42 protein-coding genes are annotated in these 50,469 nt (G+C 54.8%); 30 read left to right on the top strand and 12 right to left on the bottom strand.

The genetic code is table 11. From position 1 onward, the window contains the following. Window positions 1-557: 557 nt before the first annotated feature. Window positions 558-2,072 (top strand): sigma-70 family RNA polymerase sigma factor, encoded by a 1,515-nt coding sequence (locus tag PHC90_05835; GenBank protein ID MDD3845866.1) that lies wholly within the window; start codon window positions 558-560, stop codon window positions 2,070-2,072. A 51-nt stretch (window positions 2,073-2,123) separates the two neighbouring features. On the opposite strand, the gene PHC90_05830 is transcribed toward PHC90_05835, so the two are convergent. The 4 genes from PHC90_05830 to PHC90_05815 form a co-directional block, all read right to left on the bottom strand. Next, complete coding sequence (locus tag PHC90_05830; GenBank protein MDD3845865.1) at window positions 2,124-3,680, bottom strand: sigma 54-interacting transcriptional regulator; 1,557 nt, start codon at window positions 3,678-3,680, stop codon at window positions 2,124-2,126. Between the two features lie 319 nt (window positions 3,681-3,999). Beyond that, window positions 4,000-4,338 (bottom strand): P-II family nitrogen regulator, encoded by a 339-nt coding sequence (locus PHC90_05825; protein ID MDD3845864.1) that lies wholly within the window; start codon window positions 4,336-4,338, stop codon window positions 4,000-4,002. Between the two features lie 14 nt (window positions 4,339-4,352). Continuing rightward, complete coding sequence (locus PHC90_05820) at window positions 4,353-5,726, bottom strand: ammonium transporter (protein ID MDD3845863.1); 1,374 nt, start codon at window positions 5,724-5,726, stop codon at window positions 4,353-4,355. Window positions 5,727-5,964: 238 nt separating this feature from the next. Continuing rightward, window positions 5,965-6,699 (bottom strand): hypothetical protein, encoded by a 735-nt coding sequence (locus tag PHC90_05815; protein MDD3845862.1) that lies wholly within the window; start codon window positions 6,697-6,699, stop codon window positions 5,965-5,967. Between the two features lie 687 nt (window positions 6,700-7,386). On the opposite strand from PHC90_05815, the gene PHC90_05810 reads away from it, so the two are divergent. The 4 genes from PHC90_05810 (at window position 7,387) to PHC90_05795 (ending at window position 11,402) form a co-directional block, all read left to right on the top strand. After that, window positions 7,387-9,177: a carbamoyltransferase C-terminal domain-containing protein gene (locus PHC90_05810; protein MDD3845861.1), complete on the top strand. Its 1,791-nt coding sequence runs from the start codon at window positions 7,387-7,389 to the stop codon at window positions 9,175-9,177. A 307-nt stretch (window positions 9,178-9,484) separates the two neighbouring features. Then, entirely contained in the window at window positions 9,485-10,540 is a 1,056-nt protein-coding gene (locus PHC90_05805; protein MDD3845860.1) for a mechanosensitive ion channel family protein, read from the top strand. Between the two features lie 90 nt (window positions 10,541-10,630). After that, window positions 10,631-10,789, top strand: a complete 159-nt coding sequence (locus PHC90_05800) for a hypothetical protein (GenBank protein ID MDD3845859.1) — start codon at window positions 10,631-10,633, stop codon at window positions 10,787-10,789. A gap of 37 nt (window positions 10,790-10,826) precedes the next feature. Further along, a complete protein-coding gene (locus PHC90_05795) occupies window positions 10,827-11,402 on the top strand; it encodes an NAD(P)H-dependent oxidoreductase (protein ID MDD3845858.1) in 576 nt (191 codons plus the stop codon). Between the two features lie 27 nt (window positions 11,403-11,429). Here the strand turns inward: PHC90_05795 and PHC90_05790 are convergent, their stop codons facing one another. The 4 genes from PHC90_05790 to PHC90_05775 all read right to left on the bottom strand — a co-directional run bounded on the left by PHC90_05790 (window position 11,430) and on the right by PHC90_05775 (window position 15,230). Next, window positions 11,430-12,431, bottom strand: coding sequence for a methyltransferase (locus tag PHC90_05790; protein MDD3845857.1), 1,002 nt, complete (start codon window positions 12,429-12,431; stop codon window positions 11,430-11,432). A 116-nt stretch (window positions 12,432-12,547) separates the two neighbouring features. Then, entirely contained in the window at window positions 12,548-13,072 is a 525-nt protein-coding gene (locus PHC90_05785; protein MDD3845856.1) for an Ivy family c-type lysozyme inhibitor, read from the bottom strand. A 16-nt stretch (window positions 13,073-13,088) separates the two neighbouring features. After that, on the bottom strand, window positions 13,089-13,802 hold the full coding sequence (locus tag PHC90_05780) for a SprT family zinc-dependent metalloprotease (protein MDD3845855.1): 714 nt from the start codon (window positions 13,800-13,802) through the stop codon (window positions 13,089-13,091). Between the two features lie 45 nt (window positions 13,803-13,847). Then, window positions 13,848-15,230 (bottom strand): MBL fold metallo-hydrolase, encoded by a 1,383-nt coding sequence (locus PHC90_05775; protein ID MDD3845854.1) that lies wholly within the window; start codon window positions 15,228-15,230, stop codon window positions 13,848-13,850. 372 nt (window positions 15,231-15,602) lie between these two features. On the opposite strand from PHC90_05775, the gene PHC90_05770 reads away from it, so the two are divergent. The 7 genes from PHC90_05770 (at window position 15,603) to serS (ending at window position 25,893) form a co-directional block, all read left to right on the top strand. Further along, window positions 15,603-16,280, top strand: coding sequence for a TMEM165/GDT1 family protein (locus PHC90_05770; GenBank protein MDD3845853.1), 678 nt, complete (start codon window positions 15,603-15,605; stop codon window positions 16,278-16,280). A gap of 142 nt (window positions 16,281-16,422) precedes the next feature. Beyond that, window positions 16,423-19,776 (top strand): UvrD-helicase domain-containing protein, encoded by a 3,354-nt coding sequence (locus tag PHC90_05765; GenBank protein MDD3845852.1) that lies wholly within the window; start codon window positions 16,423-16,425, stop codon window positions 19,774-19,776. Continuing rightward, window positions 19,773-22,583 (top strand): PD-(D/E)XK nuclease family protein, encoded by a 2,811-nt coding sequence (locus PHC90_05760; GenBank protein ID MDD3845851.1) that lies wholly within the window; start codon window positions 19,773-19,775, stop codon window positions 22,581-22,583. Before PHC90_05765 ends, PHC90_05760 begins: the two co-directional genes overlap by 4 nt. A 126-nt stretch (window positions 22,584-22,709) precedes the next feature. Beyond that, a complete protein-coding gene (locus PHC90_05755) occupies window positions 22,710-23,492 on the top strand; it encodes a TatD family hydrolase (protein ID MDD3845850.1) in 783 nt (260 codons plus the stop codon). Continuing rightward, complete coding sequence (locus PHC90_05750; GenBank protein MDD3845849.1) at window positions 23,489-24,055, top strand: cysteine hydrolase; 567 nt, start codon at window positions 23,489-23,491, stop codon at window positions 24,053-24,055. Before PHC90_05755 ends, PHC90_05750 begins: the two co-directional genes overlap by 4 nt. Further along, the gene (locus PHC90_05745; GenBank protein MDD3845848.1) at window positions 24,052-24,624 is read left to right on the top strand and encodes a GerMN domain-containing protein; all 573 of its coding nucleotides are present in this window, start codon (window positions 24,052-24,054) and stop codon (window positions 24,622-24,624) included. Before PHC90_05750 ends, PHC90_05745 begins: the two co-directional genes overlap by 4 nt. After that, window positions 24,625-25,893 carry a serine--tRNA ligase gene (serS, locus tag PHC90_05740; GenBank protein ID MDD3845847.1) on the top strand — a complete coding sequence of 423 codons (1,269 nt, stop codon included), beginning with the start codon at window positions 24,625-24,627 and terminating at the stop codon, window positions 25,891-25,893. Between the two features lie 28 nt (window positions 25,894-25,921). On the opposite strand, the gene PHC90_05735 is transcribed toward serS, so the two are convergent. The 3 genes from PHC90_05735 to secD all read right to left on the bottom strand — a co-directional run bounded on the left by PHC90_05735 (window position 25,922) and on the right by secD (window position 30,818). Continuing rightward, a complete protein-coding gene (locus tag PHC90_05735; protein ID MDD3845846.1) occupies window positions 25,922-28,225 on the bottom strand; it encodes a hypothetical protein in 2,304 nt (767 codons plus the stop codon). Window positions 28,226-28,306: 81 nt separating this feature from the next. After that, on the bottom strand, window positions 28,307-29,209 hold the full coding sequence (gene secF, locus PHC90_05730; GenBank protein ID MDD3845845.1) for a protein translocase subunit SecF: 903 nt from the start codon (window positions 29,207-29,209) through the stop codon (window positions 28,307-28,309). Window positions 29,210-29,219: 10 nt separating this feature from the next. Continuing rightward, window positions 29,220-30,818: a protein translocase subunit SecD gene (gene secD, locus PHC90_05725; protein ID MDD3845844.1), complete on the bottom strand. Its 1,599-nt coding sequence runs from the start codon at window positions 30,816-30,818 to the stop codon at window positions 29,220-29,222. Between the two features lie 133 nt (window positions 30,819-30,951). Here secD and ligA point away from each other — a divergent pair, with 133 nt between their 5' ends. The 18 genes from ligA (at window position 30,952) to mazG (ending at window position 50,295) form a co-directional block, all read left to right on the top strand. Beyond that, on the top strand, window positions 30,952-33,081 hold the full coding sequence (gene ligA, locus PHC90_05720; GenBank protein ID MDD3845843.1) for an NAD-dependent DNA ligase LigA: 2,130 nt from the start codon (window positions 30,952-30,954) through the stop codon (window positions 33,079-33,081). Window positions 33,082-33,157: 76 nt separating this feature from the next. Continuing rightward, the gene (locus tag PHC90_05715) at window positions 33,158-33,853 is read left to right on the top strand and encodes an MTAP family purine nucleoside phosphorylase (GenBank protein ID MDD3845842.1); all 696 of its coding nucleotides are present in this window, start codon (window positions 33,158-33,160) and stop codon (window positions 33,851-33,853) included. Continuing rightward, a complete protein-coding gene (locus PHC90_05710) occupies window positions 33,850-35,106 on the top strand; it encodes an amidohydrolase (GenBank protein ID MDD3845841.1) in 1,257 nt (418 codons plus the stop codon). Before PHC90_05715 ends, PHC90_05710 begins: the two co-directional genes overlap by 4 nt. Next, window positions 35,103-35,558, top strand: coding sequence for a Mut7-C RNAse domain-containing protein (locus PHC90_05705; GenBank protein ID MDD3845840.1), 456 nt, complete (start codon window positions 35,103-35,105; stop codon window positions 35,556-35,558). Before PHC90_05710 ends, PHC90_05705 begins: the two co-directional genes overlap by 4 nt. A gap of 34 nt (window positions 35,559-35,592) precedes the next feature. Beyond that, window positions 35,593-36,255, top strand: coding sequence for an endonuclease III (locus tag PHC90_05700; protein ID MDD3845839.1), 663 nt, complete (start codon window positions 35,593-35,595; stop codon window positions 36,253-36,255). 108 nt (window positions 36,256-36,363) lie between these two features. Beyond that, a complete protein-coding gene (locus PHC90_05695; GenBank protein ID MDD3845838.1) occupies window positions 36,364-37,332 on the top strand; it encodes a glycosyltransferase family 4 protein in 969 nt (322 codons plus the stop codon). Then, window positions 37,329-38,750 (top strand): hypothetical protein, encoded by a 1,422-nt coding sequence (locus PHC90_05690; protein ID MDD3845837.1) that lies wholly within the window; start codon window positions 37,329-37,331, stop codon window positions 38,748-38,750. The genes PHC90_05695 and PHC90_05690 overlap by 4 nt, the downstream gene beginning before the upstream one ends. A 56-nt stretch (window positions 38,751-38,806) precedes the next feature. After that, window positions 38,807-41,056, top strand: a complete 2,250-nt coding sequence (gene bamA, locus PHC90_05685) for an outer membrane protein assembly factor BamA (GenBank protein MDD3845836.1) — start codon at window positions 38,807-38,809, stop codon at window positions 41,054-41,056. 12 nt (window positions 41,057-41,068) lie between these two features. Continuing rightward, the gene (locus tag PHC90_05680) at window positions 41,069-41,602 is read left to right on the top strand and encodes an OmpH family outer membrane protein (GenBank protein ID MDD3845835.1); all 534 of its coding nucleotides are present in this window, start codon (window positions 41,069-41,071) and stop codon (window positions 41,600-41,602) included. Beyond that, window positions 41,602-42,642, top strand: a complete 1,041-nt coding sequence (gene lpxD, locus PHC90_05675; GenBank protein MDD3845834.1) for a UDP-3-O-(3-hydroxymyristoyl)glucosamine N-acyltransferase — start codon at window positions 41,602-41,604, stop codon at window positions 42,640-42,642. Before PHC90_05680 ends, lpxD begins: the two co-directional genes overlap by 1 nt. Next, window positions 42,623-43,054 (top strand): 3-hydroxyacyl-ACP dehydratase FabZ, encoded by a 432-nt coding sequence (gene fabZ / locus PHC90_05670; protein MDD3845833.1) that lies wholly within the window; start codon window positions 42,623-42,625, stop codon window positions 43,052-43,054. The genes lpxD and fabZ overlap by 20 nt, the downstream gene beginning before the upstream one ends. A gap of 10 nt (window positions 43,055-43,064) precedes the next feature. Further along, the gene (lpxA, locus tag PHC90_05665) at window positions 43,065-43,832 is read left to right on the top strand and encodes an acyl-ACP--UDP-N-acetylglucosamine O-acyltransferase (protein ID MDD3845832.1); all 768 of its coding nucleotides are present in this window, start codon (window positions 43,065-43,067) and stop codon (window positions 43,830-43,832) included. After that, entirely contained in the window at window positions 43,823-44,758 is a 936-nt protein-coding gene (locus PHC90_05660) for a Gfo/Idh/MocA family oxidoreductase (GenBank protein ID MDD3845831.1), read from the top strand. Before lpxA ends, PHC90_05660 begins: the two co-directional genes overlap by 10 nt. Beyond that, the gene (gene lpxB, locus PHC90_05655) at window positions 44,697-45,875 is read left to right on the top strand and encodes a lipid-A-disaccharide synthase (protein MDD3845830.1); all 1,179 of its coding nucleotides are present in this window, start codon (window positions 44,697-44,699) and stop codon (window positions 45,873-45,875) included. The genes PHC90_05660 and lpxB overlap by 62 nt, the downstream gene beginning before the upstream one ends. Then, window positions 45,872-47,626, top strand: a complete 1,755-nt coding sequence (msbA, locus tag PHC90_05650) for a lipid A export permease/ATP-binding protein MsbA (protein ID MDD3845829.1) — start codon at window positions 45,872-45,874, stop codon at window positions 47,624-47,626. The genes lpxB and msbA overlap by 4 nt, the downstream gene beginning before the upstream one ends. After that, the gene (locus PHC90_05645; GenBank protein ID MDD3845828.1) at window positions 47,626-48,183 is read left to right on the top strand and encodes a DUF374 domain-containing protein; all 558 of its coding nucleotides are present in this window, start codon (window positions 47,626-47,628) and stop codon (window positions 48,181-48,183) included. The genes msbA and PHC90_05645 overlap by 1 nt, the downstream gene beginning before the upstream one ends. 91 nt (window positions 48,184-48,274) lie before the next feature. Further along, window positions 48,275-49,537 carry a glycosyltransferase N-terminal domain-containing protein gene (locus PHC90_05640; protein ID MDD3845827.1) on the top strand — a complete coding sequence of 421 codons (1,263 nt, stop codon included), beginning with the start codon at window positions 48,275-48,277 and terminating at the stop codon, window positions 49,535-49,537. 2 nt (window positions 49,538-49,539) lie between these two features. Further along, window positions 49,540-50,295 (top strand): nucleoside triphosphate pyrophosphohydrolase, encoded by a 756-nt coding sequence (gene mazG / locus PHC90_05635; protein MDD3845826.1) that lies wholly within the window; start codon window positions 49,540-49,542, stop codon window positions 50,293-50,295. A 9-nt stretch (window positions 50,296-50,304) separates the two neighbouring features. Here the strand turns inward: mazG and PHC90_05630 are convergent. Next, window positions 50,305-50,469, bottom strand: a 165-nt coding sequence (locus PHC90_05630; GenBank protein MDD3845825.1) for a cold shock domain-containing protein, incomplete at its 5' end; no start/stop codon positions are given.

Raw genomic sequence — 50,469 nt, 5'->3', positions numbered from 1 at the left:
CGAATAAACACGAATCTTCTTCTCCGAAAGCCCACGGTTCCCCGGGGGGCTTAATCTTGTATCAATCTCTCGAATGTGGGATATACTGTAAACAGGAGGTGGATATGAACAAAAGTTCACCGACGAGGAAATTGAACGTGCGGAGTCCCAAAGCTTTGAGGGGCAGACGATGGGCGAAGGCAGCACAAAGAATCCCGACACAGTATCGGAAAACACAGGCTAAGACCAGCCACAGGTAGCAAGGATCACTGGACCTGCCCCCGACAAACCGGTCCAGTTTTTGGGGAGCACACAATTTGATTGAGAAACCAACTCTAGAGGTGGTACAATAAACAGGGACAGTTCAGTATCCTGAAACCGTGATGGCGCCCAGGGTTGTATGCGTTTCGATATTCTCATGATGACGGGGTGGCAGCGGAAACGGTATGTTATTGTGCCCGAAACAGACCAACGCTTGACGCAGCGCAAGAATAGATGTATAATGTTATCAATCCATTAGGCACGTGAATTCAAATGCCCTTTTGCAGAGAAAGGGCATTTTACTTTTGAGGTTAAGAATGGCGATAAATAATACTACCAAGGTAAAAGACCTGCTGGACGGGGGAATGGAAAAAGGCTTTATTGAGCCCGATGAGATCAAGGATTGCCTTCCTCGGGAAGTCTTTTCTTCCGAAGATGTTGAGGATGTATTCGACTTTTTTTCAGAATCTGATATCGACCTGGTCGAGACAATTCACGAAAAGGCTGGGCCGCGCAGCGAAAAAAGCGCAGACGCGGGAGGGATTGAAAAAGTACCTTCAGAGACGACCGATAACATAATATGGGCCTACCTGAAGGATATGGGACGCATATCCCTTCTCACGTCCGATGAAGAAAGCCAGATAGCTGGAAAGATCGAAGAAGCAGAAAAAAGAGCAAAGAGCATTCTGTTTGAGCTGCCCCAGGCGGTGAACGAACTCCTGGAGATAGGTCGGCAATTGAAGGAAGGGACAATAAGCATAGTAGATGTGGTCAACAATATTGATGAAATGAACCTTACGCAAAAGGACGAGGAGAAATATAAGAAAAAGACCATATCCTCCATCAATTCCATAAAGAGCCTTCACGAGAAAAAGGAAGGAATAAAGAAGGCATTGCCGGGAACCGACAGACCAGGCAGGAAGGAACTTGCCAACGATCTGCGCAAGGTCGAGGACAAAGCGGAAAGCATCCTGCTGAATCTCAAGCTCAGCAAGAAGATTCTCGTGGAAATCATCAGGAAGATCACGCACCAGATGAACTTGATGAAGGATGGCGAGGCAAGTATCGTAAGGCGGAAACTGACGGAACTCGGAGAAATTGAGAATGGACTGAAGATCGTCAGGAACCGGCTCGTTCAGGCAAACCTGAGACTTGTGATCAATATTGCCAAGAGATACCTCAACCGTGGGCTTTCATTCCTTGATCTTATCCAGGAAGGCAACATGGGGCTCATGAAGGCGGCTGAAAAATATGATTATCAGAAAGGTTACAAGTTCTCCACATACTCGACGTGGTGGATCAGGCAGGCCATAACACGGGCAATTGCAGATTGCGGACGGACTATCAGGGTGCCGGTCCATATACTTGAGACCAAAAATAAGATAAACAAGGCTACCACGGCCCTCTTCCAGGAATTGGGGGAAACACCGAACCTCGAAGACATTTCACTTAAGGCCGGTCTTTCCCTGGAGAAGGTCCGAAAGATCATGAAAGTTTCCGGTGGGGCTGTATCGATCGAAACTCCGGTCGGGGACGACGAATCCAAGCTCGGTGATTTCATCGCAGACCCAAAGGCTTCTTCACCTTTTATAGAACTCGTAGACATCTCTCTCAAGGAGGAGATAGACAAAGTCTTGTCAACGCTTACTCCGCGAGAAGAGAAGGTTATCAGGATGCGGCTCGGCATCGGCGAGAAGACCGATTTCACTCTGGAAGAAGTGGGTGATGTCTTTGGGCTGACCCGTGAGCGTATTCGTCAGATCGAGGTCAAGGCCCTCAGAAAGCTCCGACACCCGTTAAGGCGAAAAAAACTGGAGAGTTTCCAGGAGTGATCCGCCCAGACTCTGGCGCGGCAGCTGGACCGGTTTATTGGGGGCAGGTCATCAACCCTCTGACCTCTGCTTGAACCAACCGGGATCGATCTCATACTTCGCCACCCTTGATCCCATCATCCGCTCGGTGATACCAAGGGTTCGGGCGGCTTTCGCCATGTTGCCCCCTGCTCTCTTCAACTCCTCCAGAATTGCTTCCCGCTCCATTCTGGCCATGATATCCTTGAAACCGCCAATGGTCCTTTCCTGCCCGTCCGCCTGTCCGCCCTGGAGGTTTGGCGGAAGATGGTACCCGTTGATGACACCATCGGTGCAAAGAATGATCGCCCTTTCAATACAGTTCTCCAGTTCCCGAACGTTGCCCGGCCAGTGGTAGTTCATGAGCATATCCGTTGAGGTCGTTGATACTTTTGTGATCTCTTTGCCGTGTTCCATGCTGTATTTCTGAATAAAATGGTCGGCGAGGAGCATGATGTCGGTCTTCCGGTCCCGAAGAGGCGGCACAAGGATAGGGAAGACGTTGAATCTGTAGTAAAGATCCTCTCTGAATTTCCCCTCCCGGACAAGGGTTTCCAGGTCTTTGTTCGTTGCGGTGATGATTCTCGCATCCAGCTTTATGGCACAGTTCCCGCCGACGCGCTCGAACTCCTTTTCCTGCAGGACACGGAGCAGCTTTATCTGAACCACCGGCGGCAGGTCACCTACCTCGTCGAGAAAGATCGTGCCATTCTCGGCCGCCTCGAACCGACCCTTGCGTGCCATCGTCGCGCCGGTAAACGAGCCCCTTTCGTGGCCGAACAGCTCGCTCTCTATCAAGGATTCCGGCAGGGCCGCGCAGTTGACCTTGACGAAGGGCCGGGAGGACCTGTTGGAGCTATAGTGAATGGTCTGGGCCACGCGCTCCTTGCCGACACCGCTTTCTCCCAGTATCAATACGGTGGCATTCGTGCAACACACCTTGTCGATCAGGGAATATACGGTCTGCATGCCCTTTGAGTTGCCCACGATGGTCTTCATACCATATCTCGTTTTCAACTGGTCCTGCAGACGCCGGTTCTCCTCCATCATCTTTTCGAGCTCTTCCTGCGCAAGCTGACGAAGGCGCACGGCCTGGGAGATACTCGATGCGATGATCGTGAGAAGGCGGACATCGTTCTCAAGCGACATACCTTCATTGTGAAGCCGGTCGGCAGAGATGGCGCCGATCACCTCGCTGCCTATCTTGATAGGTACACAGATGAAGGCAAAATCCCTCTTGTTAACATGTCTCCTCGATCCGGTCTTATCGAGGAAAAGGGGTTCGTCGGCGATGTTGGGGACAATGATGGGTTGGCCGGTATCGATCACCTTCCCTGTAATGCCCTCACCCATGCGATACCTGCCTTTTGCCTGTTCGTCGGGACCAAGACCGTACGCCTCCTCGATCGCAATCTCTCCCTTCGCCCTGTTGAGAATGGTAAGCGTTCCCCGGGGTATGTCCATGTGCTCGGCAATGAGGTGAAGGATCGGCTTCAGCACCGTCTTGAGATCAAGACTCTCGCTCAGCCTGGCGCTGATATCAAAGAGGAGAGAAAGTTCCTTTATCTCGCGGTTTCCCTGGTCTTCCATGTAAGGTTCCCTTTTTCGGCCCAGCCGGTTGACGTTGTCCAGCAAAAAGGCGTCTTGCCGTCCCCTTTCGGGAGGGCAAGACGCCTTCGTCTCAAATAAAAATGGCGTTCCCGATGAACGCCATTGTCCGTCACATCACTGTGACAGGATTATTCTACAGTACATCAGGATTGTTGTCAACGACGCGCTATCTCAGCGCACTCCTTCCAGGTTCTCACGGGGTGCCCGATAGACCGCCGCCCGCACGGCCGGGTCCCGGCTGGGGAACGCGGGCGTCCTTAGGACGACCCCGCATTGAACCCCTTTGCACCGGGACAGCTTAAAGAGCTTCGTCGCCGATCTCACCTGTTCTGATCCGATAGACCTCGGAGATGGGCGAGACGAATATCTTACCGTCTCCCGCCGAGCCGGTACGGGCCGCCTCCATGATCGTGTTCACGATCGCTTTCACATCGCCATCCCTGACGACAATGGCCAATTCATACTTCGGAAGCATCTCTATCGTATATTCACGCCCCCTGAATTGCTGCCTTAGGCCTTTCTGTTTTCCGTGACCTTCAATTCTGGTGACGGAGATACCGGGATATCCCCTCTTCTCAAGCGCAGCCCTCACGTCGTCGAATTTTTCCATCCTTATTACCGCTGTTATCTTTTGCATTTCCTCACCCCTCCTTATTTGCCCTGGGTATAAAAGTCAGGATAGGCCGAGCCTCCGTGTTCAATCACATCCAGTCCTCCAATCTCTTCGTTAGGAGAAACCCTTATGCCAATAATGGCATCCAGTATCTTGAACAGGACGTATCCGCATACGAAAGCCCATAGTCCAGCGACAGCGGCGCCTATCACCTGCGAGATCAACTGGCCCGCACCGCCCCCGTAAAGAAGCCCCTTCACGAATGGTGCCTCCATTGCGTAATTGCCGTAGGTGCCGTCGGCGAATATGCCGACGCTTATAAGGCCCCAGATACCGTTAACGCCATGTACCGACACCGCACCCACCGGGTCGTCTATCTTCATCCTTTCAAGCGTATACACGCCGACAACCACCAGTATCCCGGCTATCAATCCGATCACTACCGCGGCCCATGCCTCTATCCACGCACATGGCGCGGTCACGGCGACAAGACCCGCAAGGACGCCGTTGAACATCATGCCTACGTCATATATCTTTGTCTTCATAAGAACGATTATCAGGGCGGCAAACCCGCCTGCGGATGCAGCGAGCAGGGTATTGACGGCTATGACCGATATTCTGAGGTGATGGGCGTTGAAAGTGGAACCCGGGTTAAACCCGAACCATCCGAACCAGAGTATGAAAACTCCGAGAGCTGCCAGGGTGATGCTGTGTCCCGGGATGGCGTTTGTTTTCCCGTCCTTTGTAAACTTGCCAAATCTCGGTCCAAGGACCATGGCTCCCGCAAGTCCGAACATCCCGCCTATCGTATGTACAACGCCCGAACCCGCAAAATCAAGATGCCCCAGGCCAAATGGCAATTTTGACAGCCATCCGCCGCCCCACACCCAGTGACCGTACAGCGGATACACAAGCATGCTGATGATTATGCTGTAGACCAGATAGGAGGAGAATTTCAGACGCTCCGCCACCGCGCCCGAGACTATGGTCGCAGCCGTTGCGCAGAATACCAGCTGCCAGAAGAAATCGAGGTACCTGCCGACATCGTATTGATCGCCGCCCAGAAACAGGGGGCCCATGCCGATGAACCCCCCGACGTCGGTGCCCTTCAACAGGGTATACCCGATGACGAAGAAACCAAGGGAACCGACGATGAGGTCTATCCCGTTCTTTGCCATCAGGTTCGTTGCGTTCTTTGCCCGGCAAAAGCCCGCCTCAACCATCGCAAAACCTGCCTGCATAAACATCACCAGGAAACCGCACACCAGGACCCAGACATAGTCGACGGGCGCCTGTGCATTGGCCGCCAGGGTCCTTGCGCCGGTAGGGTCCGGCGCTGTCTCTGCGAGACCGGCACCGGCCATCCCGAAAATCATGAAACTCAATAGCAGGAACATCAGAACTCTTTTCATTATCAAGCCTCCTTGATCCATCTCTGTTCTTTTGTACCTCAAGGTCGCCCGCCTGATGCGGACCGTATTCCCGTGAGAGCCCAACGTTCTTTGTTACGATCTTAACCTGACCGATCAGGGTTTCTCCGCTTCGCTGCGGCGGCCGCGACGGAGTCTTCTTCCATCAAACCGGCCGGCCTGACCGATCAGGGCTCCACATCACCGCATCATTGCGGATTGCGGAACAATGGTATTCAGCCTAAAAAGCGTATGTAAACCCGATACCGTAGACGACATTGTTCCCTACGGGCCCGTTGGGGTTGTACGAGTCGGATATATCGGCGGCTGAAGGGTACTCCTTCCCTGCATCTCCCGAAAGGGGGAACCAGTACTGGACTACAGGCTGGATCGAGAAGGATTTTGTAACAGGGATCGTAAGCCCGGCCTTGACCATGCCGTCATGGAGGCCTTTGTATTTGCTTCCCGTGTAGTCGCCGGTCGACCTCTCATAGGTCTTCCAGTAATCGCTCTCCCCGACGAAGTAGCCGAAGGAAGCGCCCAGGTCGAGGGTTATCTGTTTATGAACCGGGATGGAGTGAGCGAAGGAAAGGTTGATATAGGTGCCCTTGTAGCTCGTGATGTCCCGATAAATGGAGAGGGTCGGTTTCGATAGAATGTCATAAGCGATGGACCCGAAAAGCTCTTCCGTCTCATCGCAATACTTTGTCCCGTAAAAGATATAGCCGCCGGTGAGAGAAAGCTTGTCGATGGCATAGGTATAGCTTAAGGTCAGGTCGGTCTCATTCCATCCCTTCTTGAATGCCCTGCTCTCCGCGGAAAAGTCAGCAGTTTTCGTACTTCTCTGATTCGTGTCCACATTGCCCCAAAAGGACGCGGAAAAACCTTTGTAGGACGCAGTGAGGGACGGCTGGATGACGAGACCGCTCTTTCCTATCTCGTAGCCCCGGAAGATATACCGATTATATACACCCACAGCACCCGAGCCTGCTACCTTCGGTTCCTCATCCTTCTTTGGCTCCTCACCGAAAACAGAACAAAGCGGAAAACACAAAAAAACAACCAACAACAAGAGAACCCTTTTACACCCATTCATGATATACCTCCTGAGATTTCGTTCCCATGCATGTGCATGCGATCGTTGCTCCTTTAAGAAAAAGACACAGGCGCCTCCAAACCCACGTTGGTCGAAGACGCCTGTGTCTTGTACCTTAGCCTTGCTCGTACTAAAGCAATGGGTGTGCCAGAACCAACCGGCAGCCTTGGCCCGGCCATACCTAACTGACTTTAACGAATGATATTCAGATGTTCAGCTATTACTCCTATCGAGCCCACCCCTTATCCGGTCCGATTGAGCATATCCCGGCAAAGGATTATATCCTACAGAAAAGTAGGTCCTCCGGCTGCTGTCTTACATAATTGTATAATTGCACGGCGCCATCGAACGCGACCTCTGACCCCACCGCGGCTATCAGCACAGCCTATTTCGGTTGTGTGAGCATCCGGTCCAAACCGGGCCTTCTGCGGACAGGGAAAATACCACACCAACGGGGATGCTGCAGCCTCCCGGCAACCGACGATCATCTCCCCTCTTTGCCGTTGACTGCATCAGACCGCTCTGTTATAGTCAACAAGCATCGCAAAAACCAGCCAGGAGAAAACTATGAACATCTTGGGTCTTCATATATTCGGCCACGACACCGGAGCGGCCCTCATATCGGAGGGGAAATTGATGGCCATTGCCGAAGAAAGGGTCGACAGGCGCAAGCATTCCGGGAATTTCCCGGCATTGTCCGTCGATTATCTTCTGAAGGCAGCGGGGCTCAGGAATATCAACGATGTTGACCTGATCGTAGGCATTACACGTTATGGCAAGGACGGCAAGGACAAGACAAGAGACAGCATACGGGAAGGATTGGGTTACTCGGGAAAGCTCCACACCATTTCACACCATGAAGCCCATGCCGCAAGCGCTTTCTTTGCATCCCCCTTCGACGAAGCCGCCGTAATGGTCGTTGATGGATTGGGAAGCAGCGCCTTCGAGATTGAAACGGAGAAACCGCTGCCATTCATGCTCCGTGGCCTCCCCATCAAAGACCTGAAGAATTTTGAAGAGGTCCAGTCTTTCTACAGGGCAACAGGAAGTGAGATAACAAGCATCAGGAAGGATTACACCGTCCCCGGCTTTATGAACGGCATCGGGCTTGCCTATATGGGCACATCGGTGTTCCTCAATTTTGGCGATTTCGGCTCCGGCAAGGTAATGGGTCTTGCCCCTTACGGTGGGCAGCCGGGACGAACTATCGATGAGCCCTTTGTGGAGATTCTCGATGGCGTGGCGTTATCAAGAAGTGAAAAGAATTTCGTCCGCCATAATGATCTGTACCGTAAACGCTTTTTTCCGGATATTCCCCCAAGGGAGCAGCAAGAGCTCCCCGACGGTCTTTATACCGAAATAGCCTATGCCGTCCAAAAGGCCACGGAAGACGCCCTGATCGAGATCGCCCGTCATCTCTACCGCGTAAGCCCCTCAAAGAACCTTTGCTATGCCGGCGGCGTGGGGCTCAACAGCGTTGCCAACAAAAAGATACTCGACAACACACCATTTGAAAAGATATTCATTCAGCCAGGCGCCTGCGATTCGGGAATCGCCCTGGGATGCGTCCTCTATGGCGCCCATTGTGTTTACCGGGAACTACCCGGCAAGTATCGCCTTCAAAACGCCTATCTTGGCCGGGCTTACAACGAGGAGGAGACCCTCTCCGATCTCCACACCATGCAGAACATCAGTTTTACGAAAGAGCGCGATATAGCACAAAAAGCCGCGCAGTTACTGGCACAGGGCAAGATACTCGGTTGGTTCGAAGGAGGGAGCGAAATAGGCCCCCGTGCCCTCGGTCACAGAAGCATCATCTGTGATCCGCGAAAACCGGAGATGAAGGATGTTCTGAACGCAAAAGTGAAACACCGGGAAGGTTTCAGACCTTTTGCACCATCGGTCCTTCTCGAGAACGTGTCCGAGTATTTCGATCTTGATTGCGAGAGCCCTTATATGCTCCTCATTGCCGAGGTGAAAAAGGATAAGCAGCATCTTGTACCTGCCATAACACACGTTGACGGTACCGCCAGGGTGCAGACAGTCACAAAGGAAGCAAACGGCAGGTATTATGATCTCATCAGGGAGTTTTATCAGATAACGAATGTGCCTGTCATCCTCAACACGTCCTATAACATAGCCGGAGAACCCATAGTGGAGACACCCCGGGATGCCCTGAGATGCTTTATGTCCACAGAGATGGACTATCTCATTATCGACGATTATCTTATCGAAGCAACAGCCCCCAAGGAGCTTGTTCGAGGTCCCGTTATCGATGAGAACAAGCTCAAGGCGGTTGATATCCGACAGAGGCAATGGCTCGGTAAACTGTTTTCCAAAAAGAGGGGGCAGGCGTAGTCCGCGGCTTTTGACTTATTCTCCGCTGCCCGCGATCCTGGACCGAAAGGTCGAATGTCTCAGCGCCCTCTTTCCAGATGATCAACGAGAACTCCCCGTTGTCTGCCCCGGCCTCTGGCTCATGGAAAAAGCTATTTACGGCATATGCCTCCCTGGGCAAAACACCCATAATCCTTGCGGCCGGGTTCCGGGTTGACATACAAAACCTCCTTGTTCTATGCTTTGTGTCTTGACTGGTGGATCAGGACAATGGAAACCAGACAGTCTGGGGTTGTTGTTCCATACCACACATAAGGAAGGAAGACAGATGGAGTTACTGACAAAGGTCTATCTCGGCAACACAGTGCAGAACTGGCTTCTCGCAGTCTGCACCCTGATAGTCGTGTTCGCTGTATTGAAAAGCATTTTGCGCCTTGTTATCGGACGGTTATCCAAGCTGAGCGCCGCAACGGATAACAACATTGACGACCTCCTGGTGCACATCCTTGCAAACACAAAGACCTTCATCGTGCTTGTCGCGTCCGTTTACGCGGCATGTTTCCTGATCACGCTGAAACCTTCCATCGCCTCCCTGTGGCAGAAGGCTACCATACTTGCGTTGATCCTGCAGGGCGGGTTCTGGGCGAGCGCCGCCATTTCTTTTGGAGTTGGTCGGAACGTTCAGAAACGCATGGATCAGGACGCGTCCAGCGCCACCACGATAACCTTTCTGGGATTTGTAGTACGCATTATTTCGTGGACTATCGCTTTCCTCTTAATTCTGGACAACCTTGGTGTTAACATCACAGGCCTCGTCGCCGGGTTGGGGATAGCCGGTATTGCCGTGGCTCTGGCGGTTCAGAACGTACTCGGTGACCTTCTGGCTTCTTTGTCGATTATTTTGGACAAGCCCTTTGTCATCGGCGATTTTATTGTGGTGGATTCTTTTTCGGGTACCATCGAGCATATTGGCCTGAAGACCACGCGAGTCCGCAGTCTCAGCGGAGAGCAATTGATATTTTCCAACAATGACCTCTTGAAAAGTCGTGTCCGCAACTACAAGCGCATGGAAGAAAGACGCATTGCCTTTAGCTTTCGGGTCGTGTATCAAACCTCTCTGGAAAAGTTGAAGACCATCAAGGAGATCGTTACCGATATAATCAAGGGACAGGAGCAGGCCCGGTTCGATCGAGTGCATTTCAAGGAATACGGGGATTCATCGCTGAACTTTGAGGTTGTCTATTTTGTGACCAACTCCGACTATGGCGTTTATATGGATGTTCAGGAAACGATCAACCAGGAGATATTTCGACGCTTTGAGGAAGAAGGCATCGAGTTTGCCTACCCGACTCAAACGCTTTACATCCAACGTGAAGCAAAGTAGCATCAAAAGACTTTCCCGGGTCTTGAGGAAGTCCGCGGTCGCCTGCAAGAGGAGCCTCGTGATCTCTTCTGCTCTCAGCTGGAAATTCCCATGAGAGAGAGGGTCACCCCCATCATGGAATCCCAATCCATTCAAGCGTATAACCTGATCATGGGCAACGTATCCGCTGTACAGGAACTCCCGAATGACCGGGGAACGGCTGGCATCACGGCCTATCATATCGTTGACACCTCCGGTGAGACGGCTTAACATCATTATATCGCACATGCGACATGAGGAGGTTTCAATGACTGTCAGAGAAAGCGCAACGGTGAGGATACTTGGTTTTGCGGGAAGTTTGAGGAAAGGGTCTTATAACAGGATGCTTCTCAAGGCCGCCGCAGAGGTTGCTCCCCAGGATGTGGAACTGGAGATATTCGACATCGAGGGGATCCCTCCTTTCAATCAGGATCTGGAGAACGAACCTCATGAGAAGGTCAGGGAGTTCAAGGAGAGGGTCAAGGCCGCTGACGCTATCCTCATGGCTACGCCGGAATACAATTACTCTGTCCCTGGCGTCCTGAAGAACGCCCTCGACGCGGCGTCGAGACCTTACGGCACGAACCCCTTCGAGGGAAAACCCGTTGCCATCATGGGCGCCTCCATCGGCATGCTCGGCACTGCCAGAGCGCAGTACCACCTGCGGCAGACATTGGTATTCTTCAACTGCTTTGTCCTGAACAGGCCGGAGATCATGGTGCCCTTCAGCGAACAAAAGTTCGACACCTCGGGCAACCTGACGGACGACCGGACAAGGCAATTGATACAAGACCTTCTGGCCGAACTGGCAAAGTGGGCGCGAAAGCTGAATCAGGCGCGTTAGGAACATACCTCGCGCCCGTCCGCTTCTTTACGATTTCAGAGGCTTCCTTCCTTCCACGAGGCAGTCCATCCTGTCGCCGGCGCGCAGGAGGGTGATACCCTCGAAGCCCGCTTCTGTCAGACCCTCTTTTACCTCATTGAAGGTATACGTGCCGCCGCCGCGGGTATTGACAAGCATGTTGATGGCAAAAAGCGTTCCTGCGGACGGGGCGGTACGGGTCTCGTCCATGATATGGTCGCGGACCAGTATGGCACCGCCTGGGACGAGGGCATTGAAGGCCTTGTGGTAGAGATCGATATTCTGGCGGAGATCGTTCTGATGGATTATGGCCGATAGGAGAACGAGGTCGTGACCCCCGGGAAGGTCGTCCTTATAGAAGTCTCCCGGAAACAGGTCCACCCTCCCCGAAAGACCTTCCGACGCTATTTTCGCACGAGCCATGGGGATGACCGCCTCGAGGTCGAAGATCGTTGACCTGAGGTGCAGGTTCTTCCGCAAAAAGGCCGCCGTGTAGGTTCCCGATGCCCCTCCCACGTCAAGAAGCCTCTTGTAACGGTCAAGGTCAAAGGAATCAGCTATCTCAAGCGACAGGTCCCTGCCTATGACATCCATGGCTCCGATAAAGGCCGCGAGGGTCTCAGGATCCATTCGGGCTGCGTGTTTGCGCTTCCCCTTCAGCCCTTTTCTGACGATCCCTGAAAGATCACCCCATGTGTCCCAGAGCCTGTTCATATGGAGAACCATGGGGCGGACCGACTGGGGATGACGGGACGACAGGAGCGATCCGTCTTCCGTGAGAGAGTACGATCCGTCCTCTTTTGCGAGAAGACCAAGGGCGGCCAGCGCGTCGAGGATACGCAAAAGGGCCCGGGCATTGAACCCTCCCTTCCTCGCCAGCGCGGCGGGCGTTTCGGGCGTCCCGTCAAGAAGCGTGAATATATCGAGCTCCGCCGCCGAAAGGACCACCCTGCTCTTCGTGAAGGCCGATGCGTCAGACATCAGGGAACCGTATGGTGCATGTTTGATCATGTCAATCTCCTTGGGATTTCCGGCCATGTTCAGTGAGTTGCGACATGGGTCACGAATACTGCATTATAGCACATCGACGGTTGGCCGCAAAAGACGGCCGCTCCGGGAAAGATACGTCAGCTTTGGCCCCTGTATATGGCCTTGAACTCTTCCACAAGGAGTACGTTGAGAAGGTCCTTTATATTCTCGGGAGGCTTCCCGAACCATGAAAACGTGCCGTCGACGGCAAGTATGCCGAAGGTCTTCTTCTTCACGGGATCGTAGAGCACGATGATCTGGCTTAAATCGCACATGTGGGGCTTACAGCACACGATAAGGACGAAACGCTCCCTGAACGCCCGTATCATCCGGTTCTTGCCCGTGGCGGTGCCCGAGAGGGACCTGACCCAGTCCTCGAACTTCCCTCCCTGGGTCATCGCCAAATAGGCGGTCTGAAAATCGTCCACCTTGACCGTCTCCCAGGGATAGACCTCATATTTTTTGTACTCTTCCGGAAAGGAGACATATTCGATCACGATCCTGGACCTTCCGCTCTTCTGCTTTCCGGCCGGGTGCTTTTTAAGCGACTGGGCATGGATATCAATGGAGCCGAAGAGCAAAAGGACCATCGTTGCCGCAATTGAGATCATGATCTTTTTCATCGCCTCTCCCTGCCGGCTATATATCCAGGAGATGGCCCCTTGCTGCGAGCCACTCTTTGCGCCGCTTGTAGTCGGGCATCACCTTCTCGATATATTCCCAGAATCTTTTCGAATGGTTCTTGACCCTGATGTGGGCAAGCTCATGGACCACGATATAGTCGATAACATCATAGGGAGCCATGACGAGGCGATAACTGAAGGAGAGCCTGTCGTCGGAGGAACAGGAACCATAGCGGGTCCTGGCGCTTGTTATCCGTATCCCCTTCCATGACAGGTCAAGGCGTCTGCCGTAAAAATCGACGCGTTCAGCGAAGATATCCCGCGCCCGCGCCCTGTACCAGGCGCGGAACATCTCACGGCCATCAGCGTTGTGGTCGCTGCACAACCGGAATACCCCCCGGTACAGGCTGAGCTTTGCCGACCTTCCATCAATGACCTCCAGAGGATACTCTTCGCCAAGATAGAAAAACCTCTCCCCCGTCACATAACGCCTGGATCCGCCCGTCTTGCCGACGAGTTTCCGATATTCCTCGAGTCTTTTCGTTATCCAGAGAATCTTCGACCTGAAGAAGCAGTCTATCTCCTCATTCGGCGTCTTTTCGGGAACAAGGATGATAACCGCCCCATTGCGTTCCAGCTTCAGGGTCATCGTTCGCTTGCGGTTCTTGCTGCGGACTATCTGGTAGCTGAGCAGATCCGTGTCATTGAAGAGAGAAGCCTGTCCTTCCACGTTCCCTCTCTGGTTTGTGGCTTTCCCGGACCAGTCTCCGGGCCTTCAGATCTCCAGTTCCTCTCCAAGATGGGGCACGTATGTCGTGAGTCCCAGTTTCTCCCTCACGGTCTTCTCGAACTCAAGGGAAACGGATTCCTCACCGTGAACGATATAGACCCGGGGATTGTTCGTAAAAGCACCGAGCCACTCAAGGAGCTCTCCCTGGTCGGCATGGGCCGAAAACCCGCCGATCGTATATACCTTTGCCCGTATGGCCATTTCCTCGCCAAGGATATAGGCCTTTTTCGCCCCGTCGACGATGTACCGGCCAAGGGTCCCAGGCACCTGGAAACCGGTGAAAATGATGCTGCACTCCTGTCTCCAGATATTATGCTTGAAATGATGGCGGATCCTGCCGCCCTCGCACATCCCGCTGCCTGCAATGATGACGGCCCCTGACTTGATCCGGTTGATCTTCTGGGATTCCTCGACGAGGGTCGTGAAGTGGATCCGCATACCGTCGGCGCTTCTGAACCTGAAAGTATTCAGAGCCTCGGCATCGAAAAACTCGGGGTGTGCCATGTATATCTTCGTTGCCTTGTCGGCAAGCGGGCTGTCCACGTAAACGTCGAGGTCCTCAAGCCTCTTTTCCTTCACCAGCCTGTTCAGGATATAGAGGACATCCTGCGTCCTGCCTATGGCAAATGAAGGCACCAAAACGTTCCCGCCGCGTCTGAAGGTCTCTTTTATGGCCTTCTCCAACTCATCGATGCTCGCCTCCAGGTCCTTATGGAAACGGTTCCCGTAGGTGGATTCGACAACAACGTAATCCGCCTCGGTGACGTGCTGGGGGTCCCTTATAATGGGGTTCCCATTCTTGCCGATATCCCCGGAGAAAACGATCTTTTTGTCCCTTGCGCCGTCGCGGAACCACAGCTCAAGCGTCGCCGACCCCATTATGTGCCCTGCATCGATGAACCTGAATCTGAGCCCTTCCGAAAGCTCCTTCACTGAGTCGTAGCCGTTCTTGTCAAAATAAGGGAGGCAGTGCTTGACGTTCTCGGAGTTGTAAAGGGGCTCAAAAACCTCGTTCCTGCCTGCTCTCAGCGCCTTCTTCGTATGCCATTCTGCGTCCTTTTCCTGAATGTGCGCCGAATCCAGGAGGATGATCTCGGCCAGTTCCGCCGTGGCGGAGGTGGTCAGGATCTTGCCCGAAAAACCATCGGCCACCAGCTTCGGTATCAACCCCGAATGATCGAGGTGCGCATGGGTAAGAAGCAGCGACTCGATCTGTTCAGGCTGAAACTTGAAGGGCTCCCGGTTAAGCGCATCGGAATTCCTGCCCTGATTCAGCCCACAGTCCACAAGCACCTGGGTGCCATCCGTTAACAGATGGAAACACGACCCCGTAACCTTTCTGGCAGCACCCAGAAATCTGATCTTCATTTGCCCACCCCGCAGAAAATAATATGGAACCGCACTGGATCTAAGCTTAAAACCATTTGATTATACCTGCAACGGACCGTTATTACAACCCAAGAAAACCTGAAAAGAACTGCTGGAACCGTTAGCTCCGCTAGAACCAGAAAGAATGGTCAGAGCCGCTCCAACGGTTCCAATGAATCTTGCCTTTCCCGCTGGTTTCGGTCTACACTTAACAAGCGTTCTTTTTTGAAGGGGAACAGCTGGACAGGCAGGATCAACATGCCGGGGCGACCCTGGTCCTGCCGTTGGCTTGGGATAAGCCAATTAGCGAGACCTTCGGCGTGTGATGTGCCGCATGCTGAGGAGTCTCGTTCTTTTGTTCGAGGGGTTTGAATGGGCGTATATCTGGCGTCAGTCATCTTTGTCGTTCTTGCCGAAATGGGGGACAAGACCCAACTTCTGGCAATGGCCTTCGCTTCGCGCTATCGCTGGCAGACGGTACTGTGGGCAATATTTGCCGCGACCCTCGTCAACCACTTTCTCGCAGTCGTCGCCGGAAGCTACCTCACGAGGTTCATCCCTATGCAGTACGTCCAGATAGGGGCCTCCGCCTCATTCATACTGTTCGGCCTCTGGACCATACGGGGGGACTCGCTGGAGGGAGAGGACAGGCGGTTCAACTTCAGCCCCTTCTGGACGGTGGCCGTCGCCTTCTTCCTCGCCGAGATGGGGGACAAGACCCAACTCGCCACCGTGGCGCTGGCAACGAAGTACAATAATGATATCATCGTGGTCTGGCTGGGAACAACCACGGCGATGATGATCGCGGATGCCATTGGCATCATCATCGGGATCGTGCTGGGCAAGAAGATCCCCGAGCGTTTCGTCAAATGGTTCGCCGCTATCACCTTCATGCTCTTCGGAGTCATCGGCCTTTATGAGCACCTGCCGAAGAACCTGCTCACAGCACCCGCTGTGGCGGCGGGGCTGACGCTCATTGTCCTCCTCACTGTTCTCATCGCCCGAATGAACAACGGTAAAGCAGGAAAGTCCGACGGGGAACAGGAATGACGCCCAATTTCTCACTTTGACATCACGAAAAGCTGTATGATATCCTTCACTGCAAGCACTTCTCTTCCAAGGGGTACAACAGGAATGAATACCGGTTCAAAGACGATGGCCACCACGGAACAGGACTGCCACTGACCCCTCCATGGACGATGACAGGACAATAGAACCTGCTCCCCAGATAGTCATCGTCCGTTCATCGGCAGGCTCAGGAAAAACATATCGCCTGGCCGAGCATTATCTGAAGGTCCTTCTTGCCGGCGCCCTGGCGGATGCAACCCTCCAGACGCGCATGGCGAATATCGTCGCCATCACCTTTACCAACAAGGCGGCGCAGGAGATGCGCGCCCGCATCCTGGACTGGATGAAGCGCATTATCCTCGACCTGCCATTCGATAATTCTCCCGTCAAGCCCCTTGATGCCATTATGATGGGGATAACGACAGTTCTGTCCGATCCGGCCATCCTTTCACAGGCAGGAGTCGGCGGCCTTGCCGGGGACAACGCCTCACATGACGACGGGCGCGTGCAAAAAATGCGGGATTATCTCAGGACAGCCATGGACAAGCGCTTCGGGGAACTGCTCAGGGATTTCGGCCATTTCAACGTTGGCACCATCGACAGCTTCGTGAATCTCACATTGAAGGCGTCGGCAATGCAGCTCAACCTGCCGCCGGACTTCGAGGTGTCCACGGAGACGAATACACTCATCGACCTCGCCTTGCGTGAATGCCTGCAGAAGACCGGAGAGGACAGACAGGCGCAGGTCATCTTCGACGCCTTTTTGGACAGCTACATAGAGCTTGAGGGGGACCATGCAAGCTGGGTTCCAAGGGAACTGCTGAAAACGGCCATTTCGTCCCTGTGGGCCGAAGAAGCGAAAGAGAACAGGGAATTCATCATGCCCCGGGACGGAGAGTATGTGAATACCGCCGCGGTCCGCAAGAGCATGGCCGATAGCGCATTGCGCCTTCTTGAAGCTCTTGCCGGGGACACCGGCGTAAAGCTGCTTGCCAACGCGCTCAAGGCCATCGAGAAATGCGCCGCCCCCCTGGGAAACCCCCTGTCGCCAAGTGTTTATTTCCAGCGTTCCCTGGAGGAATGCCTTAAGAAGGGGAGCGGTCAGCCATCCCCCGCCCACAGACAGCTCTGGAACACGGTTACCCAAATGCGCAGGACCTACGCCGAGGCCCTGGCGGTATCGAAGTTCATCCCCTACCTGCAGGTGTATTCCTTCTTCAAGGAGGTATTTCAGAGAGAGGTCACATACTACAGGCGCGTCATTCCCATAGAACAGCTCAACCGTCTTCTGCAGGATATCGTCAGCCGCAGGGACTTCGTCCCCGAGATCTATTACACGCTTTCCGAGCGCTACATTCATTTCCTTCTCGATGAATTTCAGGATACGAGCCTCCTGCAATGGAAGAATATCGAGGTCCTTGCAGAGGAGGCCCTGAGCCGCGGCGGGAGTCTTTTCCTCGTGGGCGACAGAAAGCAGGCGATATACCGCTGGCGCGGCGGACGGCCGGAGCTTGTCGACGAGATAGCCGACCGGTACAAGGACCAGTACCCCGCAGGGAATCTCGATCTCAACACAAACTACCGCAGCGGCGAGCATATCGTTGCATTCAACAATGAGGTTTTTGATAAAAGCCGCCTTGCGCTCCTTGCGGGATCGATCCTCCGCGGGCATCAGCCGGAGTCCGTCGAGAAGCTGGTAGAGCCTTATGGAACATCGCGGCAGCTTTTCCTGGAGTCCAGGAGAGACGCAGGTCTGGTGGCAATCGAACAGCTCACCGTCGAAGGCGATGATGACGACAGGCGGGACACCTTCACGAGCGATGAAGTGGAGGAGATCGTCGAAGCAAGGCTGCGAAGCCTCGTTGAAGAGATCATGGCGCGGGGAGTCTTTCGCGAGAGGGACCTTGCCGTTCTCGTGAGGACCAGAGCAGAGGCGAAGGCCGTGGTCCGGGTCCTTTTGTCCATGGGGCTCAGCGTTGAATCGGAATACACGGTGAGCATCAGGAATAATCCCCTCATCCGGGAAGTCCTCTGCTTTCTTGCGTTCCTGGATAAACCCGACGACGATCTTTCCTTCGCGTCATTCATTACGGGAAGGATATTCGCCTCCAAGAACGGCATCGAAGCGGCCCAAATGGCTGCATGGCTTTCAGGGAAGTATCTTTCGGAGAGGCGTGAATTTCTGCACCTTGAATTCAGATCCGATTTCGCCGCCATCTTCGAAAACGAATTCGCGGGGTTCATTGACCGGGTGGGCTACCTTCCCCTCTATGACCTCGTCATCAACTTCTTTAAGCGCTGGGAGATACTTGCCCGTTTCCCCGAGGATGTGCCTTATCTCCTGCATTTTCTGGAACTGGTGAAGGAAAGAGAGGGATCTGACAATAATACCATCGCGGGGTTCATTGATCTTGCGGATCAAGCCGCACAGGGCGCTTCGTACGGCCCGGGCGATGACGACAAGGCCTTTCTCCTTCCCACACCGGATTCTCTCAATGCCGTCAGGGTACTCACGATCCACAAGGCAAAAGGGCTCCAGTTTCCCGTTGTCATTCTTCCTTTCGTGACCCTGACGGCATTCGCTTCATCAGCCGGTCGGGACAAACAGCGATGTTTCCAGTCTGACGGTGATGGTTTGAGGCTCTTTTACCTGAAAAAGGATTACGTCGAGGTATCGCCCGAACTCGCCGCCCTCTACCAGAAAAAGGAGTGCGATTACCTCGCCGATGAGCTCAACAACCTTTATGTGGCCTTTACGCGTGCCGAGAAGGAATTGTATATCTTTCTCACCGACAGGAAGAAACAAAAAAACCATCTCATCGACCATCTCTTCGGGATGGAAGAGCTCAAGCCCTTCGCGGGCGATGGAGGGATCGTTATGGGCCAGCCAAAGACCGCCGGGGAGCGAGGCGAGGACGGGACGGAAGACAGGGACCAGCCTGCGGTCTTCGGCGATTTCAAGGGTGAGTCGGCATGGGCCATAAAGCTGAAAACCGGCATCTCCGATCCGGGAAGGCTCAGCCGGCATGCGGTCAGGGCACGCAGAAAAGGTGACGCCATGCACCGGGCGCTTTCCCTTATCGGGTCCCTGCCTGTCGACGACAGGCTCATCACTTCACTCGCCCGGGCGGCTGCAATGCGCGAAGGTATAGCGGATGCGGCCCGCGAGATCGAACAGACACTGAAGGGTTTCTTCGGCAATCCCGGTTTTCGGCGCTTCTTTGAGACAGACCCGGGTCTCGTCTGCTATAACGAGAAAGAGATAGTGGACGGCGGCGGCAATACCTTCAAGATGGATCGGGTCATCGTAGGGCCGGACACGGTCGAGGTCGTTGATTATAAGACCGGGGAGATCCGCTCCGATTCCCACGCCGAACAGGTAAGACACTACGGAAAGCTCCTTTCCGAGATCTACCCCGAACGCGTGGTAAGGCAATTCCTTCTCTATGTGGATGAAGGGGAGGTCATCGAAATATGAGCGTTCTTCGTGCCCTTCCCTTCGCGTCCGACCTCATCGATGAGATCGCGGGCATCATCGAAACAAAGGATGGCGAGAATACCGTCATTGTGTTTCCGGGAAAGCGCCCATCGCTTTATCTCAAGGCCCGGCTCGCGGCCGCTGCGGGGGGAAAGGCCTTCTTCCCGCCCCTGTCTTTCTCCCTCGATGAGTTCATCGATCACATAGCCCGCAAGCGGAATCCGGCATTCACGGACATCGATCACGCGGATGCCGTCTGGATCCTCTTCGGTCTGATACGGTCCCTGAAGGTCTTCGATCATCATCCTTTCGGCAAGGAGGGATTCGGGGATTTTTTCCATTGGGGAAGACACCTTCTCAATTTCATCGACAGGCTCGATATGGAAGGCATCGACAACGGTGCCCTCGTCAACGTGGAAAGGAACGCATCCATCGGCTACGACGTACCGCAAAGTGTCAACGAACTCCTGTCCAATATCTCGCTGATCAGGACCGAATTTCACCGGGTCCTCAACGAGGATCGCTGGTTCACAAGGGGCACGAAGCACATCGCGGCTGTTGAGGAAACAGGCCGCCATGTTCCCGATGACCTTCGCAGGGTGATCTTTGCCGGGCTTTTCGGCCTCACCGGGGGAGAGCGAAAGGTGATCAGGTCATTCTGGGACACGGGCCTTGCAACGGTCCTCCTCTGCGGTGATCCGGAAGAGTGGCCCCTGCTCAAAGACCTTGTTGCATACCTCAAGGCAACGGTGGAGTACAGGGACCCCGGCGGACATTCCCCGACGGTTCACATTCATGCAGGCCACGACACCCACGCGGAGGTCCTCGCGACATACCGCATTCTCAAGGATGACACCCGGAAGAAGACCGCTATCGTCCTGCCCGTGGCCGATTCCCTCTTCCCGCTCCTGAACTTCGTTGTCGACAGGACGGACCTGCGATGCAACGTCTCCCTTGGGTACCCCGTAGAAAGGACATCCTTCTTTACCCTCCTGCGCAGCATTCTGGGCGCGCGCCTCGAGAGAAGGTCCGACGGGCAGTACCCTTCGGCGCAATACCTGGCGGTTATCCTTCACCCCTTCATCAAGAACCTCAACAACGATTCGGGCCTGCGGGGGCTTCTTTTGCATATTGAACGCTCCCTGTCGGGCGAAACCGGAACGAGTTCTCTGGCCGGCCGGCCGCTCATCACCCTCCAGCAGATAGAGGATGCGGCTGCGGAATGGACACCGCCTTCGGGGCAGGAAGACCACGTCGGGGCGCTTCATGAGATACACCGGCTTTTTTTCAGGAATTTTGATAATATCCTCACCATCAGGGATGTTGCTGCCGCCCTGGAGGAGGCCCTCGAAACGATACTCCTCAAGACACCGGTACGTTCTTATGTCCTGTCAGGCACGATCTTCGAGAGTGTCTTCGGGGCCCTGGGCTCCCTCAGAGGTTCACTCTTCAGCTCTTCGCCGCTGTCTGGCGACCCGGTACAGAATACACGCGCTCTTTGCGATATAACCCTTCATTACCTGGGAAGCGCGGCCCTTCCCTTCGACACCCATCCCGTCGAGGAACTCGAGGTCATCGGAATGCTCGAATCGAGGAACATATCCTTTGACCGGGTCATCATCCTCGATGTCAACGAAGGCGTCCTGCCGGGACCAAGGGAGGTCAATCCCGTTGTCCCCATTGGTGTTTTCGAGACGCTGGGAATTCCATCCCCTGAATTCACAGAAGCGATATACAGGTACAATTTCTACCGCCTCGTCGGAAGCGCCGGAGAGGTCCATCTCATGTATCGCAGCGCTGAAGACAGAGCGCGAAGCAGGTACATAGAGGAAATTCTCTGGGCGGAGGAAAAAAAGCAGGGAAGGCTCAATGCCATTCCCGTGAGTCAAACGGTCCTCACTGTCAACCTGAAAAGGGAAATATCGCCCCCCGTTATCGAAAAGACGGGCGCCGTCCTTCACACACTGAAGCATGCGGGACTGTCTCCGAGCGCTCTCGACACCTATGTGCGATGTCCCCTGCTCTTCTATTTTACCCGCCTCATGCGCCTCGAGGAGCGCCGGACCTTTTCCGGAGACATAGAGACGACCGACCGCGGGAACATCGTTCACCGGATCCTCAGGGACACATTCAGCCCTTTCCTTGGCTTTGAGCTGACGAAGAAAAGCGAAAGTGATATACGGGAAAGCCTGCAAAGGGCATTGAAGATCCATTTCAAAGACATTCCCGGGTCCGGCGACTTCTATCTGTTCCAGCGTATAGCCGCATACAAGCTCGATTCCTTCCTGAAGCGCCATGTTGGAAAGATGAGCGAACCCGTGGTCATAGAATCTCTCGAGGACAGGTTCAGCGGGTCCCTGAAGATAAATGGCAGCGCCGTCACCCTCTTCGGCCGGATCGACCGTGTCGATCGCACCACGGCCGGCAAGTACACCGTCTTCGACTACAAGACAGGCACATCAAGACAGTATCCATCAAGGATCATGGAGAAAGTGGACTTCAGCCGCATCCTGTCCATCCACGACCACGTCCCGTCATTCCAGCTTCCCGTCTACATGCACATTTTTTCCGACCAGAGGAACATACCCGTTGAACGGATCGATGCCGAATTGATCCTGCTCGGCAGCAACACTGAAGAGACCTTCTTCAAGAGCAGGGACGAAGACGAGAACAAGCGCCTTCTCAGTGCCTACGCGCGGGGCATCGAAACCACGGTATCGCATATGCTCGACGCCAATGAGCCCTTCAAGGCCTTCGATACCGCCCGCTGCATGGACTGTGCGGCAAGGGATCTGTGTCATGTTTAAAGAGTAGCCTTTCAGGTCCCAGGTTCTGGGTTTCAAGTCCATTGTTCTATGTTCAAACCATCGGGATATAACTCGCATGGGGTCAATCCCTTTGAAGAGCCCTCGCTAATATGATATAAGAAAGCCATGTTTGTTGATTCCCACTGTCATCTTGAAATGGAAGACTTCCACAAGGATCTGGAACAGGTTGTGAAGGATTGTGTTGATGAAGGGCTTGAATATATCCTCACCGTGGGGACGGAAGAATCCTATTTCGGCAGGGTAAGGGAGCTTATCGACCGGTATCCCTTCATCTACGGGGCCATCGGCATTCATCCTCATAACGCGAAGGATTTCGATGACAGGGTCGAGGGTGTCATCCGGCAGGCGGCACGGCATCCGAAGATCGTCGGGTATGGGGAGGTCGGTCTCGACCTCTTCAAGAATCACTCTCCCCGGGAGGTCCAGAAAAGGGTCTTTGTGAGGCAGCTCGCGCTGGCGCAGGAACTGGGCCTGCCCATCATAGTCCATTCCCGGGAGGCGAAAAAGGAGACTCTTGACATCCTTAAAAGCGAGTATCCCGGCGGATACGGTGTGATCCACTGTTATTCATATGATCTTGCAGCGGCGAAGGAGTTCCTCGACATGGGATTTTTCATCTCCATTCCCGGAACCGTCACATACAAAACGGCCGGAGGCCTCAGGGACGTGGTGCGGTTCATCCCGGCTGATCGGCTCCTGGCTGAGACTGACGCGCCTTTCCTGACCCCCGTGCCCCATCGCGGGAAACGAAACGTCCCCGCCTACGTGAAAATAACCATCGAGGCCATCGCAAGGGAGCGCCGCATGGAGGCCGGGGAACTGGCCGCGCTCATGCGCGATAACTTCGTCACCTTATTCCTCAAGGACCCACAAAAGGACAGATCATGAAACCAGCCATTATCATTATCGACATGCTCGAAGGAAACTACAGCAAGCCCCTCCAGGGTATCAAGGAGGAAGAGAAGATCGTTCCCGTCGTGAGGGACTTCCTCAAAACAGCCCGCACGCTTGGCATCCCCGTGATCTTTGCCTGCGACAGTTTCATGGAGAATGATTTCATTTTCAAGGGCCGCATGAAACCCCACGCCATCCGGGGAACACAGGGGACAAAACCCCTTTCCGAACTGGAGCCCGAAGCGTCCGACATCATCCTCGACAAGCGCCGCTTCAGCGCTTTTTTCAAGACCGATCTGGACCAGACGCTGAGGACACTCGGCGTCGACACGGTGGCAGTAGGCGGGATCAATACGCATTTCTGCGTCCTCGCAACCGCTTTCGATGCCGTATGCAACGACTTTGCCACCATTATCCTCGAAGACATGAGCGCCGCCTTCAAGAGAGAGATCCACGAAAACTTCCTTGACGCCTTCCGCAAATCCGCCATCTATCCCATCTTCCGCATCATGACATCGGGCAATCTCATTGAGGAGTACAAACGAGAAACAAGATGAGAAGGAAGAAACAGGACATCTATATCGAAGGGAAACCTCGCGGCCACGCAAGGCCCGTCCGGACTCCCTATATCATCGCACTCGCTGTCATTGCCGTCGCGGCGGCGGGGTTCTTTGCATTCAAATATGTAAAGGTGCCCCACCCCCCCAAAACTGTCATCGTCGAGGAAACAGGCAAACTGAAGATCTACGTCCCATCCCTGCCGGGAAAACTGGAGCTGAAAAGCCTCCCCATCAAAACCACCCTGACGGACAAGGAAACAGCCGACGAGATCATACTGGGGCTGAAGAACGGCAAGGTGCTTCCCGATACCCTCTCCCTTACCGAGTTTGCATCCGATACAGACGGGACCCTGATACTCAATTTCACGCCCGACATAGCCCTCCTGAAGCTCGATCCCTTGATGGAGATACAGACGGTCTATGCCATAGTCAATTCCTTTCTGGCAAACTTCACAAAGGCGAAGAACGTGCAGCTCCTGGCCGGAGGCCAGGCCCTCTCCACCATCAGCGGCACCGTTTATACCTATAAACCCATGGAATTCAACTCTCACATCCTGGAGGATTAAATGATCGACCCAAGAATGATCCGCGACAATATTGAGGCCGTGAAGACCGCCCTCGCAAGAAGACAGGCTTCTTTCGACGCCGGTAAACTGGTCGAATTGGACGAAAAGCGCCGCAGGCTCATCCAGGAATCGGAGAAATTGAAGAATGAAAAGAACACTCTTTCCAACGAGATCGCAAAGCTGAGGAAAGCCGGCGGCGAGGCCTCGGACAAGATAGAATACCAGCGCTCGCTGGGCGGAAGGATCGAAGAGACGGGACAGGACCTCAAGGCGGTCGAAGAGGAATGGGAACAGCTCCTTCTTATTATCCCCAATATTCCCGATGCTTCCGTTCCCGTCGGGACGAACGACGAGGATAACGAGGTCGTCAAAACCTGGGGTGACAAGCCTTCCTTTGATTTTGAGCCGAAGGCCCATTGGGACCTCGGCGAGGGCCTTGACATCCTCGACTTCAAACGGGCCGCCAAGATCACCGGGTCCCGCTTCACTCTCTACAAGGCGCAGGGGGCGCTCCTTGAGAGGGCCCTCATCAACTTCATGCTCGACCTGCACATACGGGAGCACGGATACACCGAGGTGCTGCCTCCTTTCATGGTCAACCGCACTTCGATGACCGGCACCGGTCAGCTCCCTAAATTCGAGGAAGAACTCTTTCATCTTGAGGGTGTCGACTACTTCCTGATCCCCACCGCCGAGGTGCCCGTCACCAATATCCATGCCGACGAGATCCTCAAGGAGGATGAACTCCCCATCAAGTACGTGTCCTATACCCCTTGTTTCCGCAAAGAGGCTGGGGCGCACGGGAAGGACACCCGGGGCCTGACGCGGCAGCATCAGTTCAACAAGGTGGAACTCGTCAAGTTCGCCCGGCCTGATAATTCCTTTGATGAACTCGAGGGTCTCCTTCTCGATGCCGAGGACGTCCTCAGGAAACTCCATATCCACTACCGCGTGAGTGCCCTTTGTACGGGAGACCTGGGCTTCTCCTCCGCCAAGACCTATGATATCGAGGTCTGGCTTCCCGGGCAAAACATCTACCGGGAGATATCATCATGCAGCTGCTTCACCGATTTCCAGGCCCGCAGGGCAAAGATCCGCTTCCGCAGGCAGGGAGGAAAAACGGAACTCGTCCACACCCTGAACGGCTCCGGCCTCGCCATAGGCAGAACGGTCATGGCGGTAATGGAAAACTACCAGAACGCAGACGGCACAATAACCATCCCCGAAGCGCTCAGACCTTATATGCACGGGAAAGAAAAAATAGGATAAAAACGATCTTCTTGACCTGAGGCCGTCTTTACCCCCTGAGGAGTTCGTCTATCTTTTTCGTTATGGCAGGGTCTTCCTCGATCTCTTTGATCTCGCTGAGGATGTCGTGGGAGTTCTCGCCGAAGAGGGATTCGAAGAACTCTATTGCCCGAACCTTCAGACCTGTGTCCCCTATCTCCTTCAAGGCATTCATGATAGCTATTATGGCTCTCTTCTTGCCGGTAAGCCCGATGCCCTGGATGACGAGGTCCTTGATCTCGAGGACCTTCTCTTCTTTCAGGTGCAGGAGGAGGGGGTTGATCATGTCTTTGTCGCGTATCTCCACGAGAAGGCTTATTGCGCTTCTTCTCTTCTCCTCGCTCTTGCTGTAAAGGAACTTGAGGATGGGCTGAATGTCGATGCCCCGCTCATACCTGTTCGCCGTCTCCAAAAGGGCTCTCCAGTCTCTCTTGCGGGCGACGAGGCTTGCCAGGGTTATCCCCATCTCCTCCTTTGACATCACGAAACGGTTCTGCCATTTTTCTGCAAGGTCGAGGGTCTCTTCATCGAGAAATGTCTCGTTGACGATGAAATTGCCCAGGATGTTGCGAAGCATCTTCTTCTCCTCGAATTCCACCAGGTCGAAGATGCGCCAGAGGGGTTCCCTGAGAACCCTGTTCGCGAGCACAAAACGGGAGCTTCCCCGGTGCTCTATCTCGCGGAGAATCCCGCGGTCCCTCAGGGAACAGACAATAAAGGCTATCCGCTCATGGGGAACAGCCGTCTCATTATGTATATCGTCAATGCCGTATTGTTTCACGATCGGTCCCGAGAGGTCGACAAAAACAGACAGGATGAGGGCCAGTTCGCCATCGTCCTCGATCCCTTTAAGGGAATCGCTCACGACGCCGTCGATCTCCTCGGCTGCACCCCTCGCGAACTCCTCGCTCAGCGCCAGGACGTCCCCATTGCCTGCCGCCTTCCGGGGACTGGCAGGCGTGAATCCATGAAGTCTCTTCTCGAATGCCTTCAACTCGTACAGAGAGGATATGTGCATGCCCTGAAATACCCTGTACCAGTCGAAGAAGGTCTCCTTCTCACCGCAGAGTATAAAATAGGCGCCCGGCTCCGTAAGCATGAATTCGACAAAACGCACAAGTTTTTCCCGTTCTCCCTGGTCCATCAGGACGATCTTCTCCAGACCGTCGATGACAAAGAAGCATGGCCCCGAATTGAGGAGCGTCTTGCACAGTGAAATGATATCGAGATCGTCGACGCGGGGAATGTTGTGCCTCTTTCCTATCACATCGCGCAGCTCCTTCGTCGGACGGGACCAAAACTCGCAGTAATACACATTCTGGTATACAACCGTGAGCTGCGGCAGGACAAAGGATGTGAGCAAAGTGGTCTTGCCCGTCGAGACCCCCCCTGCCACTACAACGGAACCCTCGTTAAAAAGTCTGTCGAGGATAACGGATGCCTCATCCCAGCGTTGTATGGGTATGCCCTCAAACTCGAGGTACGGCGAGAACTTCGGTATGCTGAATACATCGCCCTCATCATGGTAAAAGTCGCTCGTGACGACCCAAACGAGGTCCCTGTACTGGAAACCGAACTTCCCGTTGACATGGTTCTTGAACCTCACGAACATGCTGTCCACATACCGCTTGACGCTCTCAAGCATGTGCGCTTCGTAAGGGAGCCTGCTGTTATAGTGAATGGAGATGATCCCTTCGCGGCTGTCGATGTCGAGCACCGCTTCACCCGGCCTCAAGGCAAGTTCATGATCGTTATAACGCTTGAGCCGATTGTGCGACAGGTCGGTAAAAAAAACATCGACAAGAAGATGGGCAAAGTTGAAAAGGTATTCGAACACCTTCATGTTCCGTATTAGGGCCTTGGAGCTGTTATCCGTTATTTCTGTCTCAAGGGGAACCTTCTTGACGAGATGGGCATAGCTGAGGGAATTGATGGCCTCCACCGCCCCTTCTGGAATATCAAGACGGCGCGCTATCTCGTAATTCATAAAAACGCCCTTTACGTCCATGTCGCGGGCGTTGAGAATCTCTCCATTGAGAGGCCAGTCGAATTCCTTCAACAGGGAGAGATCATGAAAATATATGGTGCCGAGCAGGGCGAAGATCTCGCCGGAGAACATCTCTTCGGTGCGGTCCTTCGGGTCGGGGATGAGCTTCTCTATAATGCCCTTCAAGCTCTCCACGTGCTCCCCGATTGGGACGTTTATACCCGGGAAAAGCCTCTTTTCACAATAGTCCCTGAGGTCCAGGAACCTTCGATAGAGCTTTAGCTCCCTTTCCTTTTCTCTAAGGACATCTTCCAGCTTCGCCTTCACCAGAGTGTTCCTCGCCGGAAACCTTCGCAAGCCTTTTGCACTATATCGATCTTAGATAGACAGGTGACGGTCAACCGACAGTTAACGATATCTCTGCCGCCATGCATATACGATGGGGCTCGCCACGAAGACGGAAGAGTACGTCCCTACGATAACACCCAGGAAAAGGGCGAACGCAAAATCGAAGAGCACCTCACCGCCGAATGCCATGATGGCGGCAAGACAGATAAGCGTTGTGAGGCTGGTAACGACGGTTCTCGAAAGGACCTCGTTGACGCTCACATTGATGATATTGCCAAAATCGTCGCGGGATTTCATCTTTCCCGTATTTTCCCTGATGCGGTCGAACACGATAACCGTGTCCTGGAGAGAATACCCGGCTATCGTCAGCAGCGCCGTAATAATAAGGAGATTGAACTCCTTGTTGAGAAGATAGAAGACGCCCGCTACGACCAGAACATCATGAAAAGTGGCTATCGTGGCCGCTATGCCGGAGAGGAAGGTAAACCTCCATGCGATGTAGATGATAATGCCGAGAAGGGCGAGAACAATGGCGATTATGGCGTATTTTTTAAGCGATTGTCCCACACCGGGGCCAACCATGTTGCTTGACAGCACCTCGAGTTTCGCTCCCTTGAACTGTGTCGAAAGGATGGAGGTTATCTTCGCCGCAACAGATTCCTTGTCCGTGTCCGAGAGCTTGGTCTTGATGAAGAAGTCCCGCGTCCCGCTGACCTCCTGGATCTGCACATCGCCTATCCCCCCGCCCGTCAGGGCAGACCTGAGTTCGCCGATACTCATCTTCTCGGCAAACCTGACCTGGACATTCGTGCCACCTGTGAAGTCGATGCTCAGATTGGCCTTGCCAAGGGAGATCATGATAAAGGCGAAGATCCCTATGGCAACAAGAATTCCCGAAATGATAAATGCCTTTTTCCTCAATGCGATGAAATCTATTTTCGTATCTTTAATGAGCTCCATCATGGGCGCCGCCTCATATACTCAGTGTTCTGGGTTTGTACTTCGTCAGTATCCAGTCAAAGATGGTCTTCGATCCGAATACCGCAGTGAAGAGATTGATGACCATACCGAAGATAAGGGTTATCGCAAAGCCTTTGATCGGTCCTGTTCCGAATATGAACAGGACAGCTGCCGTAATAAGCGTGGTGATATGGGAGTCGAATATGGCCACCCATGCCTTGGCATAGCCGCCGTCCACCGCGGCGCGAACCGTCTTGCCCAGGCGCAGCTCCTCGCGTATCCTCTCAAAGATAAGGACGTTGGAATCGACGCCCATGCCTATGGTCAGAGCAATGCCCGCTATGCCCGGAAGGGTCATCGTGGCCTTGAAGGCGGTGAATAAGCCAAGGAGATAGATGAGATTAAGGGCGAGGGCAAAGTTGGCGATGATACCCGAATAACGGTAATAAACGATCATGAATATGACGACAAAGATCGACGCAAGCAACGTGGCCATAAAACCCTTGTTGATCGAGTCCTGGCCAAGTGTTGGCCCTATGGTGATGTTCTGAACCACTTTTACCGGTGCCGGAAGGGCGCCTGCTCGAAGGACAATGGCAAGGTCCTTCGCCTCGTCCAGGGTAAAGCCGCCAGTAATGGAAGCCTTGCCGCCGGAAATCCTTTCGCGGATCTGAGGGGCCGAATAGACGGTATTGTCGAGAACTATGGCAAGCCTCCTGCCGACATTCTCCGCAGTGACCTTGTCGAAGATCCTCGCTCCCTCGGAATCGAATTCGAGGCCAACGGCTATTTCACTTCCAATATCCCTGCTGCCCATGCTGATCCTGGCATCCGTGAGAAGTTCGCCTGTCAGGAGCGCCTGCCTTTTAAGGACGATGGGAGCCGTCGTCTCCACGCCCGTTTCCCTGTTCTTCGACCTGATCTTCAGGACCTCGCTGTCGACGGAAAGGGCTCCCGGTTCACCGCCCCGGGCCGTTGCCTCTTCGTCGACGAGCTTAAATTCGAGCTGCGCCGTCCTGCCGATGAGTTCCAACGCCCTCTCGGGGTCCCTGACACCCGGGAGCTGCACCAGTATCTGGTTCTCCCCCTGCTTAACGATGACAGGCTCGGACACGCCAAACTGGTCTATCCTGTTGCGTATCGTCTCCAGCGCCTGATTGACCGCATTTTCCTTTACAGAAGCAAGCTCTTTCTCAGGAAGAAGGAATTCCATGCTCAAAAGATCGCCTTCAGGTTTGGCAATGCCTGCCTTGAGGTCCGAAAATTTATTCCCCACGACGTTGAAGAGCTTTTCCTTCTGGTCTGGACGGATGGAAACAACGATGCTGTTCCCTTTCTTCTCGATGCCGAGGAACCTCACCCCTTCGGAGATCATTGCATCCTTGAGGGCATTCATCCGCCTGTCCATGATGTTGTCCATGAGCTTCGACGTATCCAGTTCAAGGAGCAGGTGCATGCCGCCCTTGAGGTCCAGTCCGAGGTGTATCTTATCGCTGGGAAGATATTTCTTCCAAACACCCTCGAGTTCGACAACATTGGGCAGACAATAGACGATCGACAGGACAAGAAAAACGGCAATAAGAATAAATCTCAGTTTCAGTGACTTAATCACGTATTAACCTCATTAGGGTGGATTCGACAATCTACTCGCTCAAAAAGTACAACCAAATTATAACCATAACCCTTGTTTGTCAAGACAAATTTGACGAAGCGGCGAGCATGCAGGGGCAATTGCAGGTGTATTCATGCCGGCAATGATCGTGCCGGGAAGACATCCAAATATCTGGACTCGAAAAGAGCACCTGCGATATGATACACACATTGCATACATGTGCTCCGGCCCGGCGCCGGGCATGCGGGAAGCGGCCATGGACAGGGAAAACGACGAGAAAAGGATCGAGCATCTCAGGAAAGAACTGGAATACCACAATCACCGGTATTACGTGCTCGACGACCCCGCGGTGACGGACAGGGAATATGACGGCCTCCTGCGGGAGCTCGCCCGCCTCGAGACGGAGCACCCGGAATTTGCCGAGCCCAATTCACCGACGCAACGCGTGGGTTCACGGCCCCTCGACGCATTCACAACGGTTCCCCACACGGTTCCCATGCTGAGCCTCCAGAACGCCATGGACGAGGATGAGGTCAGGGATTTCCATAAGCGCGTCACGAAGCTCCTCGGGACGAGCGACGTCGAATATGCTATGGAGGTGAAGATAGACGGGCTTGCCGTCGAGCTCGTCTATGTCAACGGCGTCTTCACGCTGGGTTCCACACGGGGGGACGGCTACGTGGGCGAGGATGTGACGCAGAATTTGAGGACGATACGGGCTATACCCCTTCGCCTTCGCGCCGATGGCAACACACTATTGCCGGAACGTCTCGAAGTGCGCGGAGAGGTTTACATGGGGAAAAAGGAATTCCTTGCCCTGAACGGAGAGCGGGAACTGACAGGGGAACCGCTCTTCGCGAACCCCCGAAACGCGGCGGCGGGCTCCATCCGCCAGTTGGACCCCAAGGTCACGGCGACGAGGAAGCTCAGCATCTTCTGCTATGCCGCCGGCCAGATCACGGGCGAGGTCTTCACCACCCACATGAACTTCCTGGAGCAGTTGGGGAAATGGGGATTCAGGGTCAACGACAAGACCCGGCTGTGCCACACCATCGAAGAGGTTGTGGATCAGTACAACCGCATCAGATCCATCAGGGAGGAGATCCCCTACGAGATAGACGGCACCGTCATCAAGGTGAACAGGACCGATCACCAGGCGGCCCTCGGAAACGTCTCGCGCTCGCCCCGCTGGGCGATCGCCTACAAGTTCGAGGCCGTGGAAGAGGAGACAACGGTCAAGAAAATCGATATCAGCGTCGGGCGGACGGGTGCCCTCACCCCCGTGGCCCACCTTGAGCCTGTCATTGTGGGCGGGGTGGAGGTCTCACGGGCCACTCTGCACAACGAGGACGAGATAGCACGAAAGGACGTCAGGGTGGGAGACAGGGTCATCGTCACCCGGGCGGGCGACGTAATCCCCGAGGTCGTCAGGGTCCTTGATGCCGGCAGACCCGGCCGTGCTGAGCCCTTCCCGATGCCTGAAAAATGCCCCGCCTGCGGCGAGGCCGTGGTGCGCCCCCCCGGCGAGGCCATACGGCGCTGCGTCAACATAAGCTGTCCCGCCCAGATCAAAAGGAGCATAGAGCATTTTGTCTCAAAGCGGGCCATGGACATCGACGGCCTGGGGACAAAGCTCGTGGAACAGCTCGTCGACAGGCAGATCATCCGCGACGTGGCGGACCTCTACGATTGTATAACGAAGGAAACCCTCGCCGGGCTGGAGCGGATGGCCGACAGGTCCGCCGGGAACATCATCGACGCCATCGAGGCATCAAAGCGCAGGCCCTTTGCCAGGTTCATGCATGCCCTCGGCATCCGGCAGGTGGGTGAACACGCGGCTGGCCTCCTGGCGGAGCGCTTCGATTCCATCGAAAAGCTCATGTCGGCGGACACCCAGCTGCTTCTTGCCATACCCGAGATCGGGCCCGAGGCCGCCAGCAGCATCACCGCCTTCTTCCGGGACGCGAAGAACCGTGAAACGATACGAAGGATCCTCGCCGCCGGTATGGAATTGGAATATGAACAGGGCGGCTCAAAGAAACTCGCCGGCCTGACCTTCGTCTTCACCGGCTCTCTTTCAAACATGTCGCGCGACGAGGCCCGGGCAAAAGTCGAAGACCTCGGCGGCAGGACGGCCTCCTCGGTAAGCAAGAAGGTCAGCTACGTCGTGGCAGGCGAAGAGGCCGGCTCAAAGCTCGGCAAAGCCCGGCGGATAGGCCTGAAAATATTGACGGAACAGGAATTCGAGGAGATGCTGGCTTAGCGGAGCGGTGAGCAGTATCTTTTAACAATTCTATTGACTCAACGTGCCATTCCCTGTAGAAGAATAGCTGGAAACCATGTTTGCGATACTTGGAGGAACATCACTGATCGACTGCCGGATCTTCTCCGGCTGGCCCGAGGAAGCGGTAAAGACCCCTTTTGGCACCGTCACCGTTAAAAAGGGGGACGGAGTCGTCTTTGTCCAGAGACACGGCAGCCCTCCCTTGCCCCCTCACAGGATACGGCACCGGGCAAACATCGCGGCCCTCAGGGAACTGGGAGTGAACAGGATAGTGGCCGTCAACTCCGTGGGGAGTCTCAGGTTCTCCCTTGAACCCGGCACCCTCCTCGTTCCCGACGATTTCGTCTCCCCCTGGCACATCGAAACCTTCTTCGACGATGAGATGCGTTTCATGATACCCGTGATGGACGGGAACTTTGCCCATGAGGTGTTCGTGGCATGCAGGGAGCACTCAATGGCGGTGCGGATGGGCGGCACCTACGTCCAGACCATCGGGCCGAGACTGGAGACACGGGCCGAGATCAGCATACTCAAAGGTTACGGGGACATCGTCGGGATGACGCTCGCCTCCGAGGCAACCCTCGCCATGGAGATGGACCTGTCCTATGCCAGCATCTGTTCCATTGATAACTATTGCCATGGCATAGTTGAGGTGCCCCTGACCATGGACGAGATACTGGCGAACGTATCACGAAACCTCACAACCATCGAGATCATCCTCAATGCCCTCATCACGCGGGGCCTCTCGTGACGATCCTCATCAAGGGCGTCCTCCTCGACGGCGCCGTCAGGGACATCTTCATCGACAGCGGCGTCATCGTCGAGATCTCTCCGTTGTGCACCCGTCCCGCCGACAAGACGATAGACGGCAGCGGCAAGGCCGCCCTGCCCTCGCTCATAAACGGCCACACCCATGCCGCGATGACCCTCTTTCGGGGATATGCCGACGACATGCCGCTGAAGACCTGGCTCGAGGACAAGATATGGGTCCTCGAATCGAAGCTCACCGAAGATGATGTCTACCGGGGGGCAAAACTTGCCTGTCTGGAGATGATCAAGAACGGTGTCACCGTCTTCAACGACATGTACTGGCACTGGGAGGCAACCGCCCGGGCCGTCAATGAAATGAAGATACGGGGATTCATCAGCGCCGTCTTTATCGACATGTTCGACGGAGGCAAGGGCCGCGAGCAGATAGCCCTGAACCGCGACCTCCACGCCCTTTCGAGAAACTATGAACCTTACGCGACCTTCACTTTCGGTCCCCACGCGCTCTACACGGTGTCCAGGGCCAGCCTCGAATGGATGCGCGATTTCTCCGCCGAGAAGGACATCCTCATCCATATGCACCTCGCGGAAACTGCCGATGAGACCCGTTTCTCGCAGGAACAATATGGAATGTCCCCGGTGGAGTTCCTCGATTCCATCGGCCTCTTTTCCGAGCGCTACATCGGCTGCCACGGCTGCGCTCTTGAAGAGGCAGACGTCGATATCCTCAAGGCGCGCCACGCGAGGCTCGTCCATGTGCCCGTCTCCAACCTGAAGCTTGCCGTGGGAAGAGTCTTTCCCCACCGTCTCATGCAGCAGGCCGGTATACCCTACTGCTTTGGGACAGACGGGTGTGCCTCCAACAACCACCTGGATGTCCTGGAGACGATGAAATTCGCCTCCCTCCTGGCAAAGTTCCATACATCGGACCCGACGATGCTGCCCGCACGGCAGACCTTCGACATGGCCACCCGGACTGCCGCCGATATCTTCCGTCTCGGCGAGTGGTCCATCAGGGAGGGCCTGAGCCCCGACATTATCCTTATCGACCTCAAAAGACCGGAGTTCGTTCCCAATTTCGATATTCATTCCGATATGGTTTACGCCGCAAACGGCTCTGCCGTGGACACGGTCATCTGCATGGGAGAGGTTCTCATGGAAAACCGCGTCGTTCCCGGTGAAGAGGAGATCATGACACGGGCCGCCGAGGCGGCTCACGACCTCGTCAAGAGATGATATTTATCTGCGATGTCATGCTGGGAAAGCTTGCCCGTTACCTGAGGGTCCTGGGCTTCGATACCCGCTACGTCCGCCGCAGAGATGACCTGGAGGCATTCCCCGCCCCCTCCGTCGAATCCCTCTTTCTGACAAGGAGACAAGGCCGGGGCACCCGCCCCCACACCGTCGTGGTCCTCGATGACAATCCCGAAAAACAGCTCCTCGAGATAAGGGATATCGTGGAACAACACGTTGACCGCTCGGCGTTCATGACGCGCTGCCTCGAATGCAACACGCCCCTCGTCGATGCGCCCAAAGAGAAGATCGAGCCCTTCGTCCCCGAGTACATATATCACCACCACGACAGGTTCAAGACCTGCCCGTCTTGCAGGAAAGTGTACTGGGAGGGCTCCCATGCCCATGAGATGCATGAGTGGATCGGTAAGCTCATCGAACCGGATGGTTCATGAGCCAACGGGCACAAGGGCTTACGAGGCAAGGTTGATGAAAAGAGGATTTCCCTTCGACGAAATGATGGAGGTCCTTATGGATTCTTTCCCGGAGGAGGCGGCGCCGGTCATCACCCGCATATCCCGCGGTGAAATGAGCGATCCCTTTACAATCCTCGTAGGGACCCTGCTTAGCCTTCGGACAAAGGACGAGACCACCGAAAAGGTCATGGAGACGCTCCTGCCCCGGGTGAGGACACCCCGGGACCTTCTGAGGATCCCCGAGAGCGAACTGGAGCGGATGATCTATCCTGTCGGGTTTTACCGCACCAAGACAAAAGTGCTCAAGGAGGTGGCAGGCGTTCTCATCGACCGCTTCGGCGGAAAGGTCCCCGATACCATCGAGGAACTTCTCTCCATAAGAGGGATTGGCCGCAAGACGGCTAATCTCGTCGTCACCGAAGGGTACGGAAAACCGGGCATCTGCGTGGATACCCACGTCCACAGGATCTCGAACCGGCTCGGGATCGTTTCGACAAGGGATCCCCACCGGACCGAGGAGACGCTCAGGCAGGTTCTGCCCGAACGATACTGGATCGTATACAACTCCCTCCTGGTCACCTTCGGCAAACGGATCTGCACCCCGCTGTCGCCCAAATGCAGCCGATGCCCCATCGAGCATCTCTGCGCAAGGAACAAAGTGACAAGGTCAAGATAGGGAAGCATTATCGTAACGATGTGTTTTCATTTATTCTTGCCGTTGACAGCCCGATGCGGCTCTGATATATTCAACAAGCCTCTTGAAGGCGATGGCGCGCCGAACCCCATGAAAAAGATCCTTTTCTACACCCACAACATATTCACAAAGGAAAATCCTGTGGGATACAGGATACAGCAGTATTTCCCCTATCTCGAAAGAAGGGGCTTCAAGGTTTCCCTGCTGACGACGAAGGCAGACCTGGCCACTGTCCTCAAGGCCGCCTCACGGTCTGATGTCGTCGTCGTGCAAAGATTGTTGCTCAACCCCGTGAAGCTCTCCCTGTTCAAGATGTTCGCAAAGAAGATGGTCTACGATTTTGACGACGCCGTCATGTACGGCAATAAGGGTGAGAGCGCGACAAGACGCAATCGATTTGCCGCCATGGTCAAGGCCTCGAAAGCGGTCCTGTGCGGGAACTCTTTCCTCATGGAGGAGGCGGGGAAATACAGAAGGTCCGACATCCACTACATGCCGACAACCGTCGATATCGACGAATACCCCGTGAAAGAGCATGGCGGCCGAAAGACCTTTGTCGTCGGATGGATAGGAACGAGGTCGACGCTCAGGTATCTCGAGGGGATCCGGGATCTCATCCTTTCCATCACGGATGGAGGGGGGATCGAGTTCAGGGTCATTGCCGACAGGCCTTTCGGGGTCCACAAACAGGGTATCACCTTTCAAAAATGGAACAAGGACCACGAAAAGATGATGCTCCTCGACCTTGACATGGGCATCATGCCTGCCGGGGATGATATATGGTCCCGGGGTAAGTGCGGCCTGAAACTGATCCAGTACATGGCGACGGGACTGCCTTCCATTACAAACCCCGTGGGTGTTTCGAAGGAAATGGTGACGGACGGGGTGAACGGTTTTTTGAGGACCGACCCCAGGGGATGGGAAGAGGCAATACGGACCCTGAGCGGCGATCTTCCCCTGCGCGCGCGCATGGGGGAGGCGGCACGGAAGACAGCGGTTGAAAGATACTCACTGCAGGTCTGGGGCAAGAGATTCGCTGAGATCGTAGATTCCTTATGAAAGACCCTGAAGGCTTGATAACCGGCAATATCAATGGCATCGAGTGGCACCTCGAAGACGGCGGGCTCACAGAGGTCTTGAAGCCCTTTGCCCACGAGGGGAACGAGCGAAGATTCTACGGGGTATATCCCTTCGGGGAGGGCAGGGTCTTCGTCAAGTCCTTCCTTGAAAAAGGCCTTATAGGGACCGTGAGGAACAAGGTGAATCCCCGGGGAAGGATCGAGTACCTCCTGAGCCGCAGGCTGGCCTCTCTGAACATATCGACGCCGCGGTCCTACGGCTACGGATCGGGACCGGGAACCTCCTGCGTCGTCCATGAGTACATCGCCGGGGAAAGCTTCATAGACGCCTTCCAGGGGTCCCCGCAAAGGGGCCATCTCGTCATTGCCCTCGCGGAACTGTTAAAGGCATTGGAGAAGGAGCGTGTCCTGCACAACGACCTGCACCTGAACAACGTGCTCGTTGCAGACAAGTCGCTCTATCTCATTGACCTCCACAAGATGCGGATAAAGAGGTCCTTCACCCCGCAGGACGAGATCTCGAATCTTTCCCACGCCCTTGCCATGGCTTACTGGATAATGACTCCCGATGAAAAAGAGACCTTCTTCCGTCATTACGGGAAGGAGGGGATACGCCCTGCAGTGGAAAGGACGCTCAAGGCCATGCATATGCGATGGATCCTTCGCAAGCAGCAGAGGGCCTTCGAGAACACGTCGAAGACACGATGGCAGGACGGACATTTATACATCATCGGAAACGAAGGGCGCTGCCGGGGCGTCTTTGTGGAGACCATCAAGAAAGACACGAAGGTCATCGTGGAGAGGTTCACCGACCACGTAACGAAGACCTACGGCGGCAGAAGGAGGCTGAAACGGGCATGGAAGGCGCACGTTGCCCTTGTATACCTCGACCTTCCCATCATCCCGGAGACATTCTGCCTCAAAATGCCTGCTCTTTTTCGGCACGGCCATATCTCAATGGAGGATCTCGGCGGAAGAGGCGAGGAATTGGACCGGTATGTGGACAGGATATATGACACGGCGTCGGCCAGAGAGAGGGGCCTCCTGGCGGACGTTTTTGCCGGTTTCCTGCGAAATGCGCTCAAGATCGGCATTGTCCACCGTGATCTCAAGGCGTGCAACGTGTTCAGGCTCGATGACGGCACCTTCCGTTTCCTCGATGTCGAGGACATCACCTTCCGGGAAGCAGACGGCGATGTCCTCGAAAGGATGCTCCTTCAGCTGAATACCACGCTGCCCAAAAGGATCACGGCGAGGGACAGGCTCAGATTTTTCATAAGGCTCACCGCTTCGTCGGGTCTCGACAGGAAGCTGATGCTGGGGAATGTCACGCGAAAGTCCTCCGGGAGAGAGATAGTCTACCAGGGAACGGGGGGGTTAAAGATCGAATCCTGGTGACATTCTTTTTTTTACCTTTACAAAGAGGATTGTTTTTTGGTAATTTTGCAAAACATATGGAAAAACTGAAGTACGCTATTCTTCTCTTGCTGATTTTATGCCTTCCTGTCCTGGCTCAGGCTCAAGACCCCGAAGGGGTTGTAAAAGTTGAAGTCACCGGAAACGAACGCATCGATACAGCCTTCATATCCAACAACATCAAGACCAAAGCAGGTGACGCGTACAACCTCGACAAGCTCCGCGACGATATGAAAAACATATACAAGACGGGTTTCTTCAGCGACGTTCAGATAGACGTGAAAGATACCGACAAGGGCAAGAGCATCACCTTCGTCGTGATCGAAAGGCCTCCTGTCAAGTCCATCCTCATGTCGGGAAACAAGAAGATCAAGACCGACGACCTCAAGGACAAGCTGAAGATCAAGACCGGCACCGTCCTCAATATCGAAAAAGTGAAAGAAAGCATGGACGAGATCCGGAAGCTCTATGCCAGCAAGGGCTATTACGCCGCCAAGATCACCTACGAGATAGACTACGGAGAAGCCTATGACGCCACGGTCAACTTCGTGATAGAAGAACCGCAGCTCTCTTACGTCAGGAAGGTGGCCTTTACGGGCAACAAGACCTTCAAGGACAGCAAACTGCAAGGCTACATGAGGACCAAGGAAAAAGGCTGGTTCTCATGGTTCACCGGATCGGGCATACTCGATGAGGATGTCCTTCTGGAAGACCGCAGGAACATTGAAGCCTTTTATCATGATAACGGTTATACCAAAGTGCACGCCGGCGCGCCCGACATACAACTCTCCAAGGATGGCAAGAGCATTTCCATCACAATAGCCATCGAAGAGGGCGCCAAGCACACCGTCGGAACCATAGATTTCGCGGGAGATGTCATCTTCCCCCGGGAAGAGCTTCTTCGCAAGATCAAGACGGAACCAGGCAAACTCTTCAGGACCACCGTTTTCTATGAAGACGTCCTGGCATTGACAGACGTCTACCAGGACAAGGGATACGCATTCGCCGAAGTCGCTCCCCTGACCACCATAGACGACACCAACCATGTGGTCAATGTCACGTTCAACGTGGTCAAAAACCAGGAAGTATACTTTAACAGGATAAACATGATCGGGAACACGAGAACCCGGGACAAGGTCATACGTAGGGAACTGAAATTTGCCGAGGGCGATCGTTTTTCCATCACCGCCATCAAGGACAGCAAGAAGAAGCTGAAAAATACGACATTCTTCAAGGACACGGATTTCAAGATCGTCAAGACCGATGATCCCAGGAAGGTCAACATCGACCTCAGCATCGAAGAGAAACCGACGGGTACCTTCAGTATAGGCGCCGGTTACAGCACATCGGAGAAGGTGATCGTCTCCGGGGCGGTCTCAGAGGACAATTTCCTGGGCACCGGCAGGAAGATGGTCCTCGAGGCGGCTCTCAGCAGCTATACCACCGAGTTCAGGTTCACCTACCTCGAGCCTTACATCTTCGACAAGAACCTTTCGGCCGGATTCAGCGTCTTCAACTTCAAACGGTACATGGACACCTACGACTACAAGAGGATGGGAGGCAACGTGTCCCTCATCAAACCCCTCACCGACGACATCAAGGGGACCGTCAAGTACCGGATCGAGAACGTCGACGTGACAAACATCTCCAATGATGCCAGCACCTACATCAAGGAACAGGAAGGCACCAGCCTTACGAGCAGCATGACCTTCAGCGTGGGCAAGAACACAATAGATGATGTATTGAATCCCACCAAGGGCATAAACAGCGGCATATCCGTGGAAACGGCAGGCGGTCCCTTTGGCGGGGACAACTATTTTTGGGCCGTGACGGCATTCTACGGCAGGTATATCCCCATAAAGTTCTGGGAGAGTTCCTTCTTTGTCAAAGGCACGGCCGGATCTATTCGGGGTTACAGCGGCAAGGAAGTCCCCATTACTGAGAAATTCTACGTCGGCGGTCTCAGTTCGATCCGCGGTTTCCGCTACGGTGAAGCCGGGCCCATGGACGAGAACGACGAACCTATCGGCGCCAAGAACCAGATGTATTTCAATCTTGAATGGATATTCCCCATCTATAAGCCAGCGGGTGTTAAGGGAGTCGTTTTTACCGATAGCGGCGCCGGTTTCGACGATTTCAGCAACCTGAGAATGAGATCGTCCGCAGGGCTCGGTATACGCTGGTTCTCCCCGCTTGGTCCCATCCGCCTTGAACTCGGATTCAACCTCAACCCCAAAGAGAACGAAAGGAAAAGTCTTTTCGATTTTGCCATCGGCACCCAATATTAGTAAGGAGGCTTTATGAAACGCTTTATTACGGTCCTTTTTGTCGTAACCATTCTGCTGACACCGCTCGCGGCGATGAGCCAGTCCGTCTCCATCGCATACATAGACCTGCAGAAAGTGATGCTCGAATCGGAGCAGGGCAAGCAGATCCGGAACATCCTGACACAGGATGCGGAGAGGCTGAAGAAGAACCTGGACGGAAAACAGGCCGAGCTGCAGAGACTTAAGGACTCCGTCGAAAAACAGGGCGCCACCATCACGGCCGACGCCCGGGCAGAGAGGGAAAAACAGTACCAGTCAAAGCTCAAAGATTACCAGAGACTCTATAACGACTACCAGACGGAGTTGCAGCAGAAGGACATGGAATACACCCAGAAGGTCCTCAAAGAGGTCGAGGGAGTGGTGCGCGCCCTCGGCGAGAAGGAAAAGTACTCCCTCATACTCGAGAAGAGCCAGGCTGGTATTCTCTACGCCACTCCCGCGATAGACATCACGAGCAGGGTGATCACCCTCTTTAACGAAGCGGCGAAAAAGAAACCTATCAAGTAATGATCACGCTGAGGGATATCGCTGCCGCAGTCAAGGGAGATCTGATCGGTGACGGGGATATCCCGATTCATGGCATTGCCGGCATTCAAGGCGCCACAGAGGGCCAGATCAGCTTCCTGACCCATGGCAGCTATCTGAAACACGTCCCGCAGTGCAAGGCTTCGGCACTGATAATCGGGAGGAAAACATCCCTTGACGATGTTGCGGGGATGAACGTGATCGTCGTCGACAACCCGGACCTTGCCAGCATAGATGTGGCGGGGATGTTCCTGGAGGCACCATCGATGCCTGCCGGCATCGATTCTCGCGCCTTCGTCAGCCCCGAGGCGACCGTGGACGCAAGCGCTTCCGTGGGGCCTTTTGCCTGTATAGAGAAGAAGGCGCGTATCGGAGAGAATGTCATCGTTTATCCTTTCTCCTATATCGGCCCCAACGTCACCATCGGCGAAGGCAGCGTCATCTACCCCCACGTCACCATCTACCGGGACACGACGATCGGGAAGAATGTGATCATCCACGCCAACAGCGTGATAGCCGGCGATGGTTTCGGCTATGTCTGGGATGGTACGAAACACGCCAAGATACCCCAGGTGGGTTCCGTCATTATTGAGGACGATGTCGAGATCGGCGCCAACACAGCCATCGACCGCGCATCCCTTGAGACCACGGTGATCGGCCGAGGGACAAAGATCGACAACCTCGTTCAGGTGGCCCACAATGTCACGATAGGACAGAATTCCATTATCGTGTCCCAGGTGGGCATCGCCGGCAGCGCTCACATCGGGAACCACGTGGTCCTTGCGGGTCAGGCAGGCGTAAGGGACCATGTGACCGTGGGAGACCAGGTCATGGCCGGGGGCCAAACAGGCATCACCAAGGACGTGCCCGCAGGGTCTCTCATCTGGGGAACCCCGCACATGCCCCACAAGGAATGGATGAGACTCCAGCTTTATATGAAAAAACTCCCCGCCCTTTTCGAAAGGATCAAGGAGATGGAAAAGAAACTCTTACGGGAGGAAGATGATGACCGACATAAATGAGATACTGACCCTGCTGCCTCACAAATACCCTTTTCTCCTGGTGGATCGTGTCATCGAGTTCGAAGAGGCGAAACGGATCGTCGCCATCAAGAATGTGACCATCAACGAACCATTCTTCCAGGGCCACTTTCCCGGCAGACCCATCATGCCGGGCGTTCTCATCCTTGAGGCAATGGCGCAGGCCGGCGGTGTCCTGGCCTTTCAATCCTTCCCTGGCATGAAGGGTACCGTCTTTTTTACGGGGATTGACGGTGCACGGTTCCGAAAGCCCGTGATACCCGGTGACCAGCTCAGGCTCGTCGTCGATGTTGTGAAGCATAGAAGAGAGATATGGGTCTTCGAGGCAAAAGCGTTCGTCGAGGACGACGTCGTGGCTGAGGCCCGCATTATGGCCATGCTTAAGCAGGAGTGAGGGACACAGAGTGATACATCCAACCGCCATTGTTGACAGGAACGCGCAGATCGCAGAGGACGTCGAGATCGGCCCTTATTGCATCATAGAAGGGGGTGCGGAGATCGCGGCGGGGAGCCGTCTCGAGAGCCACGTGGTCGTACAGGGGAACACGGCCATAGGCGAAGGATGCATCGTGAGCCCTTTTGCTTCCATCGGCGGGCCTCCCCAGGATATCGGCTATAAATACGAACCCACCCGGGTGGTCATAGGCAGGAACAACACCATCAAGGAATACGTCACCATCAACAGGGGCACCGCCAAGGGAGGCGGAGTCACGCGGATCGGGGACAACAATTTCATCATGGCATATGCCCACATTGCCCACGACTGCAAGGTCGGGAACCACATCATCATGGCGAACGGCGCAACCCTGGCGGGTCATGTCGAGGTCTCCGATTTCGTCATTTTCAGCGGGCTCTGTGCCGTCCACCAGTTCTGCAGGGTCGGGAAATACGCATTCATCAGCGGACTCACGGGCATCCCAAAGGATGTTCCGCCCTTTGTCATTGCCGCGGGCGACAGGGCAAAGCTCTACGGCCTCAACCTCGTCGGTCTTGAAAGACGCAATTTTTCCAAGGACGAGTTGACGAAGCTGAAAAGGGCATATCGCCTCCTTTTCAGGTCCGCCCTCCCCCTGAAGACCTCCCTCAAGATCATCCGGGAGGAGCTGGACGGGGACAACATCGGCTACCTCATCGAGTTCATAGAGTCATCGACGAGGGGAATATGCCGGTAAGTGTAGCCCTTATCGGACTCGGCCACATGGGTCGCATCCACCTCGGCAAGCTGTGCTCATTCGAGGGCGTCAAGGTGAACGCCGTTGTCGATGTCGACGGTGCCCTTGCCGCCGAATACGCCGACAAGTACGCCGTCCCGTCGTTCTCCCGTTATTCCGATGCCCTGCCGGGTGTGACGTGTGCCGTTATCGCAACCCCCACCGAGTCCCATCATACTATCGCAAAGGCCTGCCTCGAGCGGGGCGTCCACGTTTTCCTCGAGAAACCCATCACGGTGCTCCCGGAAGAGGCAAAGGAGCTCATCGACATGGCGGCCGCGAAGGGACTCGTGCTCCAGGCGGGGCACCTCGAAAGGCTCAACCCCGCGTTCAGGCAAGCTCTCCCCCTCATCAACAGGCCGAGGCTGATCGAGGCCCGCAGGATCAGTCCCTTTACAGGCCGTTCCACCGATGTGGACGTTGTCCTTGATCTCATGATCCATGATATCGATCTCGTCCTCTCCCTTGTCCGCGAGGAGGTTACAGATGTCTGTGCACAGGGCGTCCCCTTTTTCACGGACCAGTCCGACATCGCCAGCGCCCGCATCGAATTCTCCGGCGGATGCGTGGCAAACATAACAGCGAGCCGCGTCTCCACGTTTCGCGAGCGCTCTCTCACCATTTACGAAGAGGACAGGTATTTCTCCCTGGACCTTATGCAGGGAAAACTTGCAAGCATCATGAGGAATGAAGGCGGGCAGGCGGATACAACGGAGTATACCTCGGCACAGATGGATCCTGTCAAAGATGAACTGCTCGAGTTCGTCGGGGCCGTCGAAGGCGGTCCGACCCCGAGCGTCACCGGTACCGACGGCCTGAAGGCGCTTGAGCTCGCAAGCAGGATCCGGGGCTGCATTGCAGGCAAACAGGATACATCACATCGATAAGAAGATATTCATATCTGCGGGAGAGCTGTCCGGGGAAACCCACGCCTGCCATCTCGTCGACTCCCTTCAAACAACCGGAAGCTTTCATATAACCGCCATGGGATCGGAGGGGCTCGCCGCACGAGGCGTGGCGATCGTCAGGGACTACCGCGACATCTCCGTCACCGGGCTCAGCGAGGTCGTCTCCCACATGGGTCACATAAAGAGGGCCTTCGATGCCGTCAAGTACCATATCAGGACGGAGCGCCCCGATCTTGTGGTCCTTGTCGATTTTCCCGGCTTCAACATGAGGATAGCCCGCTTCGCCCGTTCCCTCCATATTCCCGTCATCTACTTTATCCCGCCCCAGGTATGGGCCTGGAAGCGCAGCCGCATGGAGAAGATCAAAAGATATGTCGACATGGTCATCTGCATCCTTCCCTTCGAAGAGGACCTCTATGCGAAGGCCGGGGTCCCGGCGACCTATATCGGCCACCCCTTCGCAGCAACAGTGCAGCCCTCCCTGGGCCGTGAAGAATTCCTCGGCAAAACTGGTATGACCGTGGATGGCCCCATCCTGACCATCATGCCCGGCAGCAGGCGTAACGAGATAATGCGGCACATGCCTGTCCTCTCGGAGGTTCTGGCCATTATGCGTCGAACCCTTCCCGGTCTCACTGTCCTTCTTCCCCTCGCCGACAACATAGACGAGAGGGTCGTAAGGCCCTTCCTTCGGAACATCCCGGGGGTCGTACTTGTGAGACAGGACTCCCATAACGCCCTGGCATACTGCGATGCCGCAATCGTGGCTTCAGGCAGCGCCACCCTCGAGGCGGCGCTCCTTGAGACGCCGACGGCCATCATCTACAGGATATCCTGGCTGTCCTATGCCATTGCACGCCTCATCGTCCACGTCGACTTCATCGGTCTTCCCAACATCATTGCCGGCAGGGAGGTCTTTCACGAGTTCATTCAGCGTCTCGAACCCGAAATCATTGCCAGGGAGGCGCTTTCTATGATAGATAAAGGGAGACAGGGCGTTGCGGGCGAATTGGGATCGATAGTTGATAAGCTGAAAAGGCAGGATTCCTACCGGCTGGCCGCTGACGCGATAATAAACTTTCTCGAGAAAACATGAACCTCTACCTGAGACTTCTTAGATTCGCATACCCCTACAAGACAAAGCTTATCATCGCGATGATCTTCATGTCGCTGTGCTCGGGGGCCCAGAGCTTAAGCGCATACCTTGTCAAACCCGTCCTTGACTCCATATTCTTCGAGAAGGACATGTCAAAGCTTTACATCATGCCCGGTCTCGTCGTGCTTCTTTTCCTCCTCAAGGGCACGTTTGAGTATGTCCAGGGCTATTTCATGGGCTACGTGGGCCAAAGGGTAGTCACCGATATCAGGAACCTTGTCTTTTACAATATGCAGAAGCAGCCCCTCTCCTTCTTCGACAAGACACCGACGGGCTCGAACATCTCCCGCATTGTCAACGATGTCGCCCTCGTCCAGAACACCGTTTCCGATTCCGTAGCCGCGGTCCTGAAAGACGCCTTCACCATCATCGGGCTTGTCATAGTGGCTTTTCGCATGGAATGGAAACTCACACTCATAGCATTTCTTATCCTGCCTTTCTCCATTTACCCCATCGTGGCCTTCGGCAAGAAGCTCAGGAAGATAGGACTCCATATCCAGCAATACATGGCGCGTATCACCAGTTTTCTCCATGAGACCATCACCGGCCAGAGGATCGTCAAGGCCTTCTCCATGGAGGAGTACGAAAACAAGAGGTTCACCGCGGAGAACGAGTTGCTCTTCAACATATCTATGAAACGTACGAAGATCCGCGCACTGTCCCACCCCGTGATGGAGGTTATCGGCGGGGTTGCCGTCGGGGTCGTCATCTGGTACGGCGGCAGGGAGGTCATCCTGGGAAACTCCACCCCCGGAACGTTCTTTGCGTTCATGGCAGCCCTCATCATGCTCTATGAACCCATCAAGAAGATCAACAAGGAGAACCACAACGTCCAGCAGGGCCTCGCGGCAAGCCAGCGCGTCTTTGAGATCATCGACAGGGAGCCCGAGGTGCTCGAAAAACCCGATTCGGCGGAGCTTGGGAGGATAGAGGGCGTGATAGAGTTCGAGAATGTCTCATTCCGGTACGATGAGAAAATGATCGTCAACCACATAAACCTCAGGATCGAGAAGAACGAGGTGATCGCCGTTGTCGGGAAAAGCGGCGCCGGGAAAACAACACTCGTCAACCTGATCCCCAGGTTCTACGACATCAGCGAGGGCCTCATCAGGGTCGACGGCGTCGACATCCGCGACGTCACACTTGATTCCCTGAGAAGGAACGTCGCCCTCGTCACCCAGGACGTCATCCTCTTCAACGATTCAATCCGGAGCAATATCGCCTACGGCGTAGAGCCCGACGAAGAGCGGCTCTTCGAGGCGGCGAAGATGGCCTTTGCCCACGATTTCATCCTCAAGCTTCCCAAGGGGTACGACACCGTCGTCGGCGAGAAGGGAGTGCGGCTTTCCGGAGGTCAGAAGCAGCGCATCGCCATTGCCAGGGCCCTTTACAAGAACGCGCCCGTCCTCATCCTCGACGAGGCGACGAGCTCCCTTGATGCCCAGTCGGAGATCGAGGTCCAGAAGGCCCTCGAGAACCTCATGAAGGGCAGGACGACGATCATCATCGCCCACAGGCTCTCGACGATCATCAACGCTCACCGCATCATCGTCATAGACAAGGGTATGATCGTCCAGGAAGGCCCGCATGCCACGCTCATCGAACAGGAGGGACCCTACAGAAAGCTCTACGAGCTGCAGTTCCGGGAAGGGGCGCGCAAAAAGGTCATCCCCATAGGGAAAAAACACTGATGAAGAAGAGAATGAAATCCCTCCTCATGCTCCACGTCATGCCCCCCATGGTCTTCGCGTTCCTCTGGGCCCTGAGGCTCACACTGCGCATCAAACACGTGAACCGGCCGCCCGATGAACAATGGGGGAGCCGCTTCAATTACATCGTTTGCTTCTGGCACGGAAGGCTGCTCATGATGCCCTTCGCAAAGAAAGGCGGCGGGGGAAAGGTGCTCATCAGCCGCCACAGGGACGGGGAATTCATCGCAAGGATAGTCAATTACTTTGGGATAGGCACCGTCCGCGGCTCGTATAGAAAGGGCAGCGTATCCTCGCTGAGGGAGATTCTCCATGATCTCAGGGACACAATCGACATCGCCATAACCCCTGACGGCCCCAAAGGGCCCCGCTTCGCCGTCAAGAAGGGTATCGTGGAGCTCTCGAGGCTCTCCGGCAAGGCCCTCCTCCCCGTAAGCTACGGTGCACGTAAAAAAAAACTTTTCATTCCTGGGACCATTTCATACTTCCCTATCCCTTCTCAAAGGTTGTCTTTTTCTGGGGAGACCCTATCCTTGTAGGGCATGACCTCGACGCCGAGGAGATCGAGAAGAAGCGCATAGAACTCGAGACAACCCTCGTTCAGTTGACTCAAAAAGCAGAAGAAGCCGCATGTGGAAAGTGATCTATAATTTCCTCACCCTTTGCTCCCTACCCGTTTTTACGGTCATCGGCCTTTCCAACGCAAAGATGAGGAAGAACTTTCGCGAGCGCCTTCTACCCAGCGTGAAAGGCAAACCCGCCCGTGGAGCGTGCATGATCCACGGGGCATCGATAGGCGAGGCGATAATAGCCGAGAGCGTCGCAGATTACCTGGCGATGAACGGAGGCCCGGGGAATTTTCTTTTCACAGCAAACACCTTCTATGCCCGGGAGATGCTGGAGAAACGGCAGGGTGCCAGAGAGGGCAGAGAAACGGCGTCCCTTCCCTTCGACCTTCGGTTTTCCGTCTCCAGGTTCCTCGACCACCACAGGCCGTCGGGGATCATCATCGTGGAGACGGAGATCTGGCCCAACCTTATATGGGAAGCAGGCAGGCGGGGCATCCCGGTGGTCATCGTCAATGGCCGCATATCAGACAATACCCTTGCAACCTACAGGAGACTGTCCGTCTTCATGAGACCGGTACTCGCGGGGATCGATGCCGTCATCGCACAGTCCGATGAACACAGGAAGCGTTTTATATCCATCGGAATGGCGACGGAACGTGTCTTCGTCACGGGCAATATCAAGTACTACCGCCCCGTCGGCGAAGGCCCGCGCCACAAAAACACCCGCGAAAAGATCATTACCATCGGAAGTATAAAGGAAAAGGAACTAGAGGAGATATACAAGGCAGTGACGCTCCTCAAGGCCGACTTCCCCGACTACAAGCTTTTCATAGCGCCCAGGGAGCTGCATCTCGCCGTCACCATCGATGAAGAGCTTTCGAAGTCCTTCCGGACCGCCCGCTATTCCAGGATCAAGGGAAAGGAACAGCAGGGGAATCCCGACATCGTCATCGTCGATACCGTGGGGGACCTCATGGAGATCTATGCGAGGAGCATGGCGGCCTTCGTCGGCGGTTCTCTTGCGCCCTATGGCGGGCAGAACATGCTGGAGCCTCTCTTCGTCGGCACACCGGTGTTATTCGGCCCACACACGGAAAACTTCAGGGACATTGCCGCCTCTATTCTCGAGAAGAAGGCAGGTCTTCTTGTCGAGACAGGCAGCGACATGCACCTGGCCGTGAAGAGACTCCTTACCGACGATGCCTTCTACAGATCGACACAGGAGGCCGGCCGCGGCATCGTCGCCGACCAGAGGCACGTGATGGACGAGACCGCGCGAATCATCAGGGGCCTTACCGGGCTATCGATGAAAGGAGGGGTCTGAGACTGGAACCCTTCGATAGACTTGTCTGGCTCATGGAGAGGCTCAGAAGCGATGAAGGATGTCCCTGGGATCGCAAGCAGAAGGTCTCGGCCTTCAAGACCTTCATGCTCGAGGAGGTCTATGAGATCATCGAGGCCATCGAAAAAGAGGACATGCAGGAACTCAAGGAGGAACTTGGGGACCTCCTCTTCCACATCGTCTTTATCGCCCAGATATGCAAGGAACGAGGCGCTTTCGACATTAAGGATGTCATTGACAACGTCTACGGGAAGATGTATCATCGCCACCCCCACGTCTTCCGGAAACAGGTGCTCGACGCCCCCATAGAAGTGAAGTGGGAGGAGCTCAAAAGAGAGGAGAGGCAGGACTACTCGCTTCTGGCAAACATCCCCCCTTCAATGCCGGCGCTTCTTCGGGCGTATGTGATAACAAAGAGGGCGGCAAAGGTCGGGTTTGACTGGAAGGAGATCGGGGATGTCTATGACAAGATGTACGAGGAGATAGCGGAGCTGCGTCAGGCGCAAGCCGCAGGCGAGCCCGGGCACATCAGGGAAGAAGTGGGCGACCTCCTTTTCACCATTGTCAACATCGCCCGCTTCCTGTCCGTAGATCCCGAGGATGCTTTGAGATCAACCTCGGACAAGTTCACGCGAAGATTCAGTTACATTGAGAGCAATACCGATATTCGGGATGCTGACACCGATACGATGGAAAGGCTTTGGAACGACAGCAAGTCTCTCGAGGACACAGGCGACTAGGCCCCTGATTTATTCAGCTTTTATTACGTTTGCCGCCTGAGGGCCTTTCGGCCCCTTCACAATCTCGAATTCCACCTTTTCGCCGGTTTTTAGTGACTTGAAACCATCCTGCTGAATTGCCGAGAAGTGCACAAAAACATCCTCACCACCATCCTGTTCGATGAAACCGTAGCC

It is taken from the genome of Syntrophorhabdaceae bacterium (assembly GCA_028698615.1).
Classification (GTDB): Bacteria; Desulfobacterota; Syntrophorhabdia; order Syntrophorhabdales; family Syntrophorhabdaceae; genus Delta-02.
Note: the sequence above shows the minus strand (reverse complement) of the source record. Positions and strands in the feature narration are given on the sequence as shown.

What these genes read in the sequence shown, in the direction of transcription:
- PHC90_05770 (MDD3845853.1), top strand. Translation starts at nt 15,603, where the DNA reads ATGGGCGTATATCTGGCGTCAGTCATCTTTGTCGTTCTTGCCGAAATG.
- PHC90_05660 (MDD3845831.1), top strand. Translation starts at nt 43,823, where the DNA reads ATGCCGGTAAGTGTAGCCCTTATCGGACTCGGCCACATGGGTCGCATC.
- PHC90_05745 (MDD3845848.1), top strand. Translation starts at nt 24,052, where the DNA reads ATGAGAAGGAAGAAACAGGACATCTATATCGAAGGGAAACCTCGCGGC.
- PHC90_05790 (MDD3845857.1), bottom strand. Translation starts at nt 12,431, where the DNA reads ATGATCAAACATGCACCATACGGTTCCCTGATGTCTGACGCATCGGCC.
- PHC90_05810 (MDD3845861.1), top strand. Translation starts at nt 7,387, where the DNA reads ATGAACATCTTGGGTCTTCATATATTCGGCCACGACACCGGAGCGGCC.
- PHC90_05800 (MDD3845859.1), top strand. Translation starts at nt 10,631, where the DNA reads ATGAGAGAGAGGGTCACCCCCATCATGGAATCCCAATCCATTCAAGCG.
- bamA (MDD3845836.1), top strand. Translation starts at nt 38,807, where the DNA reads ATGGAAAAACTGAAGTACGCTATTCTTCTCTTGCTGATTTTATGCCTT.
- ligA (MDD3845843.1), top strand. Translation starts at nt 30,952, where the DNA reads ATGCCGGCAATGATCGTGCCGGGAAGACATCCAAATATCTGGACTCGA.
- PHC90_05645 (MDD3845828.1), top strand. Translation starts at nt 47,626, where the DNA reads ATGAAGAAGAGAATGAAATCCCTCCTCATGCTCCACGTCATGCCCCCC.
- PHC90_05785 (MDD3845856.1), bottom strand. Translation starts at nt 13,072, where the DNA reads ATGAAAAAGATCATGATCTCAATTGCGGCAACGATGGTCCTTTTGCTC.
- PHC90_05690 (MDD3845837.1), top strand. Translation starts at nt 37,329, where the DNA reads ATGAAAGACCCTGAAGGCTTGATAACCGGCAATATCAATGGCATCGAG.
- fabZ (MDD3845833.1), top strand. Translation starts at nt 42,623, where the DNA reads ATGATGACCGACATAAATGAGATACTGACCCTGCTGCCTCACAAATAC.
- PHC90_05695 (MDD3845838.1), top strand. Translation starts at nt 36,364, where the DNA reads ATGAAAAAGATCCTTTTCTACACCCACAACATATTCACAAAGGAAAAT.
- PHC90_05765 (MDD3845852.1), top strand. Translation starts at nt 16,423, where the DNA reads ATGGACGATGACAGGACAATAGAACCTGCTCCCCAGATAGTCATCGTC.
- PHC90_05805 (MDD3845860.1), top strand. Translation starts at nt 9,485, where the DNA reads ATGGAGTTACTGACAAAGGTCTATCTCGGCAACACAGTGCAGAACTGG.
- PHC90_05825 (MDD3845864.1), bottom strand. Translation starts at nt 4,338, where the DNA reads ATGCAAAAGATAACAGCGGTAATAAGGATGGAAAAATTCGACGACGTG.
- PHC90_05755 (MDD3845850.1), top strand. Translation starts at nt 22,710, where the DNA reads ATGTTTGTTGATTCCCACTGTCATCTTGAAATGGAAGACTTCCACAAG.
- PHC90_05705 (MDD3845840.1), top strand. Translation starts at nt 35,103, where the DNA reads ATGATATTTATCTGCGATGTCATGCTGGGAAAGCTTGCCCGTTACCTG.
- PHC90_05760 (MDD3845851.1), top strand. Translation starts at nt 19,773, where the DNA reads ATGAGCGTTCTTCGTGCCCTTCCCTTCGCGTCCGACCTCATCGATGAG.
- lpxD (MDD3845834.1), top strand. Translation starts at nt 41,602, where the DNA reads ATGATCACGCTGAGGGATATCGCTGCCGCAGTCAAGGGAGATCTGATC.
- PHC90_05715 (MDD3845842.1), top strand. Translation starts at nt 33,158, where the DNA reads ATGTTTGCGATACTTGGAGGAACATCACTGATCGACTGCCGGATCTTC.
- PHC90_05835 (MDD3845866.1), top strand. Translation starts at nt 558, where the DNA reads ATGGCGATAAATAATACTACCAAGGTAAAAGACCTGCTGGACGGGGGA.
- PHC90_05680 (MDD3845835.1), top strand. Translation starts at nt 41,069, where the DNA reads ATGAAACGCTTTATTACGGTCCTTTTTGTCGTAACCATTCTGCTGACA.
- PHC90_05750 (MDD3845849.1), top strand. Translation starts at nt 23,489, where the DNA reads ATGAAACCAGCCATTATCATTATCGACATGCTCGAAGGAAACTACAGC.
- PHC90_05830 (MDD3845865.1), bottom strand. Translation starts at nt 3,680, where the DNA reads ATGGAAGACCAGGGAAACCGCGAGATAAAGGAACTTTCTCTCCTCTTT.
- secF (MDD3845845.1), bottom strand. Translation starts at nt 29,209, where the DNA reads ATGATGGAGCTCATTAAAGATACGAAAATAGATTTCATCGCATTGAGG.
- PHC90_05820 (MDD3845863.1), bottom strand. Translation starts at nt 5,726, where the DNA reads ATGAAAAGAGTTCTGATGTTCCTGCTATTGAGTTTCATGATTTTCGGG.
- PHC90_05795 (MDD3845858.1), top strand. Translation starts at nt 10,827, where the DNA reads ATGACTGTCAGAGAAAGCGCAACGGTGAGGATACTTGGTTTTGCGGGA.
- serS (MDD3845847.1), top strand. Translation starts at nt 24,625, where the DNA reads ATGATCGACCCAAGAATGATCCGCGACAATATTGAGGCCGTGAAGACC.
- PHC90_05700 (MDD3845839.1), top strand. Translation starts at nt 35,593, where the DNA reads ATGAAAAGAGGATTTCCCTTCGACGAAATGATGGAGGTCCTTATGGAT.
- PHC90_05640 (MDD3845827.1), top strand. Translation starts at nt 48,275, where the DNA reads ATGTGGAAAGTGATCTATAATTTCCTCACCCTTTGCTCCCTACCCGTT.
- PHC90_05775 (MDD3845854.1), bottom strand. Translation starts at nt 15,230, where the DNA reads ATGAAGATCAGATTTCTGGGTGCTGCCAGAAAGGTTACGGGGTCGTGT.
- msbA (MDD3845829.1), top strand. Translation starts at nt 45,872, where the DNA reads ATGAACCTCTACCTGAGACTTCTTAGATTCGCATACCCCTACAAGACA.